This window comes from Deltaproteobacteria bacterium, assembly GCA_016875225.1.
GTDB lineage: Bacteria > Myxococcota_A > UBA9160 > SZUA-336 > SZUA-336 > VGRW01.
This window is the reverse complement of sequence record VGRW01000015.1, coordinates 1-57,142: the sequence shown is the minus strand read 5'-3', so window position 1 is coordinate 57,142 and position 57,142 is coordinate 1. Positions and strand designations below refer to the sequence as shown.

General features: G+C 70.7%; 47 protein-coding genes and 6 tRNA genes (1 of these 53 cut by a window edge). 35 read left to right on the top strand and 18 right to left on the bottom strand.

The window, feature by feature from the left end:
• The 4 genes in view from FJ108_06115 to FJ108_06100 are tightly spaced (at most 18 nt apart) and all read left to right on the top strand, a layout consistent with a single transcriptional unit that may run on beyond the window.
• Positions 1–1,168, top strand: the 3' portion of a protein-coding gene (locus FJ108_06115; GenBank protein MBM4335475.1) for a long-chain-fatty-acid--CoA ligase. It extends 407 nt beyond the left edge of the window; the window shows 1,168 of its 1,575 coding nt (coding positions 408–1,575); the start codon falls outside the window, past its left edge; its stop codon occupies positions 1,166–1,168.
• 18 nt (positions 1,169–1,186) lie between these two features.
• On the top strand, positions 1,187–1,603 hold the full coding sequence (locus FJ108_06110; GenBank protein MBM4335474.1) for a nuclear transport factor 2 family protein: 417 nt from the start codon (positions 1,187–1,189) through the stop codon (positions 1,601–1,603).
• Complete coding sequence (locus FJ108_06105) at positions 1,600–1,800, top strand: redoxin domain-containing protein (GenBank protein ID MBM4335473.1); 201 nt, start codon at positions 1,600–1,602, stop codon at positions 1,798–1,800. Before FJ108_06110 ends, FJ108_06105 begins: the two co-directional genes overlap by 4 nt.
• Before the next feature lie 18 nt (positions 1,801–1,818).
• Complete coding sequence (locus FJ108_06100; protein ID MBM4335472.1) at positions 1,819–2,127, top strand: redoxin domain-containing protein; 309 nt, start codon at positions 1,819–1,821, stop codon at positions 2,125–2,127.
• On the opposite strand, the gene FJ108_06095 is transcribed toward FJ108_06100, so the two are convergent.
• Positions 2,124–3,161 carry a ketoacyl-ACP synthase III gene (locus tag FJ108_06095; GenBank protein MBM4335471.1) on the bottom strand — a complete coding sequence of 346 codons (1,038 nt, stop codon included), beginning with the start codon at positions 3,159–3,161 and terminating at the stop codon, positions 2,124–2,126. The genes FJ108_06100 and FJ108_06095 overlap by 4 nt on opposite strands.
• A 195-nt stretch (positions 3,162–3,356) precedes the next feature.
• Here FJ108_06095 and FJ108_06090 point away from each other — a divergent pair, with 195 nt between their 5' ends.
• From FJ108_06090 to FJ108_06065, 6 genes are all read left to right on the top strand, one after another.
• The gene (locus tag FJ108_06090; protein ID MBM4335470.1) at positions 3,357–4,682 is read left to right on the top strand and encodes an acyl-CoA dehydrogenase; all 1,326 of its coding nucleotides are present in this window, start codon (positions 3,357–3,359) and stop codon (positions 4,680–4,682) included.
• Positions 4,683–4,724: 42 nt separating this feature from the next.
• Entirely contained in the window at positions 4,725–5,048 is a 324-nt protein-coding gene (locus FJ108_06085) for a DUF1329 domain-containing protein (GenBank protein MBM4335469.1), read from the top strand.
• A gap of 129 nt (positions 5,049–5,177) precedes the next feature.
• A complete protein-coding gene (locus FJ108_06080) occupies positions 5,178–5,957 on the top strand; it encodes a hypothetical protein (GenBank protein MBM4335468.1) in 780 nt (259 codons plus the stop codon).
• Positions 5,958–6,086: 129 nt separating this feature from the next.
• Positions 6,087–7,472, top strand: coding sequence for a S9 family peptidase (locus FJ108_06075; protein MBM4335467.1), 1,386 nt, complete (start codon positions 6,087–6,089; stop codon positions 7,470–7,472).
• 106 nt (positions 7,473–7,578) lie between these two features.
• Positions 7,579–8,193 carry a PilZ domain-containing protein gene (locus tag FJ108_06070; GenBank protein ID MBM4335466.1) on the top strand — a complete coding sequence of 205 codons (615 nt, stop codon included), beginning with the start codon at positions 7,579–7,581 and terminating at the stop codon, positions 8,191–8,193.
• A gap of 65 nt (positions 8,194–8,258) precedes the next feature.
• Complete coding sequence (locus FJ108_06065) at positions 8,259–9,434, top strand: beta-lactamase family protein (protein MBM4335465.1); 1,176 nt, start codon at positions 8,259–8,261, stop codon at positions 9,432–9,434.
• 12 nt (positions 9,435–9,446) lie between these two features.
• Here the strand turns inward: FJ108_06065 and FJ108_06060 are convergent.
• Positions 9,447–9,523: transfer RNA gene (locus FJ108_06060), tRNA-His, on the bottom strand.
• A 105-nt stretch (positions 9,524–9,628) separates the two neighbouring features.
• Here FJ108_06060 and clpB point away from each other — a divergent pair.
• Both clpB and FJ108_06050 read left to right on the top strand, forming a co-directional pair.
• Positions 9,629–12,256: an ATP-dependent chaperone ClpB gene (clpB, locus tag FJ108_06055; GenBank protein ID MBM4335464.1), complete on the top strand. Its 2,628-nt coding sequence runs from the start codon at positions 9,629–9,631 to the stop codon at positions 12,254–12,256.
• Positions 12,257–12,273: 17 nt separating this feature from the next.
• A complete protein-coding gene (locus tag FJ108_06050; GenBank protein MBM4335463.1) occupies positions 12,274–12,990 on the top strand; it encodes an alpha/beta fold hydrolase in 717 nt (238 codons plus the stop codon).
• Between the two features lie 289 nt (positions 12,991–13,279).
• On the opposite strand, the gene FJ108_06045 is transcribed toward FJ108_06050, so the two are convergent.
• The gene (locus FJ108_06045; GenBank protein MBM4335462.1) at positions 13,280–13,966 is read right to left on the bottom strand and encodes a hypothetical protein; all 687 of its coding nucleotides are present in this window, start codon (positions 13,964–13,966) and stop codon (positions 13,280–13,282) included.
• Entirely contained in the window at positions 13,963–14,862 is a 900-nt protein-coding gene (locus FJ108_06040) for an acyltransferase family protein (protein ID MBM4335461.1), read from the bottom strand. The genes FJ108_06045 and FJ108_06040 overlap by 4 nt, the downstream gene beginning before the upstream one ends.
• On the opposite strand from FJ108_06040, the gene FJ108_06035 reads away from it, so the two are divergent.
• The 4 genes from FJ108_06035 (at position 14,836) to FJ108_06020 (ending at position 21,770) form a co-directional block, all read left to right on the top strand.
• A tRNA-Arg gene (locus FJ108_06035) sits at positions 14,836–14,911 on the top strand. The two genes, FJ108_06040 and FJ108_06035, sit on opposite strands and share 27 nt — an antisense overlap.
• 21 nt (positions 14,912–14,932) lie before the next feature.
• The gene (locus FJ108_06030) at positions 14,933–15,880 is read left to right on the top strand and encodes a HEAT repeat domain-containing protein (protein MBM4335460.1); all 948 of its coding nucleotides are present in this window, start codon (positions 14,933–14,935) and stop codon (positions 15,878–15,880) included.
• Positions 15,881–15,892: 12 nt separating this feature from the next.
• Complete coding sequence (locus tag FJ108_06025; GenBank protein MBM4335459.1) at positions 15,893–19,459, top strand: 5-oxoprolinase; 3,567 nt, start codon at positions 15,893–15,895, stop codon at positions 19,457–19,459.
• A 1-nt stretch (position 19,460) separates the two neighbouring features.
• Positions 19,461–21,770, top strand: coding sequence for a DNA polymerase II (locus FJ108_06020; protein MBM4335458.1), 2,310 nt, complete (start codon positions 19,461–19,463; stop codon positions 21,768–21,770).
• Here the strand turns inward: FJ108_06020 and FJ108_06015 are convergent.
• On the bottom strand, positions 21,736–24,141 hold the full coding sequence (locus FJ108_06015) for a PDZ domain-containing protein (protein MBM4335457.1): 2,406 nt from the start codon (positions 24,139–24,141) through the stop codon (positions 21,736–21,738). The genes FJ108_06020 and FJ108_06015 overlap by 35 nt on opposite strands.
• 61 nt (positions 24,142–24,202) lie before the next feature.
• Here FJ108_06015 and FJ108_06010 point away from each other — a divergent pair.
• The 6 genes from FJ108_06010 to FJ108_05985 all read left to right on the top strand — a co-directional run bounded on the left by FJ108_06010 (position 24,203) and on the right by FJ108_05985 (position 29,818).
• Positions 24,203–24,275, top strand: a tRNA-Lys gene (locus FJ108_06010).
• A 202-nt stretch (positions 24,276–24,477) separates the two neighbouring features.
• Entirely contained in the window at positions 24,478–26,202 is a 1,725-nt protein-coding gene (locus FJ108_06005) for a CocE/NonD family hydrolase (GenBank protein ID MBM4335456.1), read from the top strand.
• Positions 26,203–26,289: 87 nt separating this feature from the next.
• Positions 26,290–27,525 carry a HAMP domain-containing histidine kinase gene (locus FJ108_06000; protein ID MBM4335455.1) on the top strand — a complete coding sequence of 412 codons (1,236 nt, stop codon included), beginning with the start codon at positions 26,290–26,292 and terminating at the stop codon, positions 27,523–27,525.
• A complete protein-coding gene (locus tag FJ108_05995) occupies positions 27,522–28,922 on the top strand; it encodes a sigma-54-dependent Fis family transcriptional regulator (GenBank protein MBM4335454.1) in 1,401 nt (466 codons plus the stop codon). The genes FJ108_06000 and FJ108_05995 overlap by 4 nt, the downstream gene beginning before the upstream one ends.
• A 10-nt stretch (positions 28,923–28,932) precedes the next feature.
• A complete protein-coding gene (locus FJ108_05990) occupies positions 28,933–29,697 on the top strand; it encodes a hypothetical protein (protein MBM4335453.1) in 765 nt (254 codons plus the stop codon).
• A gap of 39 nt (positions 29,698–29,736) precedes the next feature.
• Positions 29,737–29,818, top strand: a tRNA-Leu gene (locus tag FJ108_05985).
• A gap of 13 nt (positions 29,819–29,831) precedes the next feature.
• Here FJ108_05985 and FJ108_05980 read toward each other — a convergent pair.
• From FJ108_05980 to paaA, 5 genes are read right to left on the bottom strand one after another with little or no spacing between them, the layout of a single operon-like run.
• Positions 29,832–30,200 carry a limonene-1,2-epoxide hydrolase gene (locus FJ108_05980; protein MBM4335452.1) on the bottom strand — a complete coding sequence of 123 codons (369 nt, stop codon included), beginning with the start codon at positions 30,198–30,200 and terminating at the stop codon, positions 29,832–29,834.
• A gap of 58 nt (positions 30,201–30,258) precedes the next feature.
• Positions 30,259–31,065 (bottom strand): arylamine N-acetyltransferase, encoded by an 807-nt coding sequence (locus FJ108_05975; protein MBM4335451.1) that lies wholly within the window; start codon positions 31,063–31,065, stop codon positions 30,259–30,261.
• A 13-nt stretch (positions 31,066–31,078) separates the two neighbouring features.
• Positions 31,079–31,780, bottom strand: coding sequence for a phenylacetate-CoA oxygenase subunit PaaC (gene paaC, locus FJ108_05970; protein ID MBM4335450.1), 702 nt, complete (start codon positions 31,778–31,780; stop codon positions 31,079–31,081).
• A complete protein-coding gene (locus FJ108_05965; GenBank protein ID MBM4335449.1) occupies positions 31,777–32,076 on the bottom strand; it encodes a 1,2-phenylacetyl-CoA epoxidase subunit B in 300 nt (99 codons plus the stop codon). The genes paaC and FJ108_05965 overlap by 4 nt, the downstream gene beginning before the upstream one ends.
• The gene (paaA, locus tag FJ108_05960) at positions 32,073–32,999 is read right to left on the bottom strand and encodes a 1,2-phenylacetyl-CoA epoxidase subunit A (GenBank protein ID MBM4335448.1); all 927 of its coding nucleotides are present in this window, start codon (positions 32,997–32,999) and stop codon (positions 32,073–32,075) included. Before paaA ends, FJ108_05965 begins: the two co-directional genes overlap by 4 nt.
• Before the next feature lie 22 nt (positions 33,000–33,021).
• On the opposite strand from paaA, the gene FJ108_05955 reads away from it, so the two are divergent.
• Positions 33,022–33,813: a 2-(1,2-epoxy-1,2-dihydrophenyl)acetyl-CoA isomerase gene (locus tag FJ108_05955; protein MBM4335447.1), complete on the top strand. Its 792-nt coding sequence runs from the start codon at positions 33,022–33,024 to the stop codon at positions 33,811–33,813.
• Here the strand turns inward: FJ108_05955 and FJ108_05950 are convergent.
• The 5 genes from FJ108_05950 to FJ108_05930 are packed head-to-tail and all read right to left on the bottom strand — an operon-like array spanning position 33,810 to position 41,704.
• Positions 33,810–34,733: a methyltransferase domain-containing protein gene (locus FJ108_05950; protein ID MBM4335446.1), complete on the bottom strand. Its 924-nt coding sequence runs from the start codon at positions 34,731–34,733 to the stop codon at positions 33,810–33,812. The two genes, FJ108_05955 and FJ108_05950, sit on opposite strands and share 4 nt — an antisense overlap.
• Positions 34,734–34,750: 17 nt before the next feature.
• A complete protein-coding gene (locus FJ108_05945) occupies positions 34,751–35,956 on the bottom strand; it encodes a CoA transferase (protein ID MBM4335445.1) in 1,206 nt (401 codons plus the stop codon).
• A gap of 58 nt (positions 35,957–36,014) precedes the next feature.
• Positions 36,015–36,869 (bottom strand): hypothetical protein, encoded by an 855-nt coding sequence (locus tag FJ108_05940; protein MBM4335444.1) that lies wholly within the window; start codon positions 36,867–36,869, stop codon positions 36,015–36,017.
• A 46-nt stretch (positions 36,870–36,915) separates the two neighbouring features.
• Positions 36,916–38,619, bottom strand: coding sequence for an amidohydrolase (locus tag FJ108_05935; protein ID MBM4335443.1), 1,704 nt, complete (start codon positions 38,617–38,619; stop codon positions 36,916–36,918).
• 10 nt (positions 38,620–38,629) lie between these two features.
• Positions 38,630–41,704: a penicillin-binding protein gene (locus FJ108_05930; protein ID MBM4335442.1), complete on the bottom strand. Its 3,075-nt coding sequence runs from the start codon at positions 41,702–41,704 to the stop codon at positions 38,630–38,632.
• Positions 41,705–41,854: 150 nt separating this feature from the next.
• On the opposite strand from FJ108_05930, the gene FJ108_05925 reads away from it, so the two are divergent.
• The 9 genes from FJ108_05925 to FJ108_05885 all read left to right on the top strand — a co-directional run bounded on the left by FJ108_05925 (position 41,855) and on the right by FJ108_05885 (position 51,339).
• On the top strand, positions 41,855–43,075 hold the full coding sequence (locus tag FJ108_05925) for a pyridoxal phosphate-dependent aminotransferase (protein ID MBM4335441.1): 1,221 nt from the start codon (positions 41,855–41,857) through the stop codon (positions 43,073–43,075).
• Positions 42,963–44,438 carry a trigger factor gene (tig, locus tag FJ108_05920; GenBank protein ID MBM4335440.1) on the top strand — a complete coding sequence of 492 codons (1,476 nt, stop codon included), beginning with the start codon at positions 42,963–42,965 and terminating at the stop codon, positions 44,436–44,438. The genes FJ108_05925 and tig overlap by 113 nt, the downstream gene beginning before the upstream one ends.
• A gap of 83 nt (positions 44,439–44,521) precedes the next feature.
• Positions 44,522–45,148 (top strand): ATP-dependent Clp endopeptidase proteolytic subunit ClpP, encoded by a 627-nt coding sequence (clpP, locus tag FJ108_05915; GenBank protein MBM4335439.1) that lies wholly within the window; start codon positions 44,522–44,524, stop codon positions 45,146–45,148.
• Positions 45,145–46,386, top strand: a complete 1,242-nt coding sequence (clpX, locus tag FJ108_05910) for an ATP-dependent Clp protease ATP-binding subunit ClpX (GenBank protein ID MBM4335438.1) — start codon at positions 45,145–45,147, stop codon at positions 46,384–46,386. Before clpP ends, clpX begins: the two co-directional genes overlap by 4 nt.
• A 27-nt stretch (positions 46,387–46,413) precedes the next feature.
• Positions 46,414–48,867: an endopeptidase La gene (locus FJ108_05905; protein ID MBM4335437.1), complete on the top strand. Its 2,454-nt coding sequence runs from the start codon at positions 46,414–46,416 to the stop codon at positions 48,865–48,867.
• Between the two features lie 146 nt (positions 48,868–49,013).
• Positions 49,014–49,085: transfer RNA gene (locus FJ108_05900), tRNA-Val, on the top strand.
• Positions 49,086–49,140: 55 nt separating this feature from the next.
• Positions 49,141–49,217 (top strand) — tRNA-Asp (locus FJ108_05895).
• Between the two features lie 11 nt (positions 49,218–49,228).
• Positions 49,229–50,926 carry a methylmalonyl-CoA mutase gene (locus FJ108_05890; protein ID MBM4335436.1) on the top strand — a complete coding sequence of 566 codons (1,698 nt, stop codon included), beginning with the start codon at positions 49,229–49,231 and terminating at the stop codon, positions 50,924–50,926.
• Complete coding sequence (locus FJ108_05885) at positions 50,926–51,339, top strand: methylmalonyl-CoA mutase (GenBank protein MBM4335435.1); 414 nt, start codon at positions 50,926–50,928, stop codon at positions 51,337–51,339. The genes FJ108_05890 and FJ108_05885 overlap by 1 nt, the downstream gene beginning before the upstream one ends.
• A gap of 1 nt (position 51,340) precedes the next feature.
• On the opposite strand, the gene FJ108_05880 is transcribed toward FJ108_05885, so the two are convergent.
• On the bottom strand, positions 51,341–52,783 hold the full coding sequence (locus FJ108_05880) for an amidase (protein ID MBM4335434.1): 1,443 nt from the start codon (positions 52,781–52,783) through the stop codon (positions 51,341–51,343).
• A gap of 67 nt (positions 52,784–52,850) precedes the next feature.
• Between FJ108_05880 and FJ108_05875 the strand changes: the two genes are divergently transcribed.
• Together FJ108_05875 and FJ108_05870 are read left to right on the top strand one after the other, a co-directional pair.
• Entirely contained in the window at positions 52,851–53,978 is a 1,128-nt protein-coding gene (locus tag FJ108_05875) for a DUF2817 domain-containing protein (protein ID MBM4335433.1), read from the top strand.
• A 150-nt stretch (positions 53,979–54,128) separates the two neighbouring features.
• Entirely contained in the window at positions 54,129–55,043 is a 915-nt protein-coding gene (locus tag FJ108_05870; GenBank protein ID MBM4335432.1) for an alpha/beta hydrolase, read from the top strand.
• Here the strand turns inward: FJ108_05870 and FJ108_05865 are convergent.
• Both FJ108_05865 and FJ108_05860 read right to left on the bottom strand, forming a co-directional pair.
• Positions 55,030–55,827, bottom strand: a complete 798-nt coding sequence (locus FJ108_05865) for an enoyl-CoA hydratase (GenBank protein MBM4335431.1) — start codon at positions 55,825–55,827, stop codon at positions 55,030–55,032. The two genes, FJ108_05870 and FJ108_05865, sit on opposite strands and share 14 nt — an antisense overlap.
• The gene (locus FJ108_05860; protein MBM4335430.1) at positions 55,824–56,588 is read right to left on the bottom strand and encodes an enoyl-CoA hydratase; all 765 of its coding nucleotides are present in this window, start codon (positions 56,586–56,588) and stop codon (positions 55,824–55,826) included. The genes FJ108_05865 and FJ108_05860 overlap by 4 nt, the downstream gene beginning before the upstream one ends.
• Before the next feature lie 112 nt (positions 56,589–56,700).
• Between FJ108_05860 and FJ108_05855 the strand changes: the two genes are divergently transcribed.
• A partial coding sequence (locus tag FJ108_05855) for a hypothetical protein (GenBank protein ID MBM4335429.1) occupies positions 56,701–57,142 on the top strand: 442 nt, incomplete at its 3' end.

The window sequence follows — 57,142 nt, the reverse complement described above, 5'->3', positions numbered from 1 at the left end:
CGCGGCGCCGGCGGGCTGGCTGGACTGGAACGCGCTTCTCGCGGTCGAGTCCGACGAACCTCCGCCCGCGCCGGCGCGCTCGGAGAACGACGTCGTCTCGCTGAACTACACCTCGGGAACCACCGCGCGCCCCAAGGGCGTGATGCTCACGCACCGCAACTGCTACCTGAACGCGTACAACCTGATCGCGCACCTGCGCATCTCGCACGACGACGTGGAGCTCTGGACCCTGCCGATGTTCCACTGCAACGGCTGGGGGGGCGTGTACGCGCTCACCGGAATGGGCGGCACGCACGTCGTGCTGCGCAGCATCGACGCGAAGCGCATCTACGAGCTGATCGAGCAGAACGGCGTCACCTTCGCGTGTATGGCGCCTGCGGTGCTGCGCACGGTGCTCGACTACCCCGACAAGGCGAAGCACGAGATCGCCACGAAGCCGCGCTTCACGGTCGCGGGCGCGCCGCCGCCGGCTGCGTTCATCGAGCGGCTCGAGACGGAGCTCGGCTGGGACTTCATCCAGATCTACGGCCTGACCGAGACCGCGCCGGTGCTGACCGTCTCGCACCCGGACTTCGCGACCGAGAAGGAGGACTGGGCGCGCCGCTCGCGCGCGGGCGTGCCCGCGCTCGGCGTCGAGATCGCCGTGCTCGACGCAAACGAGCAGCCCGTGCCGCGCGACGGCAAGGCCGTCGGCGAGGTCTGCGCGCGCTCCAACGTCGTCTTCGCCGGCTACTGGCTGCAGCCCGAGGAGACCGCGGCGGCCGTGTACGGCGGCTACTTCCACACGGGAGATCTCGCGGTCTGGGACGAGATCGGCTCGATCCACATCGTCGACCGCAAGAAGGACGTGATCATCTCGGGCGGCGAGAACATCAGCTCGCCCGACATCGAGGCCGCGCTGTTCCGCCACCCCGCGGTGCTCGAGTGCGCGGTGATCGGCGTTCCGCACGAGAAGTGGGGCGAGACCCCGAAGGCGCTGGTCGTGCTGCGCCCCGGCAGCTCCGCCGACGAGAAGGAGCTGATCGCGTTCTGCCGCGAGCACCTGGCGCACTTCAAGTGCCCGACCTCGGTCGACTTCATGGACGCGCTCCCGCGCACCGCCACCGGCAAGCTGCAGAAATTCATGCTGCGCGAGAAGTACTGGAAGGGCGGCCGAAGGGTAAACTGATCCCGGGAGGACACCTGCATGACGATCCTGGATCGCTATCTCGCGTATGCGGACGCCTTCGAAGAGAGCCTTCACGACGACGACTGGTCGCGCCTCGAGGTCTATTTCACCCCGGGCGCCGTCTACGAAGGCGAGCCCGCCGCGCGCGGCCGTGCGGCCGTGCTCGCGAAGCTGAAGGCGGGCGTGGACGGATTCGACCGTCGGATGGACAGCCGCACGCCCGACTTCGCCCGGCCCGCCGTGAAGGGGGACACGCTCACGATGAAGTGGTCGGTCTCCTTTACGAAGAAGGGCCTGCCGGATCTGGTCATCTCGGGCGTGGAGACGGCCGAGTTCGAGGGAGATCGGATCGCGCTGCTTCGCGACGACTTCGATCCGGCCGCGCAGAAGGCGATGGGCGAGTGGATGGCCAAGCACGCGAAGGCGCTCGGATGATGAAACGCGCGCTCGCCGCGCTCTCGGTCCTCTTCGGCGCCTCGGGCGGCGCGGCCAGCGCGGACCTCGCGGTCGGCGCGCGCGCGCCCGACTTCGCGCTGCAGGGCAGCGACGGCAAGACCTGGACGCTCGCCGAGTTCGCCGGGAAGGAAGGCGTGGTCCTGGCCTGGTTCCCGAAGGCCTTCACCCCTGGCTGAAGCGCGGAGCTCGCGGCGCTGCGTGACAGCGCCGAGGCGATCGGGGCGTTCCGCGCGTCCGTCTTCATGGTGAGCCTGGATTCGCCGGAGAAGAACGCCGAGTTCGCAAAGTCGCTCGAGTCGAAGCACGTGCTGCTCTCCGACCCGACCGGCGAGACGGCGAAGGCGTACGGCGTGTCGGGGCTCGGCGGGCTCTTCGCCAAGCGCTGGACCTTCTACATCGATTCCGACGGAATCGTGCGCAAGATCGACAAGAACGTGAGCACGTCGACCGCCGGCCAGGACATCGCGCGAACGCTGGAAGAGCTCGGCTTCCCGCGCCGCTAGGCCGCGCGCGCGAGCAGCGACCCCCAGGCGAGGCCGCCGCCGAAGGCCGCGACCAGCAGCTGATCGCCCGACTCGAAGCGATCCGCCGCCAGCGCCTCCGAGAGCACCGTGACCCAGCCCGCCGAGCTCGTGTTGCCGTAGCGGTCGATGTTGAACAGGTGCCGGCTCGCGTCGATGCCGAGCGTCTTGCACAGCGCGTCGAGCATCGACAGGTTCGCCTGGTGACCGATGAAGAAGTCGACGTCGTCCATCGACAGCCGGTGCTTCGCGAGGAAGGCCTGGATCTCGCCCGGGATCTCGTTCACGACGAAGTCGAAGACCTCGCGGCCGGACTGCTGGAAGCGGCCGAAGTGCGGGGCGACGCCGCCGAAGTGATCGTCCCGCGTGGCGCCCTGCGGCGCCGGAATCGCGTCGCGGATCGAGACCGACGGCGACGCGCCGGGGGCGCTCGCGTTGATCACGCAGGCGCCGCGCCCGCCGATCGCGACGTCGACGAGCTCGAGCCGGCCCGGCTCGCTCGAGACCACGATCGCCGACGCCGCGTCGCCGAACAGGATCGCCGAGGTGCGGTCGGCGTAGTCGGTCTGGATCGTGAACGGCTCGCCGTTCACGATCAGGATCCTGCGGTAGCTGCCGAGCTGCAGCAGGCCGCGCGCGACCTCGAGCGCGTACACCACCGACGAGCACGCGTTCTTGAGCTGGAACGCCGGCACGCGCAGCCCGTAGTGCTGCGAGATCATGTTGCCCGGCCCAGGGTACTGCAGGTCGTCCGTGCAGCTCGCGGACAGGATCAGATCGACGCTTGCGAGATCGAACCCGGTCGTCTCGATCAGCCGATCGACCGCGCGGCGACCGATCTCGAAGACCGGAAAGCTGCCGCGGTAGTCGCTCATCGTGCGCCGCTCGGCGATTCCGACCCGGCCGCGGATCCACGCGTCGGTCGTGTCGAGGATCCCCTCGAAGAAGCGGTTGTCGAGCACGGTCTCGGGCACGTAGTGGCTGACGTGATTCAGGAAGACTCTGCGCGGCAGCATCGGCAATCCATCCGCAAGTCGGTTCAACGGCGGTGAGGGGATGCGAGATCCGTTCCGGCGCGGAACGCCGCGCCGGCCGTGCGCCAGCGGGTCGGAGATCCTGCCTGCCTCCCAAAATGGGCGTCGGACTGCCCTCGGGTGGGCAGGGCGGGGCGCGATCTGGGACAATCCCAACCCCGAAACGAGGAGTGCGAGATGTCCGGTCTGCCGACCACGCCCGAGATGAACGACCTGCGCATGTCGGAGGGCGCGAGGCCCCTGTACGGCCGGGTCAAGGAGTTCATCCAGAAGGAGGTCGAGCCGATCACGACCGAGTTCTACCGCCTCGGCGCCGACCGCGCGGAGCGCTGGTCCTGGGCGCCGGGGCAGCTCGAGCTGCTCGACTCGGTGAAGGCCCGGGCGAAGGCGAACGGGCTCTGGAACTTCTTTCTGCCCGACGCCGAGACGGGGCAGGGGCTCGCGAACCTGGACTACGCCTACATCGCCTCGGAGCTGGGCAAGAACCCGCTCGCCTCGGAGTGCCTGAACTGCTCCGCTCCCGACACGGGGAACATGGAGGTGCTCGAGCGCGTCGGCACCAAGGAGCAGAAGAAGCGCTGGCTCGAGCCGCTGCTGAACGGCGAGATCCGCTCCGCCTACGCCATGACCGAGCCCGACCGCATGTCGTCGGACGCGAAGAACATCGCCTGCCGCGCGGTGCTCGTCGGCGACGAGTGGGTGATCGACGGCGAGAAGTTCTACATCTCGGGCGCGGGCGATCCGCGCTGCAAGATCATGATCGTGATGGTGCAGACCAATCCGGACGCGCCGCAGCACCTGCGCCAGTCGCAGATCCTCGTGCCGACGAACACGCCGGGTTACGAGATTCTCGGCGCGATGCAGGTCTTCGGCAAAGACGACGCGCCGCACGGCCACATGCACATCCGCTTCAAGAACTGCCGTGTGCCCAAGGAGAATCTCCTGCTCGGCGAGGGGCGCGGCTTCGAGATCTCGCAGGTGCGGCTCGGCCCCGGCCGGATCCACCACTGCATGCGCTCGATCGGCGCTGCGGAGCGCGCGATCGAGCTGATGGCGAAGCGCGGACTCACGCGCGAGGCGTTCGGCAAGCGGCTCGCGAACCTGGGCCGCACCGCCGAGACGATCGCGAAGTCGCGCATCGAGATCGAGGCGATGAGGCTCATGGTCTTGAAGGCCGCGAAAGCGATGGACGTGCTGGGCAACCAGCAGGCGCGCTCCTGGGTCAGCGCCGTGAAGGCGATGGTGCCCGAACGCGTGTGCAAGATCATCGACGAGGCGATCCAGCTCCACGGCGCCGCCGGCGTCTCGCAGTGGACGCCGCTCGCCGAGATGTACGCGAGCCAGCGCACCCTGCGGCTCGCCGACGGGCCCGACGAAGTGCACTGGTTCGTCGTCGGTCGCGCGGAGCTCGCGTACTGGACCGAGCAAGGCGCGAGCGACTACGACCTGAAGGCGAGCTTCCTGTCGCGTCCGAGCGAAGGCAAGGTCTTCAGCGGTCCGTGAGGCGGCGCGCAGCCGGCGCTCGGTCGCGATCGCGCTTGCGTCCTGCGCCGCGGTGACGCGCGTGGGAAAGCACGCCGTCGTGCACAGGTACACGCGACGCGTCTTCCACTCGACGCGGGCAGCTGGAAGATCTCCATGACGGAGAGCTACGACGCAGAAGGCCGGCCCTGCAGCGTGAGCGAAGCGCACGCGCTGAACTGCCACGGCGTGCCCGTGCTCCGGACCACGCTCGAGGTCCTTCACGATCTTGCGGCAGACCGCTACCTGGTGACGGGGCTCGACGACGGCCGGCGCCGCTACCGCTTCGCCGAGGGCAGCGACCCGCACGAGTTCAGCCCGAACGCGCTCACGTACCACGTTCGCTAGCGCGAGAAGCGACCGGACATCCGATTGGAGACTTTGATGACTCGTGCGACCCGGCTGGTGACTCTCTTCATACTCCTGCTCATCGCGGCGGCCTCACGCGCGGACTCGCCCGCCCCTGGCGAATACCGCGTGCCAAAGAGCGCGGCCGTGGTGCGGCTCCTGACCGCGACCCAGACGCCACAGGGCGTGTTCAATGCGCGGTCCGGTCGGATCGCGCTGGTCTACCGCGAGACTCTGGTTCCGGTCGGGCGGATCGCGCGGCCGCACCTCGGCCTCGCGGGCTTCTGGCTCGATCCCGAGATCAGAAGCTCGGGCTACGACTCCTGGATCGAGCGGGTCGTCGTGCTCGACGCGCGCACCGGGGCCACGCTCGCGACCTGGGTGCCGGCGGGCGAGCCGGCGCTGGACCATGTCGAGTTCTCGCCCGACGGCCGCCACCTGAGTGCGATCCGCTTCCGAACCGGCGGGCCGCGCCTGGCGCTTTTCGACGTCGATGCCGGCGCCGAGCGCGTGCTGCCGGTCGCCGTCAATCCCGGCTTCGAAGCGCCTTGTGACTGGATCGCCGACGGAGCGCTGCTGTGTCGGGTGGTGCCAGACGAGCAGGCGCCGCCGCCGGCCGCGTTCGTGTCGCCGAACATCATCGAGCACGCCGGTGGCGCGGCCCGGACTCGCACTTACAGCAATCTGCTGGACGATGCCTACGAGGAGGCCCTCTTCGAGCACTACTTCAGCTCGACGCTCGCGGTCGTCGACGTCGGCGGTCGCGTCCAGCGCATCGAAGGGGCAACGGGTCTGCTGGCCCGTGTGACTCCGTCGCCCGATGGCAAGCGGGCCTTGGTGATCCGTCTTGCGCGTCCGTACTCGCACTTGCTCACTGCGTCTCACTTCGGCCGCGAGGTCGAGCTCTGAGACCTCGAGCGTGGGCGGCGCACCGAGGCACCCTCGCTGCCGCAGCCGCGCGGCATCACGCCGACGCAGGGCCCGGGCCTGCCGAGCTTCGCCTGGCAGCACGACTCCCAGGCTCTGGGCTGGACCGAAGTGCTCGACGGTGGCGGCGAGCGCTGGGTCGCGCTCGATCCCCCGTACAGCGCGGCGCCGCGCGAGGTGACGCGCAGCGCCGGCGGCATCGGCCGCTTCGGCTGGACCGAGCGCGGAACGGCGCTCTTCACCCAGCTCGCGGAGCACGGCACGAAGATCCGCTACTTCGTCGTTGCGCCGGACCGATCGGCGAAGCTCGCCTGGGAGGGGGCGGTGAAGGACGTCCACGACGACCCCGGCCGCGCGGTGAGGCGGGACGGAAATCGCGGACCGATCGTCGAGAGCGATCGGCGCATCCTCCTGATGAGCGACGGACTCAGCGACGACGGCCCTCGACCCCACGTCGACGCGCTCGATCTCGACACGCTCGAGATCGAGCGGCTGCTCACGGCGCGAGAGGGCGTCTACGAGCGAATGGTCGCGCTGGTAGACGCGAAGATGAGCACGATCCTGACCGTGCGAGAGTCCGAGACCGAGCCGCCGCGGCTCTTCTCCGTGCAGACCGCGACCGGTGAGCACACCCCTATCGGAGCGCTCTCCAACCCGTTTCCGGAGCTCGACGGCGTCGAGCGCAGGAACGTCAGCTTCGAGCGCAACGACGGCGTGCGGCTGAACGGCATGCTGTACCTGCCGCGGGATCGCGACCCGGCCAAGCCTCTGCCGACGCTGGTGTGGATCTATCCGGCGGAGTTCACGGACGAGCAGTACGCCGAGCAGATGGACGCGCGGCGCTTCCGTTTCCACCAGATCAAGGAGGCTTCGCCGATCGCCGCGGTGCTCGAAGGCTACGCGCTTCTGCTCAATCCGACGGTGCCGATCATCGGCGAGGGCGAGACGGCGAACGACACCTACGTCCCGCAGCTGGTCTCGAGCATGGAGGCGGCGATCGACTACCTGGTCGAGAACGGGATCTCCGACCGCGGGCGCATCGCCGTGGCGGGGCGCAGCTACGGCGCCTTCTCGACCGCGAACCTGCTGGTGCACTCGAACCTGTTCCGCACCGGCATCGCGATCAGCGGGGCCTACAACCGCACGCTCACGCCTTTCGGATTCCAGCACGAGAAGCGCTCGTTCTGGGAGGCGACCGACTTCTACACGCGAATGTCGCCGTTCTATCGCGCCGACGAGATCGACGAGCCTTTCCTGCTCATGCACGGCGGCGTCGATGACAACCCGGGCACGCCGACGCTGCAGGCCCGCCGCTTCTTCCACGCTCTGGTCGGAAACGGTGTGAACGTGCGGTACGTGGAGCTGCCGCACGAGCGGCACCACTACCGCGCGCGGGAGAACGTGCTCCACACCTCGGCAGAGATGCTCGACTGGCTCGACCGCACGATCGGACCTGGGTCGCAGGCGGCTCCCGCGGCGAAGTCGACCGCTCGCTGAGGCCGCGCGTGGCGCTCGTCCAGTTTTCTGGCCAGTCGCGAGAGCGCTGACAACCGCGCTTGCGTCCCCGTTGGGTTTCGCGCGGGGGCGACCGAAGAAGCGCCATATGGGCTCGGAGCGTCGACGGGATCCGCGAATCCGCTGCAACATTCCGTGTGACTTCCGCATCGCGGGGCGCACGCTCAGAGGCAAGCTCCGGGACGTGTCGGCCAGCGGACTCAGTGTCACGGCGGAGGCTCCCGGGGCCGACCAAGGCGATGCGGTCACAGTGACTCTGCGGGTGGACGGGCTCGAGATCGAGGTCCGCGCCCTCGTCTGGCACGTGCGAACGCCGAGCCGCGCCGCGGGCGACAAGGGCGAGCGCGTCTTCGGGCTCGTGGTGTCCGACAGCGCGCCGGAGTTCGCCCGTATGGTGGCGCGGCTCTGTGCGAAGCGTGCGCAGCCCACGTCCGCGCCGTGCCCGCCGCCGCCTGCGCCGCTACGATCCGGCGAGTCGCGGCCTTCGGCCCCGGGCGCGATCGCGCGCGCCCGAGACTCGCTCGAGCTCGCGAGCCCTGAGCCGCCCCGAGTTCGCGAGTATCGGATCCGCATCCAGCAGAAGGGCGCTCCTCGCACCTGTCAGATCGTGGCGAGCGGCGTCACCCAGGAAGCTGCGGTCGAGGCGGCGCTATCCGAAGTGGGCCAAGGCTGGATCGTGCTCGAGGTCGTCGTCGTCCGCTGACCCTCCGCGTCGGGTCTGGATCCATCCACCCGCACGCCGGTAGACTGCGTGCAAAGGGAGGGACCATGGCCGCGACGTCCATCGACCGCGTTCTCGACGAAGCCATCGCAAGCAGCACCGCGCCGGGAATCGTCGCGCTCGCCGCCGACGAGAGCGGCATCTTCTACCAGGGCGCGCGCGGCCGCGTGGCGCCCGGCGCGGCGGCGCCCGTCGCGCTCGACTCCGTGTTCCGGATCGCGTCGATGACCAAGGCGATCACGTCGGCGGCGGCGATGAAGCTGGTCGAGCAGGGCAAGCTAGGGCTCGAGCAGCCGATGGCCGAGATCGCGCCAGAGCTCGCCGAGGTCGTGATCCTGCTCGGCTTCGACGGCGACGGCGACGGCACGCCGCGCACGCGCAAGCCGCGGCGCGCGATCACGCTGCGGCACCTGCTGACGCACACCTCCGGCTTCTCGTACGACCTGTTCAACAAGGACGTGGCCCGGTACATGGAACACGAGGGGCTGCCGTCCATCGCGACGTGCATGAACCGCTCGCTGCGCGCGCCGCTCCTGTTCGAGCCCGGGGAGCGCTGGGAATACGGCATCGGAATCGACTGGGCGGGGAAGCTCGTCGAGGCCGCGAGTGGCCGGAAGCTCGAGCGCTACCTGCAGGACGAGTTCTTCCATCCGCTCGGCATGAAGGACACGAGCTTCGTCCTGCGCGACGACATGAGCCGGCGGCTCGTCGCCGCGACGCAGCGCCAGCCCGACGGCGCGATCGCGCGCATCGACTTCGAGTTCCCGCAGGACGCCGACTTCCACATGGGCGGCGGCGGACTCTACTCGACCGGGCCGGACTACCTGCGCTTCACGCGCATGCTGCTCGGCGGCGGCGCACTCGATCGCGTGCGCGTGCTCGCGCCCGAGACCGTGAAGCGGATGGGCGAGAACGCGATCGGCGACATCGCGGTTCCGCCGCTCGCGAGCGACAACCCCGCGATGGCGATTCCGTACGAGTTCTGGCCGGGTCAGATCAAGCGCTGGGGTCTGGCCTACATGCTCAACACGGAGGACGTCGCGGGCGGTCGCGCCGCCGGAAGCTGCACCTGGGCCGGCGTGCACAACACGTTCTTCTGGATCGATCCCGCGCGGCGCCGCACGGCGGTGCTGATGATGCAGATCCTGCCCGCGAACGATGCCAAGGTGATCGCCACGCTCGAGAGCTTCGAGCGCGCGGTCTACGCGACGAGCCCGCGCTGAAGAGAGGCCGGCTGGGGTGGATGAGGGGATTCGAACCCCCGACCCTCGGGACCACAACCCGATGCTCTAACCAGCTGAGCTACATCCACCGCGCGGGCGCCCATCTTAGACGATCTCCGGGGCCGTGCCACGGGCCCGCGGGGCGCCTTCGGCTTGGTTGACACCCCGGGGCAGGTGCTTTCCTTCGCGAGGGCATGGACCTCGAGAAGCTGACCCAGAAGAGCCGCGAGGCGCTTTCCTCCGCCCAGTCCACGGCCGCGCAGTTCGGCCATACCGAAGTCGATGCCGAGCATCTTGCGCACGCGTTGCTTGCACAAGAGGGGGGCCTCGCGTCGCGCCTGTTCGAGAAGATGGGCGTGCCGGTCGACCCGTTCCGAAAGCGCCTCGATCAGGAGCTGGAGCGACGGCCGCGGGTCTCGGGCCCGGGCCGCGAGGCCGGCAAGGTCTACATCACGGGTCGTCTCGAGCAGATTCTGGTGCGCGCGCAGCAGGCGACCGAGCAGTTCAAGGACGAGTACGTCTCGGTCGAGCACCTGGTGCTCGCGCTTCTGGCCGAGCCGGCGTCGAGCGCGGTCGGCAAGGTCTTCGCGGAGTTCCGCGTCACGCCCGACCGGTTCCTGAAGGCGCTCCAGGAAGTGCGCGGCGGGCAGCGCGTGACCAGCGCGGATCCGGAGGCCTCGTACGAGGCGCTCGAGAAGTACGGCCGCGACCTGGTGAAGATGGCGCGCGACGGGAAGCTCGACCCGGTGATCGGCCGCGACGAGGAGATCCTGCGCGCGATCCGCATCCTCTCGCGCAAGACCAAGAACAACCCGGTGCTGATCGGCGAGCCGGGCGTCGGCAAGACGGCGATCGTCGAGGGTCTCGCGCAGCGCATCGTGCGCGGGGACGTGCCGGAGGGTCTGAAGGACAAGCTCGTGATCGCGCTCGACATGGGCGCGCTGATCGCGGGCGCGAAGTACCGCGGCGAGTTCGAGGAGCGGCTGAAGGCCGTGCTGAAGGAAGTGAAGGACAGCGAAGGCCGGATCCTGCTCTTCATCGACGAGCTGCACACGATCGTGGGCGCGGGCGCGGCCGAGGGCGCGATGGACGCCGGCAACATGCTGAAGCCCATGCTCGCGCGCGGCGAGCTGCACTGCATCGGCGCCACCACGCTCGACGAGTACCGCAAGCACATCGAGAAGGACGCGGCGCTGGAGCGGCGCTTCCAGTCCGTGCTGGTCGAGCCGCCGAGCGTCGAGGACACGGTCTCGATCCTGCGCGGCCTGCGCGAGCGCTTCGAGGTGCACCACGGCGTGCGCATCCAGGACGCGGCGCTGGTCGCCGCCGCGCAGCTCTCCGACCGCTACATCACCGACCGCTTCCTGCCCGACAAGGCGATCGACCTGGTCGACGAGGCGTGCGCGACGATCCGCACCGAAATCGACTCCATGCCGAGCGAGCTCGACCAGGTGAACCGGCGCACGCTGCAGCTCGAGATCGAGGACGCGGCGCTGGCCAAGGAGACCGACGCGGCCTCGCGCGGCCGGCTCGAGAACCTGCGCCGCGAGCTCGCCGAAGTCCGCGAGAAGCGCGACGCGCTGAAGGCGCAGTGGGAGAACGAGAAGGCCGAGCTGCAGCGGCTGCAGGGCCTGCGCGCGCAGATCGAGAAGGTGAGCCACGAGATCGAGACCGCCGAGCGCGCCTACGACCTGAACAAGGTGGCGGAGCTGAAGCACGGGCAGCTGCCCCAGCTGCAGCAGAAGCTCGCCGACGAAACCGCGAAGCTCGAGAAGGCCTCGGGCGGAAAGCGCCTGCTCCGCGAAGAGGTGACCGAGCCCGAGATCGCCGAGATCGTCTCGCGCTGGACGCGGATCCCCGTCTCGCGTCTGGTCGAGAGCGAGCGCGAGAAGCTGCTGCGCCTGGACGAGGTCCTGCACGAGCGCGTGATCGGCCAGGACGAGGCCGTGCGCGGCGTGGCCGACGCGATCCTGCGCGCGCGCGCGGGCGTCCAGGATCCGCGCCGCCCGATCGGCTCGTTCATCTTCCTGGGGCCCACCGGCGTGGGCAAGACGGAGCTCGCCAAGACGCTCGCCGCGGCGCTGTTCGACTCCGAAGAGAACATGGTGCGCATCGACATGTCCGAGTACATGGAGAAGCACGCGGTCTCGCGGCTGATCGGCGCGCCTCCGGGCTACGTCGGCTACGACGAGGGCGGCCAGCTGACCGAGGCGGTGCGGCGGCGGCCCTACTCGGTGGTGCTCTTCGACGAGATCGAGAAGGCGCACCACGACGTGTTCAACGTGCTGCTGCAGATCCTCGACGACGGAAGGCTCACCGACTCGCACGGCCGCACCGTGAACTTCCGCAACACCGTGATCATCATGACCAGCAACATCGCCTCGCCGCTTCTGCTCGAGGGCGTGAACGCCCGCGGCGAGATCGAGCCGGCCGTGCGCGACGCGGTCTGGAAGGAGCTTCGCGCGCACTTCCGCCCGGAGTTCCTGAACCGCGTGGACGACACGATCCTGTTCAAGCCGCTCCAGCCGGCGGAGATCGCGAAGATCGTCGGCCTGCTCGCCGCCAACCTGCGGGCGCGGCTCGCCGATCGGAAGGTCGGTCTCGAGCTCACCGAGGCCGGCACCGCGCTGATCGCGACCTCTGGCTTCGATCCGGTCTTCGGCGCGCGGCCGCTGCGGCGCTTCATCCAGCGCGAGGTCGAGACCCGAGTCGCCCGCGCGCTGATCGGCGGCGGAGCGCCAGAGGGCGCCGTGGTCCGGGTCGACGCGAAGAACGGCGAGCTCCAGGTCGAGATCGACACCAGCCAGGCGGAGTCGGCCTGAGCTAAGCTCGGGGCTCGATGCGCAAGCTCGGCCTCGCCGCCGCGTTCGTCCTCGGCCTCGCGCTGATCGCCTACGCGGCCGGGCTCGGCATCTACGCCGTGGCCTCGACCCGACCGCGAATCTCGACCCAGCCGCGCACGCCGGACGAGGCCCGACGCTCGCTCGCCCGGCTCGGTCTCGCGGACGCGTACCCGTTCGCGAGCCGCTTCGCGCTGACTCCGCACGGGCGCATGCACTACGCGGAGCAGGGCGAGGGGAAGACCGTGCTCTGCCTGCACGGCAACGGCCGCTGGTCGCTCGAGTGCGCCGAGGTGCTGCGCGCGCGCTCGCGAAGCGCGCGGGTGATCGCGCCCGACCTGGTCGGCTTTGGACTCTCCGAGAAGCCCGCGCGGCTGCCCGCCGACGCGATCGACGCGCACGCGGTGGACCTGGCGGCCCTGGTCGCCGCGCTCGACCTTCGCGACGTGCAGCTCGTCGTCTCGAAGTCGAGCGCGCCGATCGCGCTCCGGCTCGCGCGGCTCGCGCCCGAGCGCGTCCGCTCGACGGTGATCGAGGACGATTCGCTTCCGGGCCCCGGCGCCGCCTCGCGCCTCGCGCACACGCCGCTGCTCGGAGAGCTCGTCGTGCAGGGGCTCGGCGCCCTCTCGCCGGGCCTCGCGCGCGGGCCCTACGGCCGCGTCCAGGCCAGCTGGGACGAGCGCGCGAGCAGCCTTGCGCTCGCGCGCTCCCGCTAGCGGCTACACTGGATCCGAGCCTGGCGGATCATCTGACCAAACTCGCCGAACGGATCGAGCGTCGACCCTGGAATCGGCCCGGAACCGACAAGACCTGGGTGCTGGCCGCACTGTCCGAGCACCAGAAGTGGCTGCGAGCGATCAAGCGCGCGAAGCGTGACCGAGCGCGCTAGCGCCTTCGAGGTCGGCCTCGCAGCCTTGGCCGCGGCCGGCGTCGATTTCATGCTCGTCGGCGCCGGCGGGATCAACTTCTATGCGAGGGATCCCGCGCATGCCTTCGCGCGGTCGGCTACCCGAAGTCCGGGTGCACCAGGCGGATCAGGATTCCGAACACGGGGCGCACGATCTGGCCGAAGCCGAACCAGACCGCGAAGAGCCCCGCCATCGCGATCGCCGGGGTTCGCAGCGCCTGGCGAACCCGCAGCCCGGCGTGCTCGGGCAGAAGCAACGTGATCGCGCTGGCGCCGTCGAGCGGCGGCACCGGCGCCAGGTTGAACAGACACAGAACCGTGTTGAGCACGAGCATCATCGAGAGGAATCGCCCCAGGCCGTCGACCGGATCGGACTCCGCGAAGACCAGGCGCGTGGCGTCGACCTGGTCGGGCGAGAGGAACACGCCGGCGTCGAGCCCGACGCGCAGCGCGACGAGCGCCGCGAGCGCGAGCGCCGCGTTCGCGGCCGGCCCCGCGGCGGCCATCCAGGCCGCGCGCCGCGGGTAGCGCTCCTCCCAGCGCGGGTCGTAGGGCGTGCTCGCCCAGCCGATCGGAAACCCGCCGCTGATGGTCGAGATCAGCGGCACCAGCACCATGCCGAACGGCTCGCGTCGCATGTGCGGAATCGGATTCAGGCTCACCTGGCCGCCGCGATAGGCGGTCGGGTCGCCGCCCAGCCAGGCCGCCCAGGCGTGTGCGGCCTCGTGCGCGGTGATCGAGACGACGAACACGATCAGCCAGACGACGGGCTCGAGCCCGCTCAACTGAACCAGCCCTTGCGCAGCGCCAGCCCCTCCTCGATCAGGAGCGAGATCTCGTCCTTTACGCGCCCGACGTGGCGCGAGATCGCCTCGTCGTCCTCGTTCGCGTCGCCCTCGAAGCGGATCGGGTCGCCGAAGTGGATGCGGTACTTCACCGGCAGCGGCAGGTAGCCGAGCAGCCCCAGCCACGGGAAGAACCAGGTCACGGGAAACGCCGGCGCGCCGATCAGCTTCGCGAGCGCCTTCGAGTCGACCAGGCCGGGGCTCTGCTCCTCGGAGCCGACGATCCCCACCGGGACGATCGGCGTCTTCGTCTGCAGCGCGAGCCGCACGAATCCGGTGCCGAAGCGCTGCAGCTTGTAGCGCTGCGAGAAGGGCTTGATGAACCCGCGCGAGCCCTCGGGGAAGACCATGATCGCCTCCTCGCGCTCGAGCAGGCGTGCGCAGTTCTCCGGCGTGCCGACCACCGCACCCGCGCGGTGGATCAGCTCGCTCCACCACGGAATCCGCGGCAGGTAGAACTCCGCCATCGCGCGCACCAGCCGCGGCGGCTCGGCCTCGAGCAGCATCGAGAGCCCGAGCATCGCGCCGTCCATCGGCAGGGTGTTCCCGGCGTGATTGGCGATCAGCAGCACGCGCCCGTCGGGGACCTTCTCGATCCCGCGGGTCTCGACCCGGAAGTAGTACCGGTACAGGAACGCGCCGATCGCGCTGGTCGTGTGCGCGAAGTCCAGGCTCGCGCCGAACGGGTCGTAGCCGTACTCGTTCAGCGTCGTCGGAATCCGGGCGAGCCGTTCGTCGACCTCGTCCGAGAGCGCGCGGAGCGCGAGGGGGAGTGGCAGTTCCATGTCTGTCCCTATAATCGCCGGTCCGCGCCCGTAGCTCAATGGATAGAGCATCTGACTTCGGATCAGAGGGTTGGGGGTTCGAGTCCCTCCGGGCGCGCCAGTCGATGGGGAGGAGCCGGGTTTGGAGCTGCGATCCTTGCGCGCCTGCGCGTGCGCCCTGGCGCTGTTGCTCGCGCTCGCCTGCGAGCGGGCGGAGCGGAAGGGGCCGGACGAGGCGGTGACGCAGCCGTCGGCGCCGACCGCGAGCGAGGCGCTCGGACCTGGCGAGGCGCGCGTCGACGTCGACGAGGGCGGCGTGACGATCGAGTGCCAGGCGGCGGCGCGCGGGCTTCTGCTCGAGAAGCTCGCGCGCGAGGGTCGCTTCGAGCTGGTCGGGGATCTAGATGCGCGGCCGCTCACGCTCGAGCTGCGGGGGCAGCCGATCGAGACGGTGATCGCGGCGCTGCTCGAGGACCTGCCGTACCGCGCGCAGTGGCGTTTCGACGCGAAGACCGATCGCCACGAGCTCGCGCGCCTCGAGGTGGGCGAGATCCGGGCCGCGGGCGCGACCGCGGCCGCGACCGGCGAGAGCGCGGCCGAGAAGGCGAAGCGGCGCGAGCTCGCCGACACGCTGCGGCAGCAGATCCGCGAGCGGCGTGAGCAGGATCGCGGCAGCGAGGAGCAGAAGGCGGAGCTCGCGGCGCGGCGCGAGGAGCGCGCGCGGAGCCAGGCCGACCTGCTCGAGCAGCTGCGCAGCAGCAATCCCGAGATGCGCATCGAGGCGATCGAGGGGCTCGATCCCGAGGGGCCAGCGCTCGCGGCGCTGCTCGAGGTGCTGCGCAGCGACCCGGACGCGCGCGTGCGCGAGAAGGCGGCGGAGCAGGGCGGCGAGGCCGACGGGTTCCTGGCCTGCGCGGGTCTGCTCGACGCGCTCGGCGACCGAGAGCCGGCCGTGGTGCTGCGCGCGCTTGCCTCGCTCGAGTTCACCTGTGACGAGACGGTCCTGCCGATCGTGCAGAAACACTGCGATCCGGCCACGGATCCGGCGGTGCAGGCGCGCTGCGCGGAGGCGATCGACTTCCTGCAGTAGTACGCTGCCTGGATGGCCGAGCCCGCGCGGTGGGATTTCTGGATCGACCGCGGTGGAACGTTCACCGACTGCATCGGCCGCGATCCCGCGACCGGGCGGCTTCACGTCGCAAAGCGCCTATCGTCGGACCGCGCGCCGCTCGAGGCGATCCGCGAGCTTCTCGGCATCGCGGCCGACGCGCCGATTCCCGCCTGCGACATCCGCATGGGCACGACGCTCGCGACCAACGCGCTGCTCGAGCGCAAGGGCACGGGCTTCGCGCTCGCGATCACGCGCGGCTTCGGCGATCTGCTCGCGATCGGAACCCAGGCGCGGCCGCGGATCTTCGACCTCGAGATCAGAAAGCCCGAGCAGCTCTACCGCGAGGTGCTCGAGATCGACGCGCGCGCGGACGCAAACGGCCGCGTGCTCGCGCGCCCGGATCCCGCACGGCTTCGCGCCGAGCTGTCGCGGCTGCGCGAGCGCGGCTTCGCGAGCCTGGCCGTGGTGGTCCTGCACGCGTACCGGGCCGGCGCGCTCGAGCGCGAGATCGGCGAGGCCGCGCGCGCGGTCGGCTTCGGCCACGTCGCGCTCTCGCACGAGGTCGCCTCCGAGATCGGCATGCTCGCGCGCGGCGACACCGCCTGCGTCGACGCCTACCTGACGCCGCTGCTCCGCGACTACGTGGCCGGGCTGCGCAGAGAGCTTCCCGGCAGCCGGATCGCGATCATGCAGTCGAGCGGCGGGCTGACCGACGCGTCGCGCTTCCGCGGCCCGCACGCGATCCTCTCCGGACCCGCGGGCGGCGTCGTCGCTTACGCGCACGTCGCGCGGGCGATGGGCGCCGAGCGCGCGATCGGCTTCGACATGGGCGGCACCTCGACGGACGTCTCGCGCGTCGAGGCGGCGCCGGCCGGCGATTTCGAGTTCGAGCGCGTCTACGAGACCGAGACCGCCGGCGTGCGCGTGTTCGCGCCGATGCTCGCGATCCACACCGTCGCCGCGGGCGGCGGGTCGCTGTGCCGCTACGACGGCCAGCGCTTCCGCGTCGGGCCCGAGAGCGCGGGTGCGACGCCGGGGCCGCTCTGCTACGGACACGCCGAGGCAGCCGAGCCGACGATCACCGACATGAACGTCGCGCTCGGCCGGCTCGTCGGCGATCGGTTTCCGTTTCCGCTCGATCGCGTTCGAGTCGAGCGGGCGCTCGACACGCTCGAAGCGCGCCTGCGCGCGCAAGGCGTGCTGCGCGCGCGCGACGAGATCGCCGCGGGATTCGTCGAGATCGCCAACGCCAACATGGCCGAGGCGATCCGGAAGGTCTCGGTCGCGCGCGGCTACGACGTGCGCGACCACGCGCTGGTCGTGTTCGGCGGCGCCGGTGGCCAGCACGCCTGCGCGCTCGCGCGCCGGCTGGGCATCCGGCGCGTGCTGCTGCACCCGCTCGCGGGCGTGCTCTCCGCGTACGGGATGGGCCTCGCCGACGTCTCCTGGCACGGAGAGGCCGACCTCGGCCGCCGGGAGCTCGCGCCGGAATTGTCGGGCGAGCTCGAGCCCGTCTTCGCGGAGCTCGAGGCGCGCGGGCGGCAAGCGCTCGCGGAGCAGGGCTTCGCGCCGGAGCGCATCGCGGTTCTTCGCCGGCTCGACCTGCGCTACCGCGGCACGGAGTCCGCGCTTCGGATCCTGCTCGGCGACGCCGGCCGCCTGCGCGCGGAGTTCGAGGCCGCGCACGCGCGCGGCTTCGGCTATGCGCGAAGCGGCCACCCGGTCGAGGCCGTGGTGGCGCGCGTCGAGGTGCGCGGGCGACACCCGGAGGTGTCGGTCTCGCACGAGTCGCGTCGCGGCTCCGAAGCGCCCGCGCCGCTCCGCCGCGCGCGTGTCTTCTGCGGCGCGAGCTGGGCCGAGGACGTCCCGGTCTACGCGCGCGAGGCGCTTCCCGCGGGATGGCGGCTTCGCGGGCCGGCGCTGGTGCTCGAGGCGACCGGCACGCTGGTCGTCGAGCCGGGCTTCGAGCTCGAGATCGACGCCGAGGGGCGGATCGCGCTCGTCGATCTGGAGGGCGAAGCGTCGCGCCCGAAGGCGAGCGCCGAGGTCGACCCGGTGCGGCTCGAGATCATGAACAACCTGTTCATGTCGATCGCCGAGCAGATGGGCGTCGTGCTGCGGCGCACGGCGCTCTCGACGAACATCCGCGAGCGGCTCGACTTCTCCTGTGCGGTCTTCGACCGCGACGCGGGCCTGGTCGCGAACGCCCCGCACATTCCCGTGCACCTGGGCGCGATGGGCGAGTCGGTCCGCGCGGTGATCGAGGCGCACCCCGATCCGCTTCCCGGCGACGTCTTCGTGAGCAACGACCCCGCGGCCGGCGGCTCGCACCTTCCCGACATCACCGTCGTCACGCCCGTGCACGACGACGCCGGACGCTTGCGCTTCTTCACCGCCAGCCGGGGCCACCACTCCGACGTGGGCGGAATCACGCCGGGATCGATGCCTGCGTTCTCGCGCCGGCTGGACGAAGAGGGCGTCGTGCTGCGCGCGCTGCGCGTGGTGCGCGGCGGCGTGTTCGACCGGGCGGCGGTGCTCGCGGCGCTCTCGGGCGCGCGGTTCCCGGCGCGGAATCCGCAGGAGAACCTGGCCGATCTCGAGGCGGCGATCGCGGCGAACCGCACCGGCGCGCGACTCCTGCTCGACATGGTCGGGCGGCACGGCGGCGAGGTCGTGGACACCTACATGGGCTTTGTACAGGACAACGCCGCGGCAAAGGTCGCCGAGGAGATAGCGAAGCTCCCGGACGGCGAGCACGTCTTCCGCGACGCGCTCGACGACGCCACACCGATCTGCGTCGCGCTGCGAGTGCGCGGAAGTGAGATGGAGATCGACTTCGCCGGCACCGGGCCCGAGGTCGATGGCAACCTGAACGCGCCGCGCGCGGTGACGATCGCGGCGGTGATCTACGTGCTCCGCGCGCTGGTCGGAACCGACCTTCCGCTGAACTCCGGCTGCCTGCGGCCGGTGACGATCCGGATCCCCGAGCGGAGCGTGCTCTCTCCCGGACCCGAGCGCGCGGTCTGCGGCGGAAACGTCGAGACCAGCCAGCGCGTCGTCGACGTCCTGCTCGGCGCGCTCGGCAAGCTCGCCGCCTGTCAGGGCACGATGAACAACCTCTCGTTCGGCAACGCGCGCTTCGGCTACTACGAGACGATCGGGGGCGGGGCGGGGGCGGGCGAGGGCTTCGCGGGCGCGTCGGGCGTGCACACGCACATGACGAACACGCGGATCACCGATCCCGAGGTGCTCGAGAGCCGCTTCCCGGTCCGGCTGGTCGAGTTCGCGCTGCGGCGCGGGTCCGGCGGCGCCGGGCGATTCCGCGGCGGCGACGGGCTCGTGCGCGAGCTCGAGTTCCTGGAGCCGATGCGCGTCTCGATCCTGTCGGAGCGGCGCGTGCGCGAGCCGTTCGGACTGGCCGGCGGCGGGCCGGGCGCGCGCGGGAGCAACAGCCACGCGGGGCGCGAGCTCGGCGGCAAGTGCGACTTCGACGTCGCGTCCGGCGAGCGCGTCCGGATCGAGACGCCGGGCGGCGGCGGCTTCGGGGCGCCGGTCTAGCGTGGCCGAGCTGGGCTTCATCGTGCACCCGACCTACCGCGTGCGGAACGGCCGCGCGGTCGTGCAGCTCTTCGGCCGCCTGGAGAGCGGCGAGGCGTTCCTGGTCGAGGACGAGCGCTACCGCCCGTATTTCTTCACGCACCCCGAAGCGACGCGTTTCCTCGAAGCGGAGCGCGGCGTCGAGATCGAGGACAGCGATCTGGTCGATCTGCGCGGAGCGCCGCTGGTGCGCGTGATCGCGAGGCAGCCCGCCGCGATCCCGCGCCTGCGCGAGAAGCTCGAGGCGGCCGGCGCGGTCGCGCTCGAGGCCGACATCCGCTTTCCGTACCGGTTCCTGATCGATCGCGGCTTGCGCGCGGCGGTCGCGATCACCGGTGAGTCGTCGCGCAGCGATGACGCTGGACTTCGCGTGTTTCGCAATCCCGAGCTGGTGCCGGGAAGCGCGCGCCCGGAGCTGCGCGTGCTCTCGCTCGACCTCGAGACCACCCCCGACGCGGGCCGGGTCCTCTCGGCCGCGCTGGTCGGCGCGGGCGCGGACGAGGTGCACCTGCTCGCGACGCGCGAGGTTCCGGGCGCGATCTCGCACGCCGACGAGGCTTCGCTCCTGAGCAACGTCGCCGCGCGCATCCGCGCGCTCGACCCCGACGTGATCACCGGCTGGAACGTGGTCGACTTCGACTTCGCGGTGCTGGTCGCGCGCGCATCGCGGCTTGGCGTGGCGTTCGAGATCGGCCGGGCGCCGGGCGAGATCGGACTGGCGCGCGACGGCTCGTTCACCCGTCAGCGGCGCGCGGAGATCCCCGGGCGCGTCGTGCTCGACGGAATGGCGCTGGTTCGCGACGCCTCGATCGCGCTCGACGACTACTCGCTCGAGACGGCGTCGCGAACCCTGCTCGGGCGCGGCAAGCGGATCGCGAAGACCGGCGGCAACCCGGCGCGCGAGATCCTGCGCATGTACCGCGACGAGACCGCGGCCTTCGTCGCCTACAACCGCGAGGACGCCGTCCTCGTGCAGGAGATCATCGCTCGCGAGTCGCTTCTCGATCTCGCGGTCGAGCGCAGCCTGCTAAGCGGAATGCAGCTCGACCGAGTCGGAGCGAGCATCGCCTCGTTCGATCTGCTCTACCTGCCGGAGCTGCGCCGCCGCGGCCGGGTCGCGCCGTCGGTCGAGCGCGAGCGCGAGCCGGGCCGCGTCTCGGGCGGCTCGGTCATGGACTCGCACCCCGGGCTGTTCCGGAACGTCGCGGTCTTCGACTTCAAGAGCCTGTATCCGAGCCTGATCCGGAGCTTCAACCTGGATCCTCTCGCGCACGCGTGCGCCGGCGCCGACGCGATCGAGGCGCCCAACGGCGCGCGCTTCTCGCGCTCGGAGTCGATCCTGCCCGAGATCCTGGAGCGCTTCGCCGCGCGGCGCGAGCAGGCCAAGCGGCGCGGCGATCGGCACGCCGATCTCGCGATCAAGATCATGATGAACGCGCTCTTCGGCGTGCTCGGCGCGCCGTCCTGCCGCTTCTTCGCGCCCGAGGTCGCAAACGCCATCACGGGCTTCGGCCGGCTCGTGCTCGAGCGCACGCGCCTGGCCTTCGAGCGCTGCGAGGCGCGCGTGCTCTACGGCGACACCGATTCGATCTTCGTGCTCGTCGACGAGCAGGCCACGCTCGAACGCGCCGTCGAGATCGCCGACCGGCTCCGCGCGCTGGTCCAGGCCGATCTATCGGAGCAGCTGCGCCGCGAGTGGGCGGTCGAGCCGCGGCTGGAGCTCGAGCTCGAGCACGTCTACGAGCGCTTCTACCAGCCGAGACTGCGCGGCGGCACCCAGGGCAGTCGCAAGCGCTACGCGGGGCTCTTGAACGGCAACCTGCACGTGGTCGGGCTCGAGGCCGTGCGCCGCGACTGGCCCGAGGTCGCGCGCAGGCTGCAGCGCGGCATGCTCGAGCGGCTGTTTCGCGACGAGCCGGTGGCGGAGTTCGTGCGCGAGGTGGTCGTGGATCTGCTCGCGGGTAGGCTCGATCGCGAGCTCGTGACCCGCAAGGCGCTGCGCAAAGGGGCGGTCGAGCGCTACACCGCGTCGACCCCGGCGCACGTCGAGGCGGCGCGGCGCTCGAAGGTCAAGGTCGGGCGGACCGTGGCTTACGTGATGACGCGCGGCGGACCGGAGCCGATCGGGCCCGACGGCGAGCTGCCGGCGGACCTCGACCGCGCGCACTACGTCGAGAAGGTGGTGAAGCCGATCGCGGAGTCGATCCTGTGCGAGCTCGGACAGAGCTTCGACGAGGTCACCGACTCGCCGCGGCAGCTGACTCTCTTGTGACCCGGCGGATGTCGACCACCGAGACGCCCTCGGCGGTCTCGATCTTCGCCACGACGTCGTGCTCGCCGCTGCCCAGCGGCACCTCGATCTCGCCCGCGCGCGCGCCCTCGAAGTCGCTCCAGGCGCGCTTCTGCAGATCGACGGAGATCCAGCCGTCGCGAAGCCCCACGTCGGTGCGCGCGCGCAAGCCCAGGTTCTCCGACTGCTCGTCGATCACCACCTCGGGCGGCGTGTAGCTCACGCGGGTCTCGGGGATCGGCACCTCGATCCGCCGCTGCGCCCAGGGGCCGAGCTGAGCGATCACGATCGTCTTGGGCTTCGCCGCGAGCGGTAGCGTGATCTGCTCGTGCGCGCCCGGCTCGAGCACCTCGAACGAGCGCGTCGCGCCGGAGACCGCGATCGTGAGTCCGCGTGCCGCGTGTCGGCCGCGATTGGTGAGCGTGAGCCGGGCTTCGGCCTCCGAGAGCCGCTCGACCTCGATCTCGAACTCGGGTGGCTGCACCGAGACGTCCAGCACCGAGCGCTGCTTCAGCAGCGGACGGTCGCCGGAGGCGACGAGCAGATCGATCGGATGGTGCTCGACCGAAATTCCGTCGGGCGGCAGGAGCTCGATCTCCGTCGTTACCGAGTCGCGGGCCGCGAGCTCGCCGAGTCCGGCGATCTTGTTGTCCAGATACAGCGCTCCGGCATCGAGCGCGAGCCAGACGTCCGGGAGCGCGAAGTCGTTGGGATTGGACACGGTGATCCGAACCGTTCCCGCCTCGCCCGAGACCAGCGTCGGCGCCTGCACGGCGACCCCGAGCGGGAGCGGAAGCGCCGAGTCGTCGGCGCCGCGCCGCGCCGACCAGCGCACGCCGAGCGGCTCCAGGTGCTTGGCGATGTTCTCGTACGCCTGCGCTCGCACGCGCGCCAGGCCGCGCTCGCCCGGCTCGCGCAGCAGGATCGCGCCGACCTCGACGGGAAACGCGTCGTCCTCGCCCGCGCCGCGCACGTACGGGACCGCGCCGGCCGGCACGTTCGCCAGCGACCCCAGGCGCGACGCCGCGACCGGGAACAGGCGGATGCGCGGCTCGACTCCCTTCTGGTTGATCGCGCGGTCGTCCGAGAGCAGGTACTCGGCGACGGTGAGCTTCAGCAGGTTCTCGTCCTTCATCGGCATGACCTGCTGCACCAGGCCTTTGCCGTAGGTCGTCTGGCCGATGATCGTGACGTTGCCGAGCGGCTCGAGCGCGCCCGAGATGATCTCGGCCGCCGAGGCGGTCTGCGGGTCGACCAGAATCGACAGCGGCATGTCGAACTCGATCGCGGGATCGGCGCTGATCCGGCTGCGCGCGTCCGGCGGCAGGCCGTCGCGCGTCACCGTTCGCACGATCGTGTGCGAATCGAGGAACTGGTCCACGAGCTGCGCCGCCGCGACCATGCTGCCGCCGGTGTTTCCGCGCATGTCGAGCACCAGGCCGTCGAGCGGGCCGAGCTCGGAGACGCGCTCCCGGAACTCCTGCGCGGTCTCGCGGCTCACCTGGTAGATCTGCGCGTAGCCGATCCGTCCCGCGCCCTGGAGCGTTCGCGATTCGACGCTCGGAATCATCACCTCGCCGCGGATGATCGAGACGTCGAGCCTCTGCTTCGGATCGCTTCCGCGCACCACGCCGAGCGAGATCGGCGTGCCGGCGCGCCCGCGGATGCGGCTCACGGCATCCTCGACCGAGAGCGGCTGGGTCGGGTCGCCGTCGATCGACAGGATCGCGTCGCCGTCGCGCAGGCCGCCCTTCTCGGCCGGGCTGCCCGGGAACACGCGCACCGCGATCAGGTCGCCGTCGCGCCGGCCGATCCGCGCGCCGACGCCCGAGAGCTTGCCCTCGAAGCGGATCCGGAAGTCCTCGCTGCCGCGTCCGGAGAAGATCGTCGAATAGGGATCGAGCGCGCCGAGCGCCCCGCGGAGCGCAATGTGCTCGAGGTCGTTCTCGGGATCGATCGGGTCGGGCAGGTGCTGCTCGGTGAAGCGGATCGCGCGCGCGAGCACGTCGCGGTAGCGCTCGGGGTCGAAGCTCGGGTCGAGCGGCACGCGCGCCGACTCGCCGTTCACGGTCAGCACGCCCTCGGCGGAGCCCTCCTCGCTGTCGAAGATCACCGAGTCGAAGCTCTGCTCTAGTGCGTCGAGCGCGCCGACCACCATGCGCTGGTCGAGCCGGTCCGGCCAAAGGTAGAAGCTTCCCGTCTGCGCCAGGGCGTCCTTGGTCACCACGAGCTGCGCCTGCTCCGACGGCAGAGTTCCCGCCGTCGCGCAGCCGACCGCAAACGCCAGCCCGACCAGCGGCAGGAGTCGGATCGCGCGGATTCGGGTCGGTGCGTCGGGTCGCGGAATCAGCATCGGGCGCCGAGTCTAGCGCGGGCCGGTCGCCGCGCGAGAAAGACCCGCTATCATGCGCCCCGGGCGCGTAGCTCAGTTGGTAGAGCAAGGGACTCTTAATCCCTCGGTCGGCGGTTCGAGCCCGCCCGCGCTCAGATCCGACGAGTCCCGCCGGGGAAAGCCCGGCCGCGCTCGAGACGATGAGAGGCGGACGTGTCCACCTCTTGTCGAGAATCGCGCGGTCCGCACGGTCTTCGCTGGCTTGCACTCGCGCTCTGCTTGCTCGCGGGGCCCTGCGCCCGCGCGGCCGAAGCCTCCGACGCCACGGGACGAGTGCGCCGCTCGTTCTACCTGGAGATGCGCGACGGCGTGCCGATCGCGGTCGACCTGTACCTGCCGGCGGGAGCGGGGCAGGGCGGGCGAGTTCCGGCGATCCTGCGCATGACGCGGTACTGGCGGGCCGTGCGCTACCGCGCGCTGGTCCGGCCGTTTCTCGACCGGCCCTCGGATGTCGCGCAGCGCTTCCTCGACTCGGGCTACGCCTGGATCGACGTCGACGTGCGCGGCTCGGGCGCCTCGGGCGGCGTGCAGGCGTCGCTCTGGTCGGACGACGAGGTCCGCGACGGCGCGGAGATCGTCGAATGGATCGTCAGACAACCCTGGTCGAGCGGGCTCGTCGGCGCGCTCGGCGACTCCTACGACGGAACCGCAGCCGAGCTCCTGCTCGCGAATCGCCACCCGGCGGTGCGCGCGGTGGCGCCGCGCTTCGCGCTCTTCGATGGCTACACCGACATCGGTTACCCGGGCGGCGTCCACCTGCACTGGTTCACCGAGACCTGGGGCCGCTTCAACGCCGCGATCGACCGCGGCGCTCTCTTCGCGGCGTTCCCGGCGTGGGTGCCGATCTTCGTCTCGGGGCCGCGGCCGGTCGACGGTCCCCGCGGAGCGCGGGCGGTCCGCTCCGCGCAAGCGGCGCACCTCGGCAACTTCGACGTCCACGCGGAGGCCCTCGCGACACCGTTCCGCGACGACCTCGCGCCGGGGCTCGGCCTGCGCACGGAGGACTGGAGCCCTTACGGCGCGCGGCGCCCGGCGATCGAGGCCTCGAACGCGGCGGTGTACAGCTACAGCGGCTGGCTCGACGGCGGCTACGCGCACGCGGCGATCAAGCGCTTCCGCACGCTCTCGAATCCCGGCCAGAGGCTCCGCCTCGGGCCCTGGAACCACGGCGGTGACCAGCACCTCGAGCCGCTCGAGCCGACGCGTTCGGAGGACTTCGACCACGCGGCGGAGCTGCTGCGCTTCTTCGACCCGCACCTGAAGGGCGCGCCTGCCGATGCCTCGCCGCCCGTCGCGTACTACACGACCGGAGAGCGGCGCTGGAAGCACGCGGACGCCTGGCCTCCGCCTTCGCGGCCGACGCGGCTCTACCTGGGGCCGGCCGGCGCGCTCGAGCCCGCGCCCAGCGCACCGCCCGCGGGCGACGACGTCTTCACGACCGATCCCGAGACCGGAAGCGGCGCGACCAGCCGCTGGCGTGGCCTGGCCGTGCCGACCTGGACGGAATACCCCGACCGCGCGGAGCGCGATCGACGCCTGCTCGTCTACGAGAGCGCGTCGCTTCCGCGCGATCTCGAGGTGACCGGCCATCCGCTCGTCCGGCTCACCGTGCGCTGCGACGCGGCCGACGGCGCGCTCTTCGCGTACCTGGAGGACGTCGATGCGCGCGGGAACGTCGGCTACGTGAGCGAGGGGACGATCCGCGCGCTGCACCGCCGGCTTCGGCCCGATCGCGAGTCGCCCTACGCGCTCACTGTGCCGTACCGCAGCTTCGACCGCGCCGACGCCGAGCCGCTCGTTCCCGGCGAGCCGGCCGAGCTGGTCTTCGACCTGCAGCCGATCTCGCACCTGTTTCGTCGCGGTCACCGGATCCGGCTCGCGATCGCGGGCGCCGATCGGGACCAGTTCGCGAGCCCGCCGGGCCCGCCCCCGACCTGGACCATCGCGCGGGGCGCCGACTCGTGGGTCGAGCTGCCGTTCGTGGACCGCGACGCGCCGGGCGCAGCGGAAACGGTGCACTGAAGCCCGGCCCCTGCGCTCGGCACGCCGTACCGGGCGCGATCTGCGGCGCGCCGCTCGCGGCACGCGCTTTGCTCTGGGGCTGGATCGATGCGGCGATCTACAATCCAGCGAGTCCGGCCCTGGCCCGCGATCCCGTCGCTCCAGCTTCTTTTCGCGTCTCAGGGCCGCTGTGGAGTGAAGCGGATGCCAATGCGCTGGGACGACTGGGACAAGCGCCGGGCGAGCGGCCGGAGCGGCCGGCCCGATTGGAGCCGACCCGGCGGGGTCGACGCCCGAGCGGCCCGACAGGCGGCGCGCGAGGCCGAGCGCGAGCGACGCCGCGCGCGACGGCGCGGCCGCGAGCTCTCTCCGGAAGAGGAGACCTGGCTCGAGGCGCGCCGCACGGCGGAGCACAAAATCCGCTTCATCCAGCACCTGATCTCGTACGTCCTCGTCATGGTATTGCTCTCCTGGATCCCGGGCGTGCGGTCCTACGTCGCGCCGATCGTGGCGCTCGCCTGGGGCATCGGCCTCGCGTCGCACTTCTTCCAGGCGATCGTCGCGCCGGACCTGCGCCGCAAGTGGGTGCGCGGCGAGGTCGAGCGGCAGGTCTCGCGGTCGGTCTCGCGCCAGCGCGTGGCGCTCGAGGACGAGAAGCTGCGCTCCCTCGAGGAGCTCTCCGCCTCGATCGCGCACGAGATCCGCAACCCCATCACCGCCGCGAAGAGCCTGGTGCAGCAGCTCGGCGAGGACCCCGGCTCCGCCGAGAACGTCGAGTACGCGCAGATCGCGCTGCAGGAGCTCGACCGGGTCGAGCGCTCGATCTCGCACCTGCTCCGCTACGCGCGCGAGGAGGAGATGCACCCGGAAAAGATGAAGCTGGTCGACGCCGCCGAGAGCGCGCTCGAGTCGCTTCGCGAGCGCTGCGCGAGCGCCGGCGTGAAGCTCGAGCGCGACTTCGACGTGCCGGGCGAGCTGGTCGGCGACCGCGAGCAGCTGCGGCGCGTCTTCATCAACCTGGTCGGCAACGCGCTCGACGCCTTCGCGGAGGCGAAGACGCAGGCCCCCGTGCTGCGGATCGCGATCGGCGAGAACCTGGGCGGCAACGAGGTCTGGGTGCGCGTGGCCGACAACGGCCCCGGTATGGATTCCGACACGCAGGCGCGAATCTTCAAGCCGTTCTTCACCTCGAAGGCGAACGGCACGGGGCTCGGGCTCGCGATCACGCGCAAGCTCGTGGACGCGCACGGCGGTGAGATCGAGGTGAGCTCGACGCCCGGCCAGGGCAGCGAGTTCACGCTGCACTTCCCCAAGCACGCCCAGCGACCCGAGGCGGCGCGATGAGCGCGCGCGTTCTGATCGTCGAGGACGAGAAGGCGATCCAGCTCGCGCTTCGCGGGCTGCTCCGCCGCGACGGCTACGACGTGGATCTCGCCGATACCGGCGAGGACGCGCTGCGCAAGCTCTCCGAGAAGCCCTACGACCTGGTGATCACGGACCTGGCGCTCGGGCGCGGGATCAGCGGCATGGACGTGCTTCGCGCCAGCAAGGAGGCGCGCGCGGAGACCGCGGTCGTGATGATCACCGCGCACGGCAGCGAGAAGGTCGCGGTCGAGGCGATGAAGCAGGGCGCCGAGGACTACGTGCCCAAGCCCTTCGACAACGAGGAGCTGCGCGTGGTGGTGCGCCGCGCGCTGGAGCGCACGCAGCTGCAGCGCGAGCACCGGCTTCTGCTCGAGCGTGTCGAGCGCGACCTCTCGTTCGAGAACCTGATCGGTCAGGGCCGCGCCATGAAGCAGATCTTCGAGACGATCCAGAAGGTCGCGGAGACCGATCTCTCGGTGCTCGTGCGCGGCGAGAGCGGGACCGGCAAGGAGCTGGTCGCGCAGGCCCTGCACCAGCGCAGTGCGCGGCGCGCGAAGCCCTTCGTGGCGGTGAACTGCGCGGCGATCTCGAAGGAGCTGGTCGAGAGCGAGCTCTTCGGCCACGAGAAGGGCGCCTTCACCGGCGCCGACGCCCGGCGCGTGGGCAAGTTCGAGGCGGCCAGCGGCGGCACGATCTTCCTGGACGAGATCGGCGACATGGCGCCCGAGACCCAGGCCAAGGTGCTCCGCGTGCTGCAGGAGAAGAGCTTCGAGCCGGTCGGCGGAAACCGCGTGGTGAACGTCGACGTGCGGGTCGTCGCCGCCACCCACCGCGACCTCGAGGGCGAGGTGAAGAACGGCCGCTTCCGCGAGGACCTCTACTACCGCTTGAAGGTGGTGGAGATGACGCTTCCGCCGCTCCGCGAGCGGCTCGAGGACGTGCCGCTTCTCGCGGAGCGCTTCGTGCACGCGCTCGCCGAACGGCTCGGGCGCGCGCCGAAGCACCTCTCGAACGCGGCGCTGGCGCGGCTCACCCGCCACGCCTGGCGCGGCAACGTGCGCGAGCTGCGAAATGCGATCGAGCGCGCCGCGGTGCTCGCGGGCGGCCCCGAGATCGAGGTCGCGGACCTGGCGCTCGAGGGCGAGGAGCTTCCGGCCGACGTCGGGACGAGCCTGTCGATTGGCGTGCCGTTCCGCGACGCGAAGCGGATCACGGTCGAGAGCTTCGAGCGCGCCTACCTGATGCGCGCGCTGAAGGAGCACGGCGGAAACGTCTCGCGCACGGCCGAGGCGATCGGAATGGTGCGCCAGAGCCTGCAGCAGAAGATCCGCGAGCTGGACCTGCGCTCCGAGGATTGGAGCGACGAGTCCGAATAGGAGAGACCCGATGGGAACGAACGGACACCGGGGAATCGTCGCCCGACTCCGCGATCTGGTGAACGGGGTCTTCGCGGTCTGGATGCGCGAGCGCGAGGTCGAGCGGCCCGACGCGGTCTACGAGCGCGTGATCGGCGAGCGCGTGCGCCAGTACGCGGAGCTGAAGCGCGCGGTCGCGGGCATCCTGTACATGCGCAACAAGATCGAGGGGGAGCTCAGCGGCCGCCGCTCGGAGCTCGCGCGCCTGCACGACGACATCGGCCGAGCCGTACAGCGCGGCGACGACGAGGTGGCACTGGTGCTGATCGCGCAGAAGGACGCGCTGCTTCAGGACTTGGAGCGCGGCCAGCGCGAGCTCGAGGAGGTCTCCGCGGAGTGCGAGAGCGCCAAGACCAATCTGGTGAAATTCCGCGCCGAGATCCGCAGCCTGGAGCGGGAGAAGGTGCGCATGCTCGCGCAGCTCGCGAGCGCGCGCGCGCGGCGCAGGATCCAGTCCGCGTTCGAGGGTCTTTCGACCGAGGGCGAGATGAAGGCGCTGGAGAGCGTTCGCGAGGAGATCGAGCGCCTGAAGGTCGAGAGCCGGATCGAGCTCGACATGGACTCGGGACTCGAGCGGCGCGTGCGCGCGATCCGCGACGAGGCGAAGCTCGATGCGGCCCGCCGCGAGCTCGACGAGCTCAAGCGGCGCCTTTCGCCCTCGCTCTTCGTGCCGGCCGCGGCGATGCGCGAGGTCGTGACGGTCCGCGCCGAGCAGCCTGCGGCCGCGAACGGCTAGGAGGCTCTGCTACTCTCCGCGCCGGCGGACGCAGCTCTTGCCGGGGTGGCGGAATTGGCAGACGCGACGGCCTTAGGAGCCGTTGCCGCAAGGCGTGCAGGTTCGACCCCTGTCCCCGGCAGCTCGAGTCAGGCTCAGCTCATGCCGCGCTGGTACGTGGCCATGTCGAAGTAGTCGCGCCACTCCTTGATCTTGCCGCCTTCCATCACGAAGACCCCCGTGCAGGGCAGGTCGACGCGCTTGCTCCCCGCTTGGGTGCGATCGACCCGCTCGGCGATCACCACGTTTCCCGAGGCGATCAGGTTGCGGATCTCCCATTCGGTCTTGGTCCACGTGGACAGGAAGCCGCGGATCAGGTTGCGCACGTTCTCGCGGCCCGCGACCGGCCCCATCGGCATGTTGTGGTAGATGCCGTCGTCGCTGAAGTACGCCACCAGCTCGTCGGTATCGAGGCGCGCCCACGCGCCGATGAAATCCCGGATCACCTGCTCGTTGCTCTTCATCGCCATCCCTCCGCGTCTTGCCGCACCGTGAATCGGATCCGGCCGGATTGCAAGTCGGCTAGCCGAGCCCGCCGAGCGCCGCGAGGCGCGCGACGATCGCCCGCGAGAGGCCGAGCTCGCAGACCAGCGCATCGGGGAGCTCGTCGGAATCGAGCGCGCGGCTCGTCACACCCGAGGCCGTCTTCTCGAAGCGGGTGTTTCCCGCGAACGAGACCAGCCGTCCCGGGAAGTTCTTCCGCACGTAGAGCGAGGCGTTGAAGACCGAGACCCCGCGCGAGATCTCGTAGCGCTCCAGATAGAAGGCCTCGTCCACCGGGTCGTCCATCAGCCGACACGGCATCGTGTCGGACGAGACGCTGCGCCCCCAGTGGATCGAGAGGCCCGCGTCGGCCGGCTCGAGCCGGATCGGATGCACGGCGTCGTCGAGCGCGGAAGGGCGGTGGCGCGAGAGCGGGATCGGAAGCTCGTTCAGGATCGAGGAGTCGACCAGCCACTCCTGGCCCGCGAGGCGCACCACCAGGCTTCCGTGGTTGGGCTCGCCGCGGTCGGCCATCGACGCGGGGATCCGCCGCGCCTCGAAGCCGCAGGCGCCGAGCAGCGCGTGCAGCGCGTTGCTCGACGGCCAGCAGGTTCCGCCCGCGCCGTGCTCGAGGAACGCCGAGAAGAAGTCCTCGGGCCGGCCGCCCGGGAGCAGTCCCGGACGGCCCTCGAGCAGCGCGATGCGCTTGCGGACGTTGTCGAACGGAACCGCGCGACACCAAGCGAGGTAGAGCCGCGAGAGCCCGGCGACGTCGATCTCGGGGTCGCTGGCGAGGCCGAGCTTCGCCAGCACGCGATCGACGAGCCCCGGCGCCAGCTCGCTCATGCTCCGGCGCGAATCACCAGCTCGCGCCAGGGTGCGCACGGGCCACGCACTGCATCTCCGCGAGCAGGCGGTCGAGGTGCTCGCTGTGCACGCCGCGCCGGCCGCCGCCGGTCGGGTACTCGGGATCGCCGGGGCGGCGCAGCCGGGCCGTCTCGATCAGGCGCGAGAGCTCCGCACCCCAGCTCGCCTCGGGCTCGGACTCGCGAAGCTCCGCCGTGAACGGCCAGAGCGCATCGAGCGCGGCCTGCATGCGCCGGTGGCTCTCGTCGCTGCCGTCGCCGAGGCGAACGAACCACTCGCGCGCGTGGCGCGCGTGGTAGCGGGTCTCTTTCGCCGCGCGAGCGCAGAGCTCGGCGAGCTCCGCGTCGGACGACGAGGCGAGCCGCTCGAGCTCGGGCAGCGCGGCGGAGTCGAAGAGCACCTGGCGCACGATCGTGTGCGCGAAGTCGAGGTCGGGCTGCTCGACGAGCAGGCAGTTGCGGAACTCCGTCGGGCCGCGCAGGAAGGCGAGCGCATCGGCGTCACGGCCGCGACCCTCGCGCGCGCCGGCGAGCCCGAGAAAACGCTCGGCCTGCCCGATCAGATCGAGGCTGATGTTCGAGAGCGCGATGTCCTCTTCCAGGATCGGCGCGTGCCCGCACCACTCCGACAGCCGGTGGCCGAGCACGAGCCGGTCGTCGCCGAGACGCAGCAGTGATTCGACCGTCGCCTTCATTTGCTCTTCCGCGCCTTCGGACCGCTGTAGAAGCGCGAATGGCGGTAGAGCTTCTCGGGTCCGGGCTCCAGGAACGACGCCGCGTCGGCGGTCGTGGTGGCGACGATCCGCTCCGACTCGACCACCCAGAGGCTGGCGATCGGACCGCGCCGCGCGTAGACGTCGCGCGCGGCCTGCAGCGCCAGCTCCCCGTCGGGCGCGTGCACGGAGCCCGCGTGCTCGTGCGGCGCGCCGGCCTTCTCCTGCACGAAGACCTCCCAGAGCGGCCACTGCGAGTCGGCGGTCGGCGGGCTCATTGCGGCCTCTTCTTCGCCCAGGCCTCGGCGGCCTCGCGCACCCAGCGGCCCTCTTCGTGCGCGCGCCTGCGCGCGGCGAGCCGGTCGCGATTGCACAGCCCTCCGCCGCGGATCACGCGCCAGAACTCGTCCCAGTCGATCGGGCCGATGCGCCAGTGGCCGGTCTTCGCGTCGAACTCGAGCCGGGGGTCGGGAACTTCGAGGCCGATCTCGTGGACCTGCGGAACGGCGAGGTCGACGAACCACTGCCGCAGCTCGTCGTTGCTCTTCACCTTCACGCGCCAGCGCAGCAGCTGCTCGCTGTGCGGCGAGGCGTCGTCGGGCGGCCCGAACATCATCAGCACCGGCCACCACCAGCGATCGACCGCGCTCTGCGCCATCTCGCGTTGCGCGGGTTTTCCCGCTGCGAGCACCGCGACCAGCTCGAAGCCTTGCCGCTCGTGGAAGAGCTCCTCCTTGCAGATCCGGATCATCGTGCGCGAGTACGGGCCGTAGGAGCACTTGGTGAGCGTGGTCTGGTTCACGATCGCCGCGCCGTCGACCAGCCAGCCGATCACGCCGACGTCCGCCCAGGAGAGCGTCGGGTAGTTGAAGATGTTCGAGTACTTCGCGCGGCCCGCGAGCAGGCTCGAGATCAGCTCCTCGCGCGTGACGCCCAGGGTCTCGACCGCGCCGTACAGGTACAGGCCGTGGCCGGCCTCGTCCTGCACCTTGGCGAGCAACGCCTGCTTGCGGCGGAGCGTCGGCGCTCGCGTGATCCAGTTCCCCTCGGGCAGCGTGCCGACGACTTCGGAGTGCGCGTGCTGGCTCATCATGCGGATCAGCTGGCCGCGGTAGGCGTCGGGCATCCAGTCGCCCGGCTCGATCGTCTCGCCCGCGTCGATTCGCGCCTGAAACGCCCGCTCGCGCTCCGCGTCGTCCATGCCGGCAGGGTACCATGGGCCGATGACACGCGAACACCTCCGGTACGAAGTCAGGGACGCCGTCGGACGGATCACGCTCGCCCGGCGGGACGTGCTGAACAGCATCAACTCCGCGCTCGCTCGCGAGCTGCGCGGCGTGCTCGACGAGGCCGCGCGCGACCCGGGCGTTCGCGCGCTGCTGCTCACCGGCGAGGGCCGCGCGTTCTGCGCCGGGCAGGATCTGGCCGAGATGCTCCCGCCCGACGGCTCGAAGGGCCTGGAGATCGGGGCGGCGATCGAGCAGAACTACAACCCGGTCGTGCGGCGACTGGTCGCTCTGGAGAAGCCCGTCGTCTGCGCGGTGAACGGCGTGGCCGCGGGCGCGGGGGCGAACCTGGCGCTCGCCTGCGACGTGGTTCTGGCCGCGAAGAACGCCAGCTTCATCCAGGCCTTCATCAACATCGGCCTGATTCCCGACAGCGGCGGCACGTTCTTCCTGCCGCGGCTGGTGGGGCTCGCGCGCGCGAAGGCGCTGATGCTGCTCGGCGATCGGATCACGGCGGAGCAGGCGCTCGGCTTCGGCATGATCTGGGCCGTGCACGAGCCGGAGCGGCTGCTGCCGGAGGCCGAGGCGCTCGCGCTTCGCCTCGCCGCGCTGCCCACCACCGCGCTCGGCCTGATCAAGCGCGCGACGAACGCGTCGCTCGCGAGCGACCTCGACGAGCAGCTCGATCGCGAGCGCGACCTGCAGGTGCTCGCGGGCCGGACGCACGACTATTCCGAGGGCGTGAAGGCGTTCCAGGAGAAGCGCAAGGCGCGCTTCACCGGCCGCTAGTCGACCGCGCGCCTCGCGATCCGGAAGCAGTAGCGCGTGCGCGGGTCCGGGAAGTCTTCGGGCAGGGTCTCGCGCGAGACGTCACAGATCGCGTCGGAGTCGATCGCGGCCGCGTCGAGCTTGAAGCGCCGGAAGTTGGTCGAGAACCAGAGCACGCCGCCGGGCGCGAGCCGGCGCAGCGTCGCGTTCACGAGCGCCGCGTGGTCGCGCTGCAGGTCCAGCGCCCCGCGCATCTTCTTGCTGTTGGAGAAGGTCGGCGGGTCGAGCACGGCGAGGTCGTACGGTCCGGTGTCGCGCGCGAGGAACTCCAGCACGTCGGCGCGGACCCACTCGTGCTGCGGCCCGGCCAGTCCGTTCAGCCGCAGGTTCTGCTCGGCCCAGTCCAGATAGGTTCTCGACAGGTCGACGCTCGTGGTCGATCTCGCGCCGGCCGCCGCGGCGTGCACGGTGAACGCGCCCGTGTAGCAGAACAGATTGAGGAAGCGCTTTCCCGCGGCCTCGCTCGCCACGCGCAGGCGCGTCTGGCGGTGGTCCAGAAAGAGGCCGGTGTCGACGTAGTCCGACAGGTTCACGCGAAAGCGCAGGCCCGCCTCGGTCACCGTGAGCTCGGCGCGCGCGTCGCCGAGCTTTCGGTACTGCGACGCGCCGGGCTGGCCCGCGCGGCGCTTGGCGAAGGCATCCTCGCGCGCGATTCCGAGCGCGCTCGCGGCCGCGGCGGTCATCGCGTCGATCCACGCGTCGTCGCGACTCGCGTCGCTCTCGCGTGCGTACACCGAAACGTGCAGGCGCCCCTCGTACGTGTCGATCACGAGCGGGATCTCGGGGATGTCGCAGTCGTAGAGCCGGTAGCAGGAGACGCCGCTGCGGCGCGCCCACTTCGCGAGGTGACGCGAACGCTTGCGCAGCCGGTTCGCGAGCATCTCGGCCTGCGCCTCGCTCAACCGAGCACGCCCTCCGCCTCGAGCGCGCGGATCTCTTCGTGGCTGAAGCCGTGCTCGGCCAGCGCCTCGCGCGAGTGCGCGCCGAGCTCGGGCGCGGGGCCGCGCGGCTCGATCCGGCTGTTCGCGATCGCGAGCGGCATGGCCACCGTCTCGAAGCGCCCCTCCTTGGGGTGATCGATCGGCGCGAACGTGCCGATCGCGCGCGCCTGCGGATCGGCGATCACCTCGTCCAGCGTCGCGACCGGCGCCCAGATCAGCTTGTGCCTATCGAGCTCGACCGCCCAGTGCCCGAAGTCCTGGCGCGCGAAGCGCTCGCCGATCGCGCTCGAGAGCTCGCGCGTGGCAGCGGTCCGCTTCGCCGGCGTGTCCCAGCGCTCGTCGGCTGCCCAGGCCGGCTCGCCGATCGCCGCGCAGACGCGCGGCCAGAACGACTGCGAGTCCGGGTGCACGAGCAGGATGTAGCGGCCGTCGCGCGTCGGGTAGGAGTTCCAGATCGGGTTCGGCGGCGCGGTCCGGTCGTGCCGGGGCGGGTGAGCCTTCGTGATCAGCGCGGCGGACAGGTCGCCCGCGATGGTCCACATCCCCGTGCCGTAGAGCGTGACGTCCGCGTACTGGGCAACGCCGGTGCGGTCGCGCAGGCGAAGCGCCGCGAGCGTCGCGAGCACCAGGTTCAGCGCCGTGGTGTGGTCTCCCTGCCCGCCGCGACAGAGCGGAGGCGCCGAGGGCGGCTCGCCGAGCGTCGCCATGATTCCCGAGCGCGCCCAGAACGCCGCGTAGTCGAAGCCCGGTCGCCAGTGCTCGGGACCGTGCGTGCCGTAGCCGGTGAGCGAGGTGTAGACGAGCCGCGGATTCGCCGCGCGCAGACGCTCGAAGTCCAGCCCGTACTTCTCGCGCCGCGGCTGGGTGAGATTCGTGAGGAACACGTCGGCGTCGCGCACCAGGCGGTGCACCACCTCGCGCGCGCGCGGCTTCTCGAGGTCGAGCACGAGCGAGCGCTTGCCGCGGTTGTCGACCTCGAAGGCGGTGTTCAGGTCGGTGTCGTAGCCGAGATTTCGCATCTTGAACGCGCGCAGCGCGTCGCCCTCGGGCGGCTCGATCTTCAACACCTCCGCGCCCATGTCGCGAAACAGCGCGCAGGCCGCGGGCCCGGCGACCCAGTTCGCGACCTCGACGACCTTCAGCCCCTCGCACGGAGACGTCATTCGCGGCTCTCCCCTGGATGGAGCGCCAGGTTACCCGAACGCCGGGCCTCGGAGCGGATCAGCGCGCCGCGCTGGATCGGCCAGCGGCCCGTTCGCCGAGCAGCTCGCGCGCGCGCCCGAAGCGCGCCTCCCACTCGCTGCGAAACGGTGTCGGCGAGGCGCCTGCGCCCTGCGGAACCGCGCGGAGCTCGTCGGCGGCGAGCCGGGCGTCGCGGTGCGCGCGTCGAAGCTCGGAGTCCGCGTCTGCCGGCAGTCGCGCGGGAAGACCGAGGAGCGCGTCGTCGAGCCTCGCGTTCCACCGCCGCGCCCAGATGTTCCAGGCCTCGATCTGTGCGCGAGCGGTGGCGTCGAAGTCGGGCGGCGCGTACTTCGGCTCGCCGAGCGCGCGCACCTCCGCTTCGCCCTCGTCGGCCAGGCGCGCGAGCCTGTGCGCTGCGTGCCGGACGCGGACCAGGTCGGCCGATTCGAGCCGCGTCGGGCGCGAGGCCGGTTCGATGGGAACCGTCGTCGCGTCGGCTCGACCGAGCCACGGCGCGGGCGCGAACAGCGCGTCGCGCGACTTCTCCCACTCCGCGCGCACGAGCCCGAGATCGGGAAGGGAGTAGCCCGCGTCGCCGAGGCCCGAGGCCAGGCCGACCGCTTCGTACAGGCGAAGCCCGCGCTGGCGGGCGAGCGGGTGCGCCGCGGACTGCGCGATTTCCTGAGCCAGCTCCTCGAGCGCCGCGGCGACGCGGTCGCCGTCGCCGAGCGCGGCGGGCGTCGCGCGATAGAGCAGGGTCTCGACCGCGCGGATCTGTGCGCGGTACGGCTCGGGGTCGAGGCGATCGGGACCGCGCGCGCCTCCGAAGAGGACCGAGATCGCGACCGCCCAGAGCGCGATCAGACCGGCGATGAGCAGCGCGGCGCGCGACATGCCGGCTCTCGCGTCGGCCGAGCCACCGCGGAACTGAAGCGGTGCTTCAGCGCGCGCCCGCGAGCGGAGTCGGCGCGTCGAGCCAGATCGTCTCGCCGTCGGCGAGGGTCCAGAGCACGCGCGCGCTCGAGATCTCGTGCGGCTCGAGTTCGAAGAGATCGCGGTCGAGCACGACCAGGTCCGCGGCCATTCCCGGCGCGAGCCTGCCACGCTCGCGCTCCTCTCCGTCGAGCCAGGCGCCGCCGCGCGTGTACGCGGCGAGCATCTGCGCCAGGTCGGCGCGCTGCTCCGGGAGCCAGCCGGGGCCGGGCCCGGAGTCGTCCGCGCGCCGGGTGACTCCGACCTCGATCGCGGCGAGCGGATCCGCGGAGCTCACGGGCCAGTCACTCCCTGCCGCGACGACGTCTGCGTTCGCGAACAGCGATCCGATCGGGTAGAGGTCGAGACTCCGCTCGTCGCCGATCAACGGGATCGTGAGCTCGGTGATGTATGGATCGGCCTGCGCCCAGAGCGCCTGCACGTTCGCCGCGACGCCGAGCCCTGCGAAGCGCATCAGATCGTCCGCGGCGACCAGCTGCAGGTGCGCGATCGTATGACGCGTGCCGCCCGCCGGAGCTGCGGCGCGTGCTCGTTCGACGGCGTCGAGGCCGATTCGCGCGGCGCGGTCGCCGATCGCGTGCATGTGCACCTGGAAGCCGGCGGCGTCCAGGCGCGCGACCAGCGCGTCGAGAGCGTCCGGGGCCAGGAGAGTCGATCCCCGCTCGTCCCCGCCCTCGTACGGCTCGATCAGGGCCGCGGTGCGCGCCTCGATCACGCCGTCGAGGAAGAGCTTCACGGCTTCCGCGCGAACCCGATCGCCGTGCGCGCTTGCCCGCGCGGCCTCGAGCGCGGGCAGGGGATCGACGGACGCGAAATCCGGCGGCAGCGCGAGCGCGGCGCGAACGCGAGGGCCGGGCGCTCCGCTCTTCCCGTAGGCAAGATAGGCGTCCCAGTAGGCGGGCGTCGCATTCGCCTCGTGCGCGCAGACCACGCCCAGCCGCGCCAGCTCGGCGAGCCCGCGGCCCAGCGCCAGCTCCAGATCCTGCGCCGTGGTCGCGGGAGCCGCGCGTGCGACCAGCTCCATGGCCGCCTCGCGAAGCGTGCCGCTCGGCTCGCCGCTGCTCGGATCGCGCTCGATCCGACCGTTCGCAGGGTCGGGTGTGTCGCGAGTGACTCCGGCGGCCGCGAGCGCGCGCGAGTTCGCCCAGGCCGAGTGGCCGTCGGCGCTGCGGAGCAGCGCGGGCCGATCGGGGACGAGCGCGTCGAGGAGCTCGGCACGCGGATTCGCGGCGCCGAAGACCGGCAGCTCCCAGCCGCTGCCCTCGACCCAAGCTCGTCCGCGCTGCGACTCCGCGCAGTCGCGAATTCGCCCCTCGAGCGCGTCTCGGTCGCTGATTCCCGCGAGCGGGCAGCGGATCGCCGCGAGCCCGGCCGAGATCGGGTGCACGTGCGCGTCGTGGAAGGCCGGCAGGACCAGACGTCCGCCGAGCTCGACCGATCGCGTGTCCGCGCCGATGTACGGCGCGATTCCCGAATCGGGCCCGACGTAGGCGAGCTTGCCGCTCCGGATCGCGAGCGACTCGGCGCGCGCCGCGCCCGCCTCGCCCAGGTACACCGAGCCGTGGCGCAGCACCAGGTCCGCCGGCTCGGGCCCGGAGAGCCGGGCGCAGCCGATTCCGAGCGCGGCGAGGATCGTGGCGAGGCGCTTCACCGAGGCGAGTCTATCCCGCTCCGGCGGGCACGAGCTTCGCGAGCGATGGCGCCAGCACCCGGAAGATCTGCGCCGGAAGCGAGCTCGTGAAGGCGAAGCCCGCGGCTTCGGGGCCGTGCACGAAGGCGGTGACCACGCCGTAGTAGCGGTCGTCGATCAGGAAGACGAAGGTCGCGGTGCGGTTCACGACGCGCGACTCGAGCAGCGTCCCGCCCGGCCCGAAGATCTTGTAGCGGTGGTCGCCCGTGCCGGTCTTTCCCCCGACCACCGCAGGCCGGCCGTCGCCGGCCACGAGCGCGCCACGCGCGCGGACGGCGGTGCCGTGCTCCACCACGTCCACCATCGCCAGCCGAAGCGCAGCGGCGACGGCTTCCGGCATCACGCGCACGCCTTCGGTCGGCGCCGGGGCGAGCACCGTCTCGTAGGGCGTGTCGCCGGCGAAGCGGAGCCGTGCGATGCGCAGCGCCGGCACGCGCAGGCCGCCGTTCGCGATGATCCCGGCCAGCTCGGCCAGTGCGGACGGGCGGTCCGCGGCGCTTCCGATCGCGGTCGCCAGCGACGGGACGAGCGAGTCGAATGGATAGCCGTGCGCCTGCCAGTTCCGGTGCACCTCGAGGAAGGCCTCGATCTCGAGCAAGCTGCGGATGCGGCGATCCTGCGCGCGCTTCCGGTGGCGGCTGAACAGCCACTGGTACACCGAGATGCGTTGCTCCGAGCTGGCCTCGAAGACCTGCCGGAGCGTCGTGTCGGGGTGCGAGTCGAGGTACCCGACCAGCCAGAGCTCGAGCGGGTGGACGCCGGCGATGTAGCCCTGGTCCGCGAGCGAGAAGCGCGCCGGGGAGTAGCTCTCGTACAGCTTGCGCTCGATGCCCGGCGCGAGCTTTCCCTCGGGAAGCTGGGCGCGGATCGCGGTCTGGAACGCCTCGAAATCCATCTCGGGCGATGCCGCGCGGAGCGCCATCGCGACGCGACGCGGTGTGACCCTCACGCCGCGCAGCAGCGCGGCCCGGCGCTCCTCGGCTTGCTTGCCGTGATACTTGCGCCAGAAGCTCTCCAGGTAGATCCGGCCCTCCTGGTCGGCGAAGCGCCTCAGGTACTGCTCGCGGCGCGGGTCGCGCGGATCCTTGAGCAGGGCGGCGCTCGAGCCCGGCGCCTGGTGGATGTAGTAGTTCACGACGTCGCGCATCAGCCGGATGAAGACGAGATTCACCGAGAGCGTGAAGGCGCTGCGCACCGAGAGCACCCGCTCGTCGTCCTCCTCGTTGAAGTTCCCGAAGTGGTGCTGTCCGCCTCCGGTGTAGAAGGTCTCCCAGGGGCTCGCGGAGTAGCGGCGCTCGAGCGCGGCCTCGAGCAGCCCGGGGAGCGGAAGTCCCGGCCGCGAGATCAGCTGGTCGATCACGAAGCGCGTGATCCGGTCGGCCGGCTCGACCTCGATCGCGGCGAGCGTCTCGCGGTGCTCGCCGGCGAAGCGCGAGTGGAGCTCGGCGACGATCTCGAGATACGTGGCGAGCGTGCGCAGCTTCGCGGTCGAGCCGAGGTCGAGCTTCACGCCCTCGTTCATGTCGAGCGGCTGGTCGGAGTTGTCCGCTTGAACCAGAAGGTGATTCTCGCCCGGCCCGCGCTCGTAGAGCGAGAAGCTGTAGGTCAGCTTCGACGGGTCGCCGCGCTCGAGCAGGTTCTTGGCCAGGAAGCCGGCCTCGCGCGCGCGCTCGGGGTCGCGAAGCGCGCGAAGCTCGCGGGTGATCTCGTCCTGGAGCGAGGGGATGACGGTGGTCTCGACGTCGAGATCGAGGCGATCGAGCGCGTAGTAGTCGGAGAGGCCGAGCAGCGCGACCAGTCGCGCCCGTACGGCGCCGGCGGATTTTCGCTCCTCGGCGGGAAGCGGCGCGGCGTCCTCGCCGCGCCGGCGCAGGTCGAGCTCGGTGGCCAGCGCTGCGTCGCGCAGATCGGTCGGGATCGCCCCCGCGTCGGCGAGCAGACGCAGATACGTGTCGGTGCGCGCTTCGAGCGCCTTCGGATCCTGGATCAGGTAGTAGGACGGTCGGCCGGCCGAGAGCACCAGCGAGAGCGCCCGTTTGTAGGCGCGCGCGCGCGTCTCGAGGTCGTGCGGCGAGCCCGGAAGGCTAGCGGTCCGCAGGATCTCGTTGGTCCGCGCGAAATCCGCGCCGTACCAGATCGAGAGCGCGTCGCCCAGACCGATCACCTCGCCGCGCGGCGGCGCGGCGGCGAGCGGGATCGAGTTCACGTAGTCCAGCACGATCCGGCGCCGCGCGGCGGTCGTGTTCTCGCCGTCCTGGTAGGCGCGCAGGCTCGCCGAAGCCATCTGGCGCAATTTCTCGCCCGGGGAGCTGGTGAGCCCGCGCGGCGAGTGGCGGAACTTCTCGATCTGCGTCGCGAGCGTGCTGCCCCCCGAGCGGTCGGCCTCGGCGCCGGCGACCTGGAGCGCGCGCGAGAGCGCGGCGCGCCCGAGCCGGTCCCACTCCACCGCGGGATTTCGACGCGGGTAGCGGTCGTCGAGAACCTCGCGGTTCTCGACGAAGACGAGCGCGTCCACGACCGCCGTCGGCACGTCCTCGAAGCGCTCGTAGCTGTGCTCCGGGAAGCGGGTTCCGAACAACACCGCCCCGTCGCGCCCGACGATGCGCAGGCCGGCGCGGTCCTTCTCGCGGTACGCGGGCGAGATGCCCCAGTCCTCGAGCTGCTCGAGCCGCGGGGAGTGCTGCGCCTGGGACTCGATCTCGAAGCCCGAGGCGACCAGCCGCGCGACGAAGTCGGGCAGGCCGGTGTAGCCGAGCCGCTCGTCGTAGGGTCCCGAGTCCGGAAAGCGGATGCTCGGGCTGGGCCCGGGCTCGAGCCGGAACGTCGCCTCGCGCGCGAGCTCGGCGAGCTTTCGCGCCTGGAACTCGGACGTGCGCAGCTCCTCGAGCAGAAGCAGCGCGCATAGCAGCGCGGCTGCGAGCAGCAGGAGAGCCAGGACCCAGCGCCAGCGCACGCGCAAGCGCCGCGGCTTGCGCGCGCGCTCGCGTTCGGCCTGCGGCAGCGAGGTGCCGGAGCGCGATCCTGGAACTGGCAGCGACGGCAGCATCGGCGCGGATCCATCCTCGGGGCAAGACTCTCCTGCCGCTTCTGAGTGGCGTTCCGGCTCGACGCGTGGCGCGCCCGCCCGAGAGCTCATCGCGCGCTCACCCGCGTCGGCGCGCGCGCTGCCTGCGCGCTGCCGCTATCCTGCGCGCCCGTGATCTCGCGCCGGATGTTCTCGCTGCGCACCAGCTGGGAGCTCGCGCCGAACGCGCTCTCCCGCGCGCTCGCGGATCGCCGAGCCAGTGGCAGGGCCTTCGTCGATCTCACCATCACCAACCCGACCGCGGTCGGCTTTCGGTATCCACGCCAGTTCTACGAGCACCTGCTCGACGCATCGAGCGCCGCCTACGAGCCGGAGCCGTTCGGCCTCGGGTCCGCGCGCGAGGCCGTTGCAGGTTACTACCGTGGTCGAGGTTGCGCATGCGATGCCGAGCGCGTCTGGCTGACCGCGAGCACCAGCGAGGCCTTCGCGCAGCTCTTCGCACTTCTCTGCGACCCGGGCGACGTCGTGCTGGTGCCGCGGCCCGGCTATCCGCTGCTCGAGTACCTGGCTGCGCTCGCGGACGTTCGGCTGGTCCCGTATCCGCTCGGCTACGACGGCCGCTGGTTCGTGGATCTCGAGTGCCTGCGCGAGCGGATCTCGGAGCATCCGCGCGCGCGAGCCGTCATCTGCACTGCGCCGGGGAATCCGACCGGCGCGTACCTGGCGCCGCACGAGCTCGAGGCGATCGACTCGCTCTGCGCCGAGAACGGGCTCGCGCTCCTGGTCGACGAGGTCTTCGCGGAGCTCCCGCTGCGCGAGACTCCGGAGCGAGCGCGTTGCGCGGTCGGCGAGCGGAAGGCGCTCGGGTTCGTGATCTCGGGGCTGTCGAAGCTCGCGGCGTTGCCGCAGCTCAAGCTCGCCTGGGGTGTGATCTGCGGGCCGCCGGACGCGGTCGCGTCCTCGCGCGAGCGCATGGCCGTGATCGCGGATACGACCCTCTCCGTGTCCACCCCGGTCCAGCGCGCGCTGCCGCGAATCCTGGCCGAGTCGGGGCAGATGCGCGCGCGGATCCGAGCTCGAACGACCGCCAATCTCGCGACGCTGCGCGGCGCCCTCGCGGGCGGAGCGGCCAGCGTGCTCGATGCGGAAGCGGGCTGGTCGGCGATCGTCCGGCTGCCCCGACTCGACGGCCTCGATGACGAGGGGTGGGCGCTTCGGCTGCTCGACGCCGCGGACGCGCTAGTCCACCCGGGCGCGTTCTACGACCTCGACGGCTGCCATGTCGTGGTGTCGCTGCTCGGACCGAGCGACGAGTTCGCGCGAGGAGCGCAGTCGCTGGCGTTCGAGGTGGCCTCGCGGACCTCCGCGCCGCCCGTCCGTCTCCCGGCTTGAGCGCCTCGGCGCGTACCCTATCATGGGCACGGCGCCGGACCGGACACGTTTTCAGGCTTGGGAGCGAGGCGAGATGAACGTCAGCGTCGAGGAAACGGGGCCGGTCGAGCGTTGTCTGCGCATCGAGATCCCCACCACAGAGGTCGATGCGGCCTTCGAGGCCACCTTCCGCGCGATCCGCCGCAACACCCAGATCCGGGGCTTCCGCCCGGGCAAGGCGCCGCGCGAGGTGCTCGAGCAGCAGTTCGGCGAGCAGGCCTCGGGGGAGGTTCTGCAGCGGCTGGTCGAAGGGACGCTCTTCAAGGCGATCGAGCAATCGCGGCTCGACGTGCTCGGCGAGCCGCGGCTCGACGCGGGCGAGCTGCCGAAGCCAGGGACCCCGTATGGCTACAAGGCGAACGTCGACGTTCGCCCCGCCATCGAGGTCGTGGCGGTCAGGGGCCTCGCGCTCCAACGGCCCGTCGTTCCCACGCCCGAGAAGGACCCCGTCGAAGCCCACATCGAGGATCTGCGCCAGCGCCACGCACAGGTCGTCGAAGAGGAGGCGGGGGTCGCGGCCTCGGCCGGCCATCTGGCCGAGATCAACTACGTCGGCACGGTCGACGGCGTTCCCTTCGAGGGCTCGAGCGCCCAGGAGTCGCAGGTCGAGCTTGGCGCCGGCCGGACGTTCGGCGGCTTCGAAGACCAGCTGCTCGGGCTTCGCGTGGGCGACGAGCGCGGCTTCGACGTCACGATGCCGGAGGACCAGGGGGACGAGAAGCTGCGCGGCAAGGTCGTCCACTTCGAGGTCAAGCTCGTGGCGTTGAAGCGCCGCGAGCTCCCGGAGCTCGACGACGAGTTCGCGAAGGACGTGTCGAACTTCGAGACGCTCGCGGAGCTCCGCGCGGATCTCGAGCGCAGGATCCAGGAGGGCCGCGCCGCGGAGCTCGCGCGGATGGAGCGCGCCGCGATCGTGCAGGCGCTGGTCGATGCGAACCCGTTCCCGGTTCCGACCGCGCTGGTGGAAGCCCAGCTTCGCGCGCGGATCGAGCGCATGCTGGCGCAGTTCGGCGGCGCGAAGCTCGATCGCGAACTGGTGCTCTCGCTCGCGCAGCGCTGGGAAGAGGAGCTGCGCCCGCAGGTCGAGCGCGAAGTCCGGCTCGCGCTGCTCGCGCCGGAGATCGCCAAGCGCGAGTCGCTCGAGGTCGCCGACGAGGAGATCGATGCGCAAGTCGCTCGCATCGCCGAGGCAAATCAACGCAAGACCTCCGAGGTGAAGCGCGAGTACCGGGAGCGCGGACTGCTCGAGGCCGTTCGCGCCGGGCTGCTCGAGGAGAAGGTGGTTGAATTCGCGCTTGCCGCGGCTAACGTGTCGGATGGGTAAACGTGCGGAATTCAATCGGAAACTGACTTGCCGCCGAGCTTCGGGGTACAGGGCGCGAGAGGCCGATCCGCTAGACTAGGAGCATGTCGTTGCTGATTCCCATGGTCGTCGAGCAGTCCAGCCGAGGCGAGCGCGCCTATGACATCTACTCGCGCCTGCTTCGCGATCGCATCATCGTGCTCGGCAGCGCCATCAACGACGACGTCGCCAATCTGATCATCGCGCAGCTGCTCTTCCTGGAGGCGGACGACCCCGAGAAGGACATCTTCGTCTACATCAACTCGCCCGGCGGCGAGGTGAACGCGGGGCTGGGCATCTACGACGTGATGCAGTACGTGAACCCCGACGTGCAGACGATCTGCATGGGGCAGGCGGCCAGCATGGGGGCGGTGCTGCTCGCGGCGGGCACGAAGGGCAAGCGCTCCTGCCTGCCGCACGCGCGCGTGATGATCCATCAGCCTTGGGGTGGGGTGCAGGGCAAGAGCACCGACATCCAGATCCACGCGAAGGAGATCCTGACGCTGCGCTCGACCCTGAACGACATTCTCGGTCATCACTGTGGAAAGGGCGCCGATCAGCTCGAGCAGGACACGGAGCGAGACCGCTTCATGTCGTCGCGCGAGGCGCTGGAGTACGGAATCGTCGACCGCATCATCTCGAAGCACGAACGTCCCTCGAGCGGGGGCGCGGAGGGGAAGCCGACCGGATGAAGAAGAAGGAAGAGGGAACGAATCTCGCGTGCTCGTTCTGCGGGAAGTCGCAGAAAGAGGTGAAGAAGCTCATCGCGGGCCCGACGGTCTACATCTGCGACGAGTGCATCGAGCTCTGCAACGACATCATCGCGGAAGAGACCAACCGCGATGCCGAGCCGGGCGGCTCGACCGTTCCCAAGCCCAAGGAGATCAAGGGCTTCCTCGACCAGTACGTGGTCGGTCAGGAATCGGCGAAGAAGATCCTCTCGGTCGCGGTCCACAACCACTACCGGCGGATCGAGAACCAGTCGGTGGTCGGCGACGTCGAGCTGCAGAAGTCCAACATCCTGCTGCTCGGCCCGACCGGCTGCGGCAAGACGCTGCTCGCGCAGACGCTGGCGAAGATCATCGACGTGCCGTTCACGATCGCCGACGCGACCACGCTCACCGAAGCAGGCTACGTCGGTGAGGACGTCGAGAACATCATCCTGAACCTGCTCCAGGCGGCGAATTACGACGTCGAGCGCGCGCAGCGCGGCATCGTCTACATCGACGAGATCGACAAGATCGCGCGCAAGAGCGAGAACCCGTCGATCACCCGCGACGTCTCGGGCGAAGGCGTGCAGCAGGCACTGCTCAAGATCATCGAGGGCACGATCGCCAACGTCCCGCCGAAGGGCGGCCGCAAGCATCCGCAGCAGGAGTTCGTCCAGGTCGACACGACCAACATCCTGTTCATCTGCGGCGGAGCCTTCCACGGCATCGAGGACGTGATCGAGCGGAGGATCGGCGTACAGGGGCTCGGCTTCGGCGCGGAGCTGAAGCGCAAGCAGCGCAAGATGGGCGAGCTGTTCCGGCACATCCAGACGCTCGACCTGCTGAAGTTCGGGATGATCCCCGAGTTCGTCGGCCGCCTGCCGGTGGTCGCGACGCTCGAGGAGCTTTCCGAAGAGGCGCTGCACAAGATCCTGACCGAGCCGAAGAACGCGCTCGTGAAGCAGTACCAGAAGCTGCTCGAGCTGGAGGGCGTGAGCCTGCGCTTCAGCGAGGGGGCGCTGCGCGCCGTCGCGCAGGAGGCGATCAAGCGCAAGTCCGGCGCGCGCGGTCTGCGCTCGATCCTCGAGAACATGATGCTCGACATCATGTACGACATCCCGTCGCGCGACGACATCGCCGAGGTCATCATCAACGAGGAGGTCGTTCGCCACGGGGCGGAGCCGATGATGGTCTACGCTCCTCGGGCTGAGAGCGCGTAGCGCTCGCGCACAAGCAAGGAATCGGCCATGGCCTTCTTCAAGGGTGACGACGAGAAAGACGGTGGCGCGAGCCAACCGGGCAAGTCGGAGCTGATCCCGCTGCTGCCGCTGCGCGAGATCGTGGTGTTTCCGCACATGGTCGTGCCGCTCTTCGTGGGGCGCGAGAAGTCGGTTCGAGCGCTCGAGCGCGCGATGGCGGGCGACCGCACGCTCATGCTCGCGGCGCAGAAGGACGCGAAGTCCGACGACCCCGGACGCGCGGAGATCCACGAGCTCGGAACGCTCGGCTCGATCGTGCAGCTGGTCCGCCTGCCCGACGGCACCGTGAAGGTGCTCGTCGAGGGGAAGAAGCGCGCGCGTGTGCGCGAGTGGGGCGAGGGCGACGACTTCCTCTCGGTTCGCGTCGAGGCGATCGAGGAGAACGAGGAGACCACGGTCGAGACGGAGGCGTTGATGCGCTCGGTGAACGCCTCCTTCGAGAACTACGTGAAGCTCAACAAGAAGGTTCCGGCCGAGACGGTCACGACCGTCGCGAGCGTGACCGATCCCTCGCGCCTGGCCGACATCGTCGTCGCGCACCTGAACCTCGGCTTCGAGGAGAAGCAGCGGATTCTCGAGATCACCGGCGCCCGCGCGCGGCTCGAGGAGATCTACGCGCTGATCCAGGGCGAGATCGACGTCCTGCAGGTCGAAGGCCGGATCCGCTCGCGCGTGAAGAAGCAGATGGAGCGCTCGCAGAAGGAGTACTACCTGAACGAGCAGATGCGCGCGATCCAGAAGGAGCTCGGCGAACGCGACGAGTTCAAGAACGAGATCCAGGAGCTCGAGGAGAAGCTCTCCGAGCACGCGCTGCCGGATCACGCCGAGGAGCGTTGCAAGAAAGAGATCCGCAAGCTCAAGATGATGTCGCCGATGTCCGCCGAGGCGACCGTCGTGCGCAACTACATCGACTGGATCCTTTCGCTGCCTTGGGAGAAGTACAAGGAAGAGAAGACCGACGTGAAGGAGGCGGAGCGGATCCTCGACGGCGATCACTTCGGGCTCGAGAAGCCCAAGGAGCGCATCCTCGAGTACCTCTCGGTCCGCGCGCTCGTCGGCCACATGAAGGGTCCGATCCTGTGTCTGGTCGGGCCTCCGGGCGTTGGCAAGACGTCGCTCGGCCGTTCGATCGCGCGAGCGACGGATCGCGACTTCGTGCGCGTCTCGCTCGGTGGCGTTCGCGACGAGGCGGAGATCCGCGGTCACCGCCGCACCTACATCGGTGCGCTGCCCGGAAAGATCATCCAGGGGCTGAAGAAGGCGGGCACCGGCAACCCGGTCTTCCTGCTCGACGAGGTCGACAAGATGTCGACCGATTTCCGCGGCGACCCGTCGTCGGCGCTGCTCGAGGTGCTCGATCCGGAGCAGAACAGGACCTTCGACGACCACTACCTCGATCTAGAGTACGACCTCTCGAAGATCCTGTTCATCACCACCGCGAACACGCTCTCGACCATCCCGCGGCCGCTGCAGGATCGCATGGAGATCATCCAGCTCCCCGGCTACATCGAGGAAGAGAAGCTCGAGATCGCCAAGCGCTTCCTGGTGACCAAGCAGATCAAGGACCACGGGCTCGAGGGGAGGGCGATCGAGTTCACCGACGCCGGGCTCTACGAGATCATCCGCCGCTACACCAAGGAAGCGGGCGTGCGCTCGCTCGAGCGCGAGATCGGCGGCATCTGTCGGAAGCTCGCACGCGAGGTCGTCTCGAGCTCGACGCCGATCCACGCCGTGATCGGGCCGAAGCAGGTGCGCAAGTTCCTCGGCGTGCCGAAGTACCGGTTCGGCAAGCGCGAGGAGCACGACCAGGTCGGCATTGCCACGGGGCTCGCGTTCACCGAGGTGGGCGGGGAGCTCCTGACGATCGAAGCGCTCGTCACCGCCGGCAAGGGACGCATCCAGGTCTCCGGGCACCTCGGCGACATCATGAAGGAATCCGCGCAGGCGGCGCTCTCCTACGTGCGCCGGCGCGCGAAGCAGCTCGGCCTGGCGCGCGACTTCTACCAGAAGGTCGACCTTCACGTTCACGTTCCCGAGGGCGGCGTGCCGAAGGACGGCCCGTCCGCCGGAATCACGATGGCGACCGCGCTGATCTCGGCGCTCACCGGAATGGCCGTGCGGTCGAACATCGCGATGACCGGAGAGATCACGCTTCGCGGACGCGTGCTTCCGATCGGCGGTCTCAAAGAGAAGCTGATCGCGGCGGACCGCGGCGGCATCGAGACCGTGCTGATCCCCAAGGAGAACGAGCGCGATCTCAAGGAGATCCCGGTCAAGGTGAAGCGGCGCCTGCAGATCGTGCTCGTCGAGAGCATGGACGACGTACTGCGCCACGCACTCAAGTTCGAGAAGCGCGCCTCGCTCGACGACACCCGCCCCGAGTACCCGCTCGAGGAGATCTTCGAGGACCTCCCCGGCGAGACCCCCGCCAACGTCAACTGACGCAGCGAGGCGAAGCCGAGCGCGATGAGCCAGAATCGCGAGGGTGCGGCAACGCGAGAGCGCGGAGCGGGCGGCCGCCCGCGCGCGGAGCGGCAAGCCGCGAAGCGGCGCGCAGCGAGGCGAAGCCGAGCGTAGTCAATCAGTCCGGGCGGATAGCTCAGCGGTAGAGCGGCGCCTTTACACGGCGCGGGCCGGGGGTTCGAATCCCTCTCCGCCCAGACCGCGCCCGGGTTTGCCAAGCTCGAGCGCCTTCGGTAACTAGATCGCCGGCTTGGGGCGGTAGTTCAATTGGTTAGAGCACCGGCCTGTCACGTCGGAAGTTGCGGGTTCGAGTCCCGTCCGCCCCGCCAAGCGACGCTCTATGACCCCGGTCATAGGCGGCGCGCGCTGCTCGGATGATGGTGTCGGCGTGAACCGCGCCGCGCCCACTCCGGAGCCGACGCCTCCGGCGGATGCCGCGGGCCAGACCCACTCCGGCGTACCGGTGGAGCCGTTCTATCGGCCGGAAGATCTCGCTGGCTCGGACTACGCTTCGCGCCTAGGCGATCCGGGCGCCTATCCCTTCGCGCGCGGGGTCCGGCCGCCGTCGACGGTGCGCCGCGGCTGGGTCCAGCGCGAGCTCTCCGGCGAGGGAGACCCCGCGCGCTCCAACGCGCAGCTGCGGCAGCTGCTCGCGCACGGGCAGAGCGGGCTCGACGTGATCGGCGACGCGCCGACGATGGCCTGGATGGATCCCGATCACGCACTCGCGCGCCACGCGATCGGCACGCAGGGAGTCTCGCTCTGCCGGCTCGACGACTTCGACGAGCTGTACCGCGGCCTGCCGCTCGGCGAGATCACCCTCTCTCATTCGCTGCCCGCGCCGATCACTGTCGCGGCGCTCTGGTGCATCGCGCGCCGGCGCGGCGTCGCGCCCGAGCGGCTGCGCGGCTCGGTGATCCAGACGCCCTATTTCTGCGAGGACACCGGCTACGCGGTGCACATGCCCTTCGAGCTGCGGCTGCGGCTCGCCGCGGACTCGATCGCATTCAGCGCCGAGACGATGCCGCGCTTCCACGCCTTCCTGGAGGACACCTACTACATCAGCGACGGCGCGCTCGATGCGGTGGACGAGATGGCCTTCGGCTTCGTCGAGACCCGCGGCCTGATCCGCGAGCTGCTGCGCCGGGGCGTGCCGGTGGACCGCTTCGCGCCGCGCATCGCCTTCCTGGTGAACTGCCGCATGGACGTCTTCGAGGAGATCGCCAAGATCCGCGCCACGCGCCGGCTCCATGCCCGCATGATGCGCGACGAGTTCGGGGCACGCGATCCGCGCTCGCTGGCGGTGAACGTGACGGTTCACACCTCGGGCATGTCTCTCACCGCGCAGCAGCCCGTGAACAACATCGTGCGCGGGGCGATCCAGGCCTTCGCGCTCGCACTCTCCGGTGTGCAGGCGATCGAGGTGTCGGCGTTCGACGAGGCGTTCCGCACCCCGAGCCCGGAGGCGCACGCGGTCGCGCTGCGCACGCAGCAGATCGTCGATCTCGAGGCGCGGGCCGGACGCGTTCTGGATCCGCTGGGCGGGTCGTGGTTCGTGGAGTCGCTCACCGACGAGATCGAGCGGCGCATCGAGTCGCGAGTCGCGCAGATCGAGGCGATGGGCGATCCGGCCGCGCTGGTCGACGGCGGCTGGTTCCGCGGCGTCTTCCGCGACGCGATGGAGCGCGAGGCGCGCGCGGTCGCGGACGGCAGCCTCGCGCGCGTGGGCGTGAACTGCTTCCAGATCCCCGAGGAAGAAGACGTTCTGCTTCGCGAAGTGGTCGAGGGCAAGATCGAGCCGTTCCGGGCGCGGATCGAGGAGATCCGGCACCACAAGAGCACGCGCGACGCCTTGAAGACGAGCGAGAGCCTGTCCGCGCTCGGCGCGCTCGCCGCGCGGCGCGACGCCAATCTGATGCCGGGCTTGGTCGACGCGCTCGAGGCGGGCGCGACCATGGGCGAGATCGCCTCCTCGCTTCGTGTCGCCTACGGTCGACCCGCCGATCCGTTCTCGCCCGGCGGCCGGGCGGTCGGGTAATGGCGTCCCCGGCGCCACGCGTCCTGCTCGGCATGCTCGGCATGGACCAGCACGAGGCCGGCGCGATCGCGGTCGCGCGCCTGCTCCGGGACGCGGGAATGGAGGTCGTCTACCTGGGCCGCTTCAATCTGCCCGAGGGCATCGCCGCGGCCGCCCTGCAGGAGGGCGTCGACGTGATCGGCCTCTCCTGTCACTCGTGGGAGTATCTCGAGTATCTCGACGAGCTCTTCGACCGACTTCGCGCCCTCGACCTGGACGTGCCGATCGTCCTGGGCGGCTCCGTGATCACCCCGGGCGACGCGACCGCGGTGCAGGCGCGCGGCGTCGCGGCCGCGTTCGGCCCCGCCGCCGACCCGGCGCGAATCGTCGAGACCGTCGGGAGACTCGCGGCCGACCACCAGCGCTCGCCCTGAGCTAGGCGTGGAGCGGCGGGTGCCGGTCCCGCCACGGGCGCGCCTGCTCGAGCTGGGCGGCGATGCGGATCAGCAGGTCCTCGCGCGCCCAGGGTGCGACGAGCTGCACACCGATCGGCAGGCCGGCTGCGTTCCAGTACAACGGCAGAGAGATCGCCGGCTCGCCCGTGATGTTCTGCGCGGGCGTGAACGGGATGAACTCCAACAGCTTGCTCCAGGTGGCCATCGGCGCGTCCGGTGCAGGCGCGAAGTGCCCGAGCGGACTCGGCGGCTGCCCCAGCGTGGGAGTCAGGAACAGGTCGTAGCCCGAGGCGTAGAGCGCGCCGAAGCCGCGTGAGAGCACGTTGCGCCACTCGACCGCGGCCATGAAGTCGAGCTTGGTCTGCCTGCGGCCTTCCTCGACCAGCGCCCAGGTCCAGAGCTCGAAGTCGCCGCTTCCTTTTCGACGGCCGAGCTGCCCGGACAGGATCTCCACCAGCGCCTCCGTCTGACTCGCGATGATCACGAGCAGCGTGCGGGCGTAGCCAGGGTCGTCGAGCGCTTCGGGGTGACGCAGCTCGACGGTGTGACCGAGTGACTCGAGCAGCCTCGCCGCATCGTGTACCGCGGCGCGACAGTCGGCGTGGACGGGCGCGATTCCCGAAGGCGAGCGATCCATGAACGCGATCCGCAGCTTGCCAGGGGCACGGCGCGCCTCTTCCGCGAACGGACGTTCCGGATCCGGCGTCGCGTACGGATCACCGGGCATGTAGCCCTGGGTCGCATCGAGAACCGTCGCGGTGTCGCGCACGCTGCGGGTCAGCACGTGCTCGCACGCCAGTCCATTCCAGAGCTCGCCCGCCAGCGGCCCGGCCGAGTTCCGGCCGCGCGAGGGCTTCAAGCCGACCAGGCCGCAGGCGCTCGCGGGAATGCGGATCGATCCTCCACCGTCCCCGCCGTGGCCGATCGGCACCATTCCCGAGGCGACGGCCGCGCCCGCGCCGCCGCTCGATCCGCCGGGCGAGCGCGAGAGGTCCCAGGGATTGTGAGTGGCGCCGTACGCGACCGCTTCCGTGGTCGGTTGGAGTCCGAACTCCGGCGTCGCGCTCTTGCCGAGCACGATCAGGCCGGCCTCGACGTAGCGCTGCGCGAGGTAGGCCGTGATCGGCGAACGCAGGTCCATCGCCTTCATGACCCGATTGCCGTTGTAGATCGGATCCCCCGCGCGTGCGGCGACGAGATCCTTCATCAGGAACGGCACCCCCTTGAACGGCCCGTTCGGCAGCGCACCTGAGGCCTCCGCGCGCGCCTTCTCGTAGAGCGGGGTGACGACCGCGTTCAGGCGACCGTCGAGCTTCTCGATGCGCGCGATCGCCGCGTCGACGAGCTCGCGCGGCGAGGCCTTGCCGCTCGCGACGAGCTCGGCGTGGCCCACGGCGTCCAGCCAGGTCAGGTCGGTGGTCATGCGCACGAGGCTAACACGGACCGATGTCGCACCGGCGGCTGCGCGTGCGCGCCTGTGAGCGGCTAGGCTGGAGCCGAATGGACGAGTTCCTCGAGGACGACGCGTGATTCATTGCCGACTTCCGCTGACTTGGACCGAGTGCCGGGCTCGCTTCGAGCTCGCCGCCCGCGAGGCGGGAGCGACGGTGACGCGCCACCCGATCGCCGCTCGCGGGCCGGACCAGCAGCAGCTCGGGGTCGATTCGCTTCTGCTGGGCGCTGCCAGCCCGCGGCGGGCGCTGGTGGTGATGTCGGGGGTGCACGGCGTAGAGGGCTTCGTCGGCTCCGCCATTCAGACCGACCTGCTGCGCCGACTCGAGCCGCGATCGCTGCCGCCGGACATGGCGGTCCTGATGCTGCATGCGGTCAATCCCTGGGGGATGGCGTGGTCGAGGCGCCAGAACGAGTCGAATGTCGATCTCAACCGGAACTGGCGGCGCAGCGTCACGCTGCCGACCCGGAACGACGCCTACGACGAGCTGCACGCGCTCGCGTGTCCGGATTCAGCCGAGCTGCCGTCGCTCGAGGATCTGATGAACTCGGTGTTTGCGCTGGTCCGATCGCGTGGCGTGGGCTGGGTGCGCGACGGCATCACGCTGGGCCAGTACCGCCACCCCGACGGACTGCACTTCGGCGGCGAACGGACGGAGGAGTCGACCGCCATCGTCGAAGGCCTCGTGCGCGATCGACTCCGGGTGGTGGAGCGCCTGCTCACCATCGATCTGCACACGGGTCACGGTCCGCGCGGGACACTGACGCTGCTCTCGGACCAGCCGTCCGAGTCGGCGCAGACCCGTTTCCTCGCCCGTCTCGGAGTCGGGACCGTCGAGGCCACCGCCGGGAACCCCGAGGCGACGACCGGCCTGAAATCGGGCCAGATCGCCAACGGCCTGGCCGGGCTGTTTCCGAACGCCGATTGTGTGTCGTCGTCCGCTGAGTTCGGCACGGTTCCGGATGCCGAGCAGCTCTCGGCGACTTTTCTGGAGCACTGGGTGCACCGTCACGGGAATCGCGCCGACCCGGCCCACGCGGAGATCGTCTGGCGGTACCGCTGCTGCTTCACTCCGGACGACAGAAGTTGGGAGAGCCGGTCGCTGGAGCAGGGAGCAGCGCTGCTGGACGCGTCGCTCGACGCGGTGGCGTCCTGGGATCGCTGAGGCGGGCGCCGGCTCGTCGTGAACGCTGCCCGCGGTGGAGATCTCCGCTCGCGCGCATGCGCGCCTCGAACGGCTTCGCTACCACCAAAACGCTCCGCGTCACCGTGGGGCAGGCGCCCGCGATCCGCTCAACCGCTGCTGGAGCTCTCGATGAACCTGGCCGACCTGCCCGAGCGCCACGCCCCCGCGGAGAAGCGCGTGCGCGCGAATGGAATCGAGCTCTGCTACTTCGAGTGGGGACGGTCGGAGCGCGGCCGCGGCCCGACGCTGCTCTTCGCGCACGCCACGGGCTTCCACGCGCGCTGCTGGGATGCGGTGATCCGACGGCTCGGCGCCCGCCACGTGATCGCGCTCGACCAGCGCGGCCACGGACGAAGCGAGGTCACCGAGATCGTGCACTGGAAGGTGTTTGGCGAGGATCTGGCCGGGTTCGTCGCCTCGCTCGATCTCCGCGACGTGGTCGGCGTGGGGCACTCGATGGGAGGCCACGCGATGGTCGAGGCGGCCGCCGCGTGTCCCGAGCGGTTCCGCAGGCTCGTGCTCGTCGATCCCGTGATCGCCTCGCCCTCCGACTACGGCGTGGGCGGTTGGCGCATCCCGAGCGAAGGCGGCGAGCCGCATCCCGCGGCCAAGCGGAAGCGCCACTTCGAGAGTCCCGAGGAGATGATCGAGCGCTTTCGAGATCGCCCGCCGTACTCGGTGTTCCACCCCGAGGCGCTGGACGACTACTGCAGGTACGGACTGCTGCCCGAGCCCGACGGCCACGGCTTCCGGCTGGCTTGCCCGCCAGAAACGGAGGCGAGCATCTACATGACGAGCATGACCAACGCGCGCGTGCACGAGAGCGTTCGCGCGCTGCGGATTCCGGTGCTGGTGCTGCGCGCGAAGCGACCGCCGGAGAACCGGACGATCATGGACTTCTCGAGCTCTCCGACCTGGCCGGGTCTCGCGGCCGAGTTCCGGATCGGGCGCGACGTCCACCTCGCCGAGCACACGCACTTCCTGCCGATGGAGATCCCGGATCGGATCGCGGCGCAGATCGAGGCGGAGGCTAGCGCCTCCTGAACTGCTTGAAGTCGGGGCGGCGCTTCTGCATGAACGCCGTCACCGCCTCGACGTTCTCTGGCGACCCCGCCAGCCGGAGCATGAGCTCGTCCTCGATCTTGCGCGCGGCTTCGATTCCAGGTCGATGCGCGGCCTGAAGCGTCTGCTTGATCGCCCGCAGCCCCGAGACCGGCCACTGCGCGATCTCGCGCGCCTTGGCGAGCGTCTCGTCGAGAAGCTTGGCGTCGGGGTGGCGGCGGGCGGCGATGCCGACCTCGACCGCGCGCGCGGCGTCGATCCACTCGGCGGTGAACATCAGCTCGCTCGCGCGCTGGCGCCCGATCGCCGCCTGCAGCGTGTAGCTGCTCGCGATCTCCGGAACCAGGCCGAGGTTCGCGAACGGCAGCCGCATGCGCAGACTCTCGCCGACGTAGACGACGTCCGATGCGATCGCGAGCGTGGCGCCGCCGCCGACCGCGACCCCGCAGACGGCTGCGAGCAGCGGCTTGTCGAAGGCGAACACCGCGTCGACGCAGGCGAAGAACGCGCTCGCCTTCCCGTCGGCGCGCGGCGGCGGGCGCTCCCCCGTGAACGAGGACAGGTCGACGCCGGACGAGAAATTCTCGCCCGCGCCCGTGAGCACCGCCACGGCCACCTGCGGGTCCGCTCGCGCTTCGTCGAGAGCGCGAGCCAGCGCATCCCACTGCGCCTCGTTGAAGGCGTTCTTCTTCTCGGGGCGATTCAGCGTGAGCAGCAGAACGCCGTCGTCGTCGAGCGAGCGCAGCACGAACGGGGACGCGGTCATCTGCCCGTCCAGCGGGGCGCGCGCTTCTCGATGAAGGCGCGCGGCCCCTCCTTGAAGTCCTCCGTGTTCGCGATCTCGGCGAAACCCACGCCGCTGGCGCGGAACAGCTCCGGGTCGTCGTCGACGAACGCGCGCAGCGCGATCGCGCGGCTCGCTCGCACGGCCAGCGGCGCATTCGCGATCACGCGCGCCGCGAGCGCTCGCGCGGCGCCGAGCACCTGATCCGTCGGCACCACCTGGTTCACCATGCCGAGCTGGTGCGCGCGCGCGGCGGGGAGCGGATCGCCCGTCATGATCACCTCGAGCGCGGGCGCCATGCCGATCGCGCGCGGCAGGCGGAACAGGCCGCCCGCGCCGGCGACGAGCGAGCGCTTCACCTCCGGCAGCCCGAACACCGTCTCCTCGGAGCAGACGATCAGGTCGCAGGCGAGCGCGATCTCGGTCCCGCCGGCGAGCGCGCTCCCCGCGATGGCCGCGATCAGCGGCTTGGTCCGCGCGCGGCTCACGATGCCCGCGAACCCACCCTTCGCGGTGGTGAGCAGCTGAGCCCGGCCGGCCGCGATCTCCTTCAGATCGGCGCCCGCGCAGAACGCCTTCCCGTTCGCGGTCAGGATCGCGGCCCAGAGATCCGGGTCGGCCTCGTAGCGATCGAGCGCGGCCTCCAAGCCCTGCGCCACGTCGCCGTTCACGGCGTTTCGCGCCTCGGGTCGGTTGAGCGTGATGATGGCGAGGCGCTGATCCGTTTCGAACTCGACGACCATTTCCGACTCCTGCGCAGGATCCGTTCGGCCCGCATCATCGACGCAAGCCGAAGAGATGTCGAGCGCGCGCGCGCTCGCTACGCTGGCGGAGCGCGACCAGGCGGGAGGACTCGTGGCCAGAGCAGCGAAGATCGGTATCGGCGCGGCGCTCGGCGTGGTCGCCGCATTCCTGCTGATCCGTTCCGGCGTATGGCCGGGCGCGCCGTCGACGCAGAGCGCGACGCCGCCCCCCGCGCTCGGCGGGTCGCCCGCCGCGGGTCGGTTCTGGGAGGAAGGCCCGATCGAGGGCGAGCCCGGCGAGCCGCACTCGCGCATCGCGAAGCTCGCGCTCGAGGTCGCGCCCGGGGTCGTGAACGTGCACACGTCGAAGACGGTGGTGCGACAGCCGTCGCCGCTGCCCGGATTTCCGTTTCCGGGCTTTCCCGACATCTTCGGGCGGCCCGGCCGGCGCGGGTCGCCCCGGTCCCAGGCGCCTCGCGAGTTCCGGGTTCCGAGCATGGGCAGCGGCTTCGTGATCTCCGCGGACGGCTACATCGTCACGAACCATCACGTGG

Coding starts and splice junctions, on each gene's coding strand:
- paaA (MBM4335448.1), bottom strand. CDS start 32,999: ATGGACGACGCGGAGCGCGAGCGGGCGTTTCAGGCGCGAATCGACGCG.
- FJ108_06090 (MBM4335470.1), top strand. CDS start 3,357: ATGTCCGGTCTGCCGACCACGCCCGAGATGAACGACCTGCGCATGTCG.
- FJ108_06065 (MBM4335465.1), top strand. CDS start 8,259: ATGGCCGCGACGTCCATCGACCGCGTTCTCGACGAAGCCATCGCAAGC.
- FJ108_05870 (MBM4335432.1), top strand. CDS start 54,129: ATGAACCTGGCCGACCTGCCCGAGCGCCACGCCCCCGCGGAGAAGCGC.
- FJ108_05955 (MBM4335447.1), top strand. CDS start 33,022: ATGACACGCGAACACCTCCGGTACGAAGTCAGGGACGCCGTCGGACGG.
- clpB (MBM4335464.1), top strand. CDS start 9,629: ATGGACCTCGAGAAGCTGACCCAGAAGAGCCGCGAGGCGCTTTCCTCC.
- FJ108_05995 (MBM4335454.1), top strand. CDS start 27,522: ATGAGCGCGCGCGTTCTGATCGTCGAGGACGAGAAGGCGATCCAGCTC.
- paaC (MBM4335450.1), bottom strand. CDS start 31,780: ATGAAGGCGACGGTCGAATCACTGCTGCGTCTCGGCGACGACCGGCTC.
- FJ108_06105 (MBM4335473.1), top strand. CDS start 1,600: ATGATGAAACGCGCGCTCGCCGCGCTCTCGGTCCTCTTCGGCGCCTCG.
- FJ108_06040 (MBM4335461.1), bottom strand. CDS start 14,862: ATGCTCTATCCATTGAGCTACGGGCGCGGACCGGCGATTATAGGGACA.
- clpX (MBM4335438.1), top strand. CDS start 45,145: ATGAAGAAGAAGGAAGAGGGAACGAATCTCGCGTGCTCGTTCTGCGGG.
- clpP (MBM4335439.1), top strand. CDS start 44,522: ATGTCGTTGCTGATTCCCATGGTCGTCGAGCAGTCCAGCCGAGGCGAG.
- FJ108_06000 (MBM4335455.1), top strand. CDS start 26,290: ATGCGGCGATCTACAATCCAGCGAGTCCGGCCCTGGCCCGCGATCCCG.
- FJ108_05890 (MBM4335436.1), top strand. CDS start 49,229: ATGACCCCGGTCATAGGCGGCGCGCGCTGCTCGGATGATGGTGTCGGC.
- FJ108_05860 (MBM4335430.1), bottom strand. CDS start 56,588: ATGGTCGTCGAGTTCGAAACGGATCAGCGCCTCGCCATCATCACGCTC.
- FJ108_05965 (MBM4335449.1), bottom strand. CDS start 32,076: ATGAGCCCGCCGACCGCCGACTCGCAGTGGCCGCTCTGGGAGGTCTTC.
- FJ108_05865 (MBM4335431.1), bottom strand. CDS start 55,827: ATGACCGCGTCCCCGTTCGTGCTGCGCTCGCTCGACGACGACGGCGTT.
- FJ108_06025 (MBM4335459.1), top strand. CDS start 15,893: ATGGCCGAGCCCGCGCGGTGGGATTTCTGGATCGACCGCGGTGGAACG.
- FJ108_05905 (MBM4335437.1), top strand. CDS start 46,414: ATGGCCTTCTTCAAGGGTGACGACGAGAAAGACGGTGGCGCGAGCCAA.
- FJ108_05940 (MBM4335444.1), bottom strand. CDS start 36,869: ATGTCGCGCGCCGCGCTGCTCATCGCCGGTCTGATCGCGCTCTGGGCG.
- FJ108_06110 (MBM4335474.1), top strand. CDS start 1,187: ATGACGATCCTGGATCGCTATCTCGCGTATGCGGACGCCTTCGAAGAG.
- FJ108_05950 (MBM4335446.1), bottom strand. CDS start 34,733: ATGCTCGCGAACCGGCTGCGCAAGCGTTCGCGTCACCTCGCGAAGTGG.
- FJ108_06050 (MBM4335463.1), top strand. CDS start 12,274: ATGCGCAAGCTCGGCCTCGCCGCCGCGTTCGTCCTCGGCCTCGCGCTG.
- FJ108_05945 (MBM4335445.1), bottom strand. CDS start 35,956: ATGACGTCTCCGTGCGAGGGGCTGAAGGTCGTCGAGGTCGCGAACTGG.
- tig (MBM4335440.1), top strand. CDS start 42,963: ATGTCGTGGTGTCGCTGCTCGGACCGAGCGACGAGTTCGCGCGAGGAG.
- FJ108_05975 (MBM4335451.1), bottom strand. CDS start 31,065: ATGAGCGAGCTGGCGCCGGGGCTCGTCGATCGCGTGCTGGCGAAGCTC.
- FJ108_06095 (MBM4335471.1), bottom strand. CDS start 3,161: ATGCTGCCGCGCAGAGTCTTCCTGAATCACGTCAGCCACTACGTGCCC.
- FJ108_05990 (MBM4335453.1), top strand. CDS start 28,933: ATGGGAACGAACGGACACCGGGGAATCGTCGCCCGACTCCGCGATCTG.
- FJ108_06015 (MBM4335457.1), bottom strand. CDS start 24,141: ATGCTGATTCCGCGACCCGACGCACCGACCCGAATCCGCGCGATCCGA.
- FJ108_05880 (MBM4335434.1), bottom strand. CDS start 52,783: ATGACCACCGACCTGACCTGGCTGGACGCCGTGGGCCACGCCGAGCTC.
- FJ108_05885 (MBM4335435.1), top strand. CDS start 50,926: ATGGCGTCCCCGGCGCCACGCGTCCTGCTCGGCATGCTCGGCATGGAC.
- FJ108_05930 (MBM4335442.1), bottom strand. CDS start 41,704: ATGCTGCCGTCGCTGCCAGTTCCAGGATCGCGCTCCGGCACCTCGCTG.
- FJ108_05980 (MBM4335452.1), bottom strand. CDS start 30,200: ATGAAGAGCAACGAGCAGGTGATCCGGGATTTCATCGGCGCGTGGGCG.
- FJ108_06070 (MBM4335466.1), top strand. CDS start 7,579: ATGGGCTCGGAGCGTCGACGGGATCCGCGAATCCGCTGCAACATTCCG.
- FJ108_06005 (MBM4335456.1), top strand. CDS start 24,478: ATGCGCGACGGCGTGCCGATCGCGGTCGACCTGTACCTGCCGGCGGGA.